56 protein-coding genes are annotated in these 50827 nt (G+C 63.6%); 32 read left to right on the forward strand and 24 right to left on the reverse strand.

What is annotated here, in order from left to right; all coding sequences use genetic code 11:
* The first annotated feature begins 299 nt into the window (after positions 1–299).
* From NKI38_RS25650 to NKI38_RS25670, 5 genes are read left to right on the forward strand one after another with little or no spacing between them, the layout of a single operon-like run.
* Entirely contained in the window at positions 300–461 is a 162-nt protein-coding gene (locus NKI38_RS25650) for a hypothetical protein (RefSeq protein WP_352662373.1), read from the forward strand.
* A complete protein-coding gene (locus NKI38_RS25655; protein WP_352662376.1) occupies positions 458–1996 on the forward strand; it encodes a DUF4153 domain-containing protein in 1539 nt (512 codons plus the stop codon). Before NKI38_RS25650 ends, NKI38_RS25655 begins: the two co-directional genes overlap by 4 nt.
* 3 nt (positions 1997–1999) lie before the next feature.
* Positions 2000–2692: a response regulator gene (locus NKI38_RS25660; RefSeq protein WP_352662379.1), complete on the forward strand. Its 693-nt coding sequence runs from the start codon at positions 2000–2002 to the stop codon at positions 2690–2692.
* A complete protein-coding gene (locus NKI38_RS25665) occupies positions 2683–4278 on the forward strand; it encodes a sensor histidine kinase (RefSeq protein ID WP_352662382.1) in 1596 nt (531 codons plus the stop codon). Before NKI38_RS25660 ends, NKI38_RS25665 begins: the two co-directional genes overlap by 10 nt.
* A 28-nt stretch (positions 4279–4306) precedes the next feature.
* Positions 4307–5473, forward strand: coding sequence for an NAD(P)/FAD-dependent oxidoreductase (locus NKI38_RS25670; RefSeq protein ID WP_352662384.1), 1167 nt, complete (start codon positions 4307–4309; stop codon positions 5471–5473).
* A 289-nt stretch (positions 5474–5762) separates the two neighbouring features.
* On the opposite strand, the gene NKI38_RS25675 is transcribed toward NKI38_RS25670, so the two are convergent.
* Positions 5763–6188, reverse strand: coding sequence for a GNAT family N-acetyltransferase (locus tag NKI38_RS25675; RefSeq protein WP_352662387.1), 426 nt, complete (start codon positions 6186–6188; stop codon positions 5763–5765).
* 210 nt (positions 6189–6398) lie between these two features.
* Here NKI38_RS25675 and leuD point away from each other — a divergent pair, with 210 nt between their 5' ends.
* The 6 genes from leuD (at position 6399) to NKI38_RS25705 (ending at position 10965) form a co-directional block, all read left to right on the forward strand.
* Complete coding sequence (gene leuD / locus NKI38_RS25680) at positions 6399–7004, forward strand: 3-isopropylmalate dehydratase small subunit (RefSeq protein ID WP_352662390.1); 606 nt, start codon at positions 6399–6401, stop codon at positions 7002–7004.
* A 56-nt stretch (positions 7005–7060) separates the two neighbouring features.
* Positions 7061–7984 (forward strand): Ivy family c-type lysozyme inhibitor, encoded by a 924-nt coding sequence (locus NKI38_RS25685; RefSeq protein WP_352662393.1) that lies wholly within the window; start codon positions 7061–7063, stop codon positions 7982–7984.
* A gap of 310 nt (positions 7985–8294) precedes the next feature.
* Positions 8295–8678, forward strand: a complete 384-nt coding sequence (locus NKI38_RS25690) for a RidA family protein (RefSeq protein ID WP_352662396.1) — start codon at positions 8295–8297, stop codon at positions 8676–8678.
* Positions 8679–8689: 11 nt separating this feature from the next.
* Positions 8690–9040, forward strand: a complete 351-nt coding sequence (locus NKI38_RS25695; protein ID WP_352662399.1) for a VOC family protein — start codon at positions 8690–8692, stop codon at positions 9038–9040.
* 328 nt (positions 9041–9368) lie between these two features.
* The gene (leuB, locus tag NKI38_RS25700; protein ID WP_352662402.1) at positions 9369–10472 is read left to right on the forward strand and encodes a 3-isopropylmalate dehydrogenase; all 1104 of its coding nucleotides are present in this window, start codon (positions 9369–9371) and stop codon (positions 10470–10472) included.
* Positions 10473–10476: 4 nt separating this feature from the next.
* Positions 10477–10965, forward strand: coding sequence for a GNAT family N-acetyltransferase (locus NKI38_RS25705; RefSeq protein WP_352662405.1), 489 nt, complete (start codon positions 10477–10479; stop codon positions 10963–10965).
* Here NKI38_RS25705 and NKI38_RS25710 read toward each other — a convergent pair.
* Positions 10955–11671, reverse strand: coding sequence for a DUF805 domain-containing protein (locus NKI38_RS25710; protein WP_352662408.1), 717 nt, complete (start codon positions 11669–11671; stop codon positions 10955–10957). The genes NKI38_RS25705 and NKI38_RS25710 overlap by 11 nt on opposite strands.
* A gap of 209 nt (positions 11672–11880) precedes the next feature.
* On the opposite strand from NKI38_RS25710, the gene NKI38_RS25715 reads away from it, so the two are divergent.
* Positions 11881–12432: a DUF3291 domain-containing protein gene (locus tag NKI38_RS25715; RefSeq protein WP_352662411.1), complete on the forward strand. Its 552-nt coding sequence runs from the start codon at positions 11881–11883 to the stop codon at positions 12430–12432.
* A gap of 40 nt (positions 12433–12472) precedes the next feature.
* Here the strand turns inward: NKI38_RS25715 and NKI38_RS25720 are convergent, their stop codons facing one another.
* Entirely contained in the window at positions 12473–14347 is a 1875-nt protein-coding gene (locus tag NKI38_RS25720; RefSeq protein ID WP_352662414.1) for a DEAD/DEAH box helicase, read from the reverse strand.
* 198 nt (positions 14348–14545) lie between these two features.
* On the opposite strand from NKI38_RS25720, the gene NKI38_RS25725 reads away from it, so the two are divergent.
* Both NKI38_RS25725 and NKI38_RS25730 read left to right on the forward strand, forming a co-directional pair.
* Entirely contained in the window at positions 14546–14695 is a 150-nt protein-coding gene (locus tag NKI38_RS25725; protein WP_352632179.1) for a hypothetical protein, read from the forward strand.
* A 107-nt stretch (positions 14696–14802) separates the two neighbouring features.
* The gene (locus NKI38_RS25730) at positions 14803–15837 is read left to right on the forward strand and encodes an aspartate-semialdehyde dehydrogenase (RefSeq protein WP_352662417.1); all 1035 of its coding nucleotides are present in this window, start codon (positions 14803–14805) and stop codon (positions 15835–15837) included.
* A gap of 161 nt (positions 15838–15998) precedes the next feature.
* On the opposite strand, the gene NKI38_RS25735 is transcribed toward NKI38_RS25730, so the two are convergent.
* From NKI38_RS25735 to NKI38_RS25745, 3 genes are all read right to left on the reverse strand, one after another.
* Entirely contained in the window at positions 15999–16430 is a 432-nt protein-coding gene (locus NKI38_RS25735) for a growth inhibitor PemK (RefSeq protein WP_352662420.1), read from the reverse strand.
* 3 nt (positions 16431–16433) lie between these two features.
* Positions 16434–16703, reverse strand: coding sequence for a type II toxin-antitoxin system prevent-host-death family antitoxin (locus NKI38_RS25740; protein ID WP_352662421.1), 270 nt, complete (start codon positions 16701–16703; stop codon positions 16434–16436).
* Between the two features lie 72 nt (positions 16704–16775).
* Positions 16776–17183, reverse strand: coding sequence for an ACT domain-containing protein (locus NKI38_RS25745; RefSeq protein WP_352662424.1), 408 nt, complete (start codon positions 17181–17183; stop codon positions 16776–16778).
* A 189-nt stretch (positions 17184–17372) separates the two neighbouring features.
* On the opposite strand from NKI38_RS25745, the gene NKI38_RS25750 reads away from it, so the two are divergent.
* The 4 genes from NKI38_RS25750 (at position 17373) to NKI38_RS25765 (ending at position 19837) form a co-directional block, all read left to right on the forward strand.
* Positions 17373–18278, forward strand: a complete 906-nt coding sequence (locus tag NKI38_RS25750) for a bestrophin family protein (protein ID WP_352662427.1) — start codon at positions 17373–17375, stop codon at positions 18276–18278.
* A 146-nt stretch (positions 18279–18424) separates the two neighbouring features.
* A complete protein-coding gene (locus NKI38_RS25755; protein ID WP_352662430.1) occupies positions 18425–18835 on the forward strand; it encodes a DoxX family protein in 411 nt (136 codons plus the stop codon).
* 18 nt (positions 18836–18853) lie between these two features.
* A complete protein-coding gene (locus NKI38_RS25760) occupies positions 18854–19381 on the forward strand; it encodes an SRPBCC family protein (protein ID WP_352662433.1) in 528 nt (175 codons plus the stop codon).
* 192 nt (positions 19382–19573) lie between these two features.
* Positions 19574–19837 (forward strand): YMGG-like glycine zipper-containing protein, encoded by a 264-nt coding sequence (locus tag NKI38_RS25765; RefSeq protein WP_352662436.1) that lies wholly within the window; start codon positions 19574–19576, stop codon positions 19835–19837.
* Positions 19838–19914: 77 nt separating this feature from the next.
* Here NKI38_RS25765 and rpsP read toward each other — a convergent pair whose 3' ends face one another.
* The 6 genes from rpsP to NKI38_RS25795 all read right to left on the reverse strand — a co-directional run bounded on the left by rpsP (position 19915) and on the right by NKI38_RS25795 (position 25503).
* The gene (rpsP, locus tag NKI38_RS25770; RefSeq protein WP_352662438.1) at positions 19915–20316 is read right to left on the reverse strand and encodes a 30S ribosomal protein S16; all 402 of its coding nucleotides are present in this window, start codon (positions 20314–20316) and stop codon (positions 19915–19917) included.
* Between the two features lie 53 nt (positions 20317–20369).
* A complete protein-coding gene (locus tag NKI38_RS25775) occupies positions 20370–20711 on the reverse strand; it encodes a chorismate mutase (RefSeq protein ID WP_352662441.1) in 342 nt (113 codons plus the stop codon).
* Positions 20712–20718: 7 nt separating this feature from the next.
* On the reverse strand, positions 20719–22308 hold the full coding sequence (gene ffh, locus NKI38_RS25780; RefSeq protein ID WP_352662444.1) for a signal recognition particle protein: 1590 nt from the start codon (positions 22306–22308) through the stop codon (positions 20719–20721).
* A 278-nt stretch (positions 22309–22586) separates the two neighbouring features.
* On the reverse strand, positions 22587–23543 hold the full coding sequence (locus tag NKI38_RS25785; protein WP_352662447.1) for a CPBP family intramembrane glutamic endopeptidase: 957 nt from the start codon (positions 23541–23543) through the stop codon (positions 22587–22589).
* 207 nt (positions 23544–23750) lie between these two features.
* Positions 23751–24341 (reverse strand): DUF1236 domain-containing protein, encoded by a 591-nt coding sequence (locus NKI38_RS25790; protein ID WP_352662450.1) that lies wholly within the window; start codon positions 24339–24341, stop codon positions 23751–23753.
* A 64-nt stretch (positions 24342–24405) separates the two neighbouring features.
* Positions 24406–25503: a zinc-binding metallopeptidase family protein gene (locus tag NKI38_RS25795; RefSeq protein ID WP_352662453.1), complete on the reverse strand. Its 1098-nt coding sequence runs from the start codon at positions 25501–25503 to the stop codon at positions 24406–24408.
* A 319-nt stretch (positions 25504–25822) separates the two neighbouring features.
* Here NKI38_RS25795 and NKI38_RS25800 point away from each other — a divergent pair, with 319 nt between their 5' ends.
* Positions 25823–26620 (forward strand): lytic murein transglycosylase, encoded by a 798-nt coding sequence (locus NKI38_RS25800; RefSeq protein ID WP_352662456.1) that lies wholly within the window; start codon positions 25823–25825, stop codon positions 26618–26620.
* 145 nt (positions 26621–26765) lie between these two features.
* Here NKI38_RS25800 and NKI38_RS25805 read toward each other — a convergent pair whose 3' ends face one another.
* Positions 26766–27989: an argininosuccinate synthase gene (locus NKI38_RS25805; protein ID WP_352662459.1), complete on the reverse strand. Its 1224-nt coding sequence runs from the start codon at positions 27987–27989 to the stop codon at positions 26766–26768.
* Positions 27990–28287: 298 nt separating this feature from the next.
* Between NKI38_RS25805 and NKI38_RS25810 the strand changes: the two genes are divergently transcribed.
* Positions 28288–30363 (forward strand): putative bifunctional diguanylate cyclase/phosphodiesterase, encoded by a 2076-nt coding sequence (locus NKI38_RS25810; protein ID WP_352662462.1) that lies wholly within the window; start codon positions 28288–28290, stop codon positions 30361–30363.
* A gap of 107 nt (positions 30364–30470) precedes the next feature.
* A complete protein-coding gene (locus tag NKI38_RS25815; RefSeq protein ID WP_352662465.1) occupies positions 30471–31112 on the forward strand; it encodes a LysE family translocator in 642 nt (213 codons plus the stop codon).
* Here the strand turns inward: NKI38_RS25815 and NKI38_RS25820 are convergent.
* Genes NKI38_RS25820 through rlmN form a run of 3 tightly spaced genes read right to left on the reverse strand, consistent with a single transcriptional unit; the run spans position 31084 to position 33247 of the window.
* On the reverse strand, positions 31084–31563 hold the full coding sequence (locus NKI38_RS25820) for a hypothetical protein (RefSeq protein WP_352662468.1): 480 nt from the start codon (positions 31561–31563) through the stop codon (positions 31084–31086). The two genes, NKI38_RS25815 and NKI38_RS25820, sit on opposite strands and share 29 nt — an antisense overlap.
* Positions 31560–32015: a hypothetical protein gene (locus NKI38_RS25825; RefSeq protein WP_352632211.1), complete on the reverse strand. Its 456-nt coding sequence runs from the start codon at positions 32013–32015 to the stop codon at positions 31560–31562. The genes NKI38_RS25820 and NKI38_RS25825 overlap by 4 nt, the downstream gene beginning before the upstream one ends.
* Positions 32012–33247, reverse strand: a complete 1236-nt coding sequence (gene rlmN / locus NKI38_RS25830) for a dual-specificity RNA methyltransferase RlmN (protein WP_352662471.1) — start codon at positions 33245–33247, stop codon at positions 32012–32014. Before rlmN ends, NKI38_RS25825 begins: the two co-directional genes overlap by 4 nt.
* Positions 33248–33514: 267 nt before the next feature.
* Between rlmN and NKI38_RS25835 the strand changes: the two genes are divergently transcribed.
* Positions 33515–33814 (forward strand): hypothetical protein, encoded by a 300-nt coding sequence (locus NKI38_RS25835; RefSeq protein WP_352632215.1) that lies wholly within the window; start codon positions 33515–33517, stop codon positions 33812–33814.
* Positions 33815–33913: 99 nt separating this feature from the next.
* On the opposite strand, the gene NKI38_RS25840 is transcribed toward NKI38_RS25835, so the two are convergent.
* From NKI38_RS25840 to NKI38_RS25850, 3 genes are all read right to left on the reverse strand, one after another.
* Positions 33914–34417 carry an invasion associated locus B family protein gene (locus NKI38_RS25840; RefSeq protein ID WP_352632217.1) on the reverse strand — a complete coding sequence of 168 codons (504 nt, stop codon included), beginning with the start codon at positions 34415–34417 and terminating at the stop codon, positions 33914–33916.
* Between the two features lie 273 nt (positions 34418–34690).
* Positions 34691–35053 (reverse strand): YkvA family protein, encoded by a 363-nt coding sequence (locus NKI38_RS25845; RefSeq protein WP_352662473.1) that lies wholly within the window; start codon positions 35051–35053, stop codon positions 34691–34693.
* 309 nt (positions 35054–35362) lie between these two features.
* Positions 35363–35656: a 4a-hydroxytetrahydrobiopterin dehydratase gene (locus tag NKI38_RS25850; RefSeq protein ID WP_352662476.1), complete on the reverse strand. Its 294-nt coding sequence runs from the start codon at positions 35654–35656 to the stop codon at positions 35363–35365.
* 92 nt (positions 35657–35748) lie between these two features.
* Between NKI38_RS25850 and NKI38_RS25855 the strand changes: the two genes are divergently transcribed.
* Positions 35749–36267, forward strand: a complete 519-nt coding sequence (locus NKI38_RS25855) for a low molecular weight protein-tyrosine-phosphatase (RefSeq protein WP_352662479.1) — start codon at positions 35749–35751, stop codon at positions 36265–36267.
* On the opposite strand, the gene thpR is transcribed toward NKI38_RS25855, so the two are convergent.
* Both thpR and NKI38_RS25865 read right to left on the reverse strand, forming a co-directional pair.
* Positions 36171–36767 carry an RNA 2',3'-cyclic phosphodiesterase gene (gene thpR, locus NKI38_RS25860; RefSeq protein WP_352662482.1) on the reverse strand — a complete coding sequence of 199 codons (597 nt, stop codon included), beginning with the start codon at positions 36765–36767 and terminating at the stop codon, positions 36171–36173. The genes NKI38_RS25855 and thpR overlap by 97 nt on opposite strands.
* 127 nt (positions 36768–36894) lie before the next feature.
* Positions 36895–37539, reverse strand: a complete 645-nt coding sequence (locus NKI38_RS25865) for an arylesterase (RefSeq protein ID WP_352662485.1) — start codon at positions 37537–37539, stop codon at positions 36895–36897.
* A gap of 88 nt (positions 37540–37627) precedes the next feature.
* Here NKI38_RS25865 and NKI38_RS25870 point away from each other — a divergent pair, with 88 nt between their 5' ends.
* The 4 genes from NKI38_RS25870 (at position 37628) to NKI38_RS25885 (ending at position 42581) form a co-directional block, all read left to right on the forward strand.
* The gene (locus NKI38_RS25870) at positions 37628–38323 is read left to right on the forward strand and encodes an ABC transporter ATP-binding protein (RefSeq protein WP_352662488.1); all 696 of its coding nucleotides are present in this window, start codon (positions 37628–37630) and stop codon (positions 38321–38323) included.
* Complete coding sequence (locus tag NKI38_RS25875) at positions 38323–40872, forward strand: ABC transporter permease (protein WP_352662491.1); 2550 nt, start codon at positions 38323–38325, stop codon at positions 40870–40872. The genes NKI38_RS25870 and NKI38_RS25875 overlap by 1 nt, the downstream gene beginning before the upstream one ends.
* 227 nt (positions 40873–41099) lie before the next feature.
* Positions 41100–41879, forward strand: a complete 780-nt coding sequence (locus NKI38_RS25880; protein ID WP_352632233.1) for a Bax inhibitor-1/YccA family protein — start codon at positions 41100–41102, stop codon at positions 41877–41879.
* A gap of 123 nt (positions 41880–42002) precedes the next feature.
* On the forward strand, positions 42003–42581 hold the full coding sequence (locus NKI38_RS25885) for a GNAT family N-acetyltransferase (protein ID WP_352662494.1): 579 nt from the start codon (positions 42003–42005) through the stop codon (positions 42579–42581).
* Between the two features lie 122 nt (positions 42582–42703).
* Here NKI38_RS25885 and NKI38_RS25890 read toward each other — a convergent pair whose 3' ends face one another.
* Entirely contained in the window at positions 42704–43090 is a 387-nt protein-coding gene (locus NKI38_RS25890; RefSeq protein WP_292643711.1) for a DUF2794 domain-containing protein, read from the reverse strand.
* Positions 43091–43579: 489 nt separating this feature from the next.
* Positions 43580–44350: a DUF1223 domain-containing protein gene (locus NKI38_RS25895; RefSeq protein ID WP_352662497.1), complete on the reverse strand. Its 771-nt coding sequence runs from the start codon at positions 44348–44350 to the stop codon at positions 43580–43582.
* 275 nt (positions 44351–44625) lie between these two features.
* On the opposite strand from NKI38_RS25895, the gene NKI38_RS25900 reads away from it, so the two are divergent.
* Positions 44626–45297: a ceramidase domain-containing protein gene (locus tag NKI38_RS25900; protein WP_352662500.1), complete on the forward strand. Its 672-nt coding sequence runs from the start codon at positions 44626–44628 to the stop codon at positions 45295–45297.
* A 69-nt stretch (positions 45298–45366) separates the two neighbouring features.
* Here NKI38_RS25900 and acnA read toward each other — a convergent pair whose 3' ends face one another.
* A complete protein-coding gene (gene acnA / locus NKI38_RS25905; protein ID WP_352662503.1) occupies positions 45367–48057 on the reverse strand; it encodes an aconitate hydratase AcnA in 2691 nt (896 codons plus the stop codon).
* Positions 48058–48338: 281 nt separating this feature from the next.
* Between acnA and ccmA the strand changes: the two genes are divergently transcribed.
* The 4 genes from ccmA (at position 48339) to NKI38_RS25925 (ending at position 50700) form a co-directional block, all read left to right on the forward strand.
* The gene (gene ccmA / locus NKI38_RS25910; RefSeq protein WP_352662506.1) at positions 48339–48965 is read left to right on the forward strand and encodes a heme ABC exporter ATP-binding protein CcmA; all 627 of its coding nucleotides are present in this window, start codon (positions 48339–48341) and stop codon (positions 48963–48965) included.
* 196 nt (positions 48966–49161) lie between these two features.
* Positions 49162–49827: a heme exporter protein CcmB gene (ccmB, locus tag NKI38_RS25915; RefSeq protein ID WP_352662509.1), complete on the forward strand. Its 666-nt coding sequence runs from the start codon at positions 49162–49164 to the stop codon at positions 49825–49827.
* Between the two features lie 133 nt (positions 49828–49960).
* A complete protein-coding gene (gene ccmD, locus NKI38_RS25920) occupies positions 49961–50128 on the forward strand; it encodes a heme exporter protein CcmD (protein ID WP_136622118.1) in 168 nt (55 codons plus the stop codon).
* Entirely contained in the window at positions 50125–50700 is a 576-nt protein-coding gene (locus NKI38_RS25925) for a DsbE family thiol:disulfide interchange protein (protein WP_352662513.1), read from the forward strand. Before ccmD ends, NKI38_RS25925 begins: the two co-directional genes overlap by 4 nt.
* Positions 50701–50827: the final 127 nt, after the last annotated feature.

The raw sequence follows: 50827 nt of genomic DNA on the forward strand, positions 1-50827 counted from the left end.
CCCCCCCCCGGGGGGGGGGTGTGGCCGCCCGGTTTTGGGGGGGGGGCTGCCCCCCCGCCCTCCCCCCCCGGGGGCCCCCCCCCCCGCACGCGGGGGGGTGGGGGGCCCGCCCCCCGCCCGGAGAGGGGGCCTTCTAGGGCGCAGCCCCCTCTCCGTCTCGGCTTCGCCGAGCCACCTCTCCCCCACTTCGTGGGGGCGAGGAACCCAGCTCCGGCCCCTGCACGAAAACTGCACACGCTTGCGGAAAACCTCCTCGCATCCGCCGCACCGTCTCCCCGCCGGGCTGCGAGACAGGCGGCATGCAAATGCGAGCAAAACCCTATTGGTCCGTGCCTTATAGGCTGCGCAGTGAAGGCTGGTGGCTGGCCGATCCGCCGCACGCGACGGCGATCCTCATTCCCTTCGTCCGCAAGCGCCCGCCGGCAATCCGGCTGGAAGCCATCAGGAAAGCCAGATCATGACATCGCTGTTCGCCGCCGCGCCGCGCTATTGCAGCCGCTTCGGTGTCGCCATCCTGCTGGTCGCATTGGCGGATTTTCTGTTCTACGGCCAACCCGCCGGCATCACGGTTTTTCTGTTTGCCCTCCTGGTCGCCGCCGCGGTCGTCGCCGTGCATCCCGCGGCCGTCAGCGATGGTCGGGTTTGGCTCAAGCCTGCCGCGCTGTTTGTTGCGCTGCTGCCGCTGGCCGAAAATGTCAGCGCTCTGTCGGTGTCAACAGCGCTTGCGGCGTTGGCTGTCTTCGCGCTTTCGCTGAGCGGGCGGCTGCGTCACCGCATCGCCCGCATTGCCGGTCAGGTCGCACTGTTCCTGCTGGCGGCGCCATTCCGCTTCGCCAGTGATTTCATCCGCTGGCGCAAGACGGCGCGCCGCTTCGGTCGGCGCCGCGTCCGCCTGGCGGCGATCGCCGTCTGGGTGATGCCACTGACGCTGGGCGCGGTCTTTCTGGCGCTGTTCGGCGCCGCCAACCCGGTCATCGACTACTGGCTGTCGCTGATCGACCTTTTGAAACTGCTCGATCTCATCCAGCTCACGCGGATTGCCTTCTGGCTGTTCGTGCTCGTCGGCGTCTGGGCTTTTCTGCGGCCACGGGTGCCGCGCCTGGGTCGCCGCATCCCGCGCACGGCGGCGGTCAACGCTCAAGCCGAGAAAACCGTCACCACCATCGAGGACATACTGTTCGGCAAGGCAGCCATCCTTCGCGCGCTTATTGTCTTCAACATCCTGTTTGCGCTGCAGACCGGGCTCGACGCCACCTATCTGTGGGGCGGGGCAGCCCTTCCCGATGGGCTGAGCTACGCGGCTTACGCGCATCGCGGCGCCTATCCGCTGATCGTCACCGCGCTGCTGGCCGCCGGCTTCGTGCTGGCGGCGCTGCGGCCGGGCAGTGCGACATCGGCCGATCCGCTCATCCGCCGGCTAGTCTATGCCTGGGTGGTGCAGAACATCATGCTGGTCATCTCGTCGATCCTGCGGCTCGACCTCTATATCGGCATCTACGCGCTGACCTACTGGCGCGTCGCCGCCTTCGTCTGGATGGGGCTGGTGGTATCAGGCCTTGCGCTGATCATCGCCCGCATCGCGCTGCAAAAATCCAACGAATGGCTGCTGTCCGCCAATCTTCTGACGTTATCTCTGACGCTTTATGCCGGCTGTTTCATCAATTTCGCCGCAACGATCGCCAACTACAATGTCGACCATTCCTTTGAAATGACCGGCCAGGGCATTCCCCTCGACGCCTGGTATGTGCGCTCGCTCGGCCCGAGCGCGTTTCCGGCGCTCGATCGTTTTCTCGATCATCAGAGCCGGACGGCGGCTGCCAACAATCCGGCTGTTCGCGAACTGGCGGGGCGGCGCGGCAGTGACGAAGGCTGGTATCGCACCCAGCAGAACTGGCGGGCCTGGAGCTTTCGCGACTGGCGGCTGCTCGGGTATCTCGACAGCAAGGGGCCGTTCGTGGTTCCTCACCGTATCGAACCTTACCTGCCGGGCCGCTGATCGATGCCGCACCATATCCTCGTCGCCGACGACGATCCGCATATCCGCGAGGTGATCTGCTTCGCGCTGGAAAAGGCCGGCATGAAGACGCAGGCGGTGGCCGACGGTGCCGCCGCTTTGCAGGCGATCGGACGGCGGGCACCCGATCTCGTCGTGCTCGATATCGGCATGCCGGAGATGGACGGGCTGGAGGTCTGCCGGCGGCTGCGACACATATCCGATGTGCCGGTGCTGTTTCTGTCCGCGCGTGACGAGGAGATCGACCGCATCCTCGGGCTCGAAATGGGCGGCGACGACTATGTGACAAAACCGTTCAGCCCGCGTGAGCTGGTCGCCCGCGTCAACGTCATCCTGCGGCGCGCCCGCCCGGCGGCGCCCGAACCGTCCGACGACCGGCAGTTCGCGCAGGGCAAACTGGCCTTGGCGCCGGCCAGCCATGCCGCCAGCTTCGACGGCAAGCCGCTTGCCCTGACGGGGATAGAGTTCTCGATCCTGAAAGGGTTTTTGGCGCGGCCGACGCATGTGCTCGACCGCGACGCGGTGATGGCAAGTGCTTATGCCGCCAACATCCATGTCGCCGGCCGCACCGTCGACAGCCACATCCGCAACATCCGCGCCAAGCTGGCGGCACTGGGTTGCCTGGATGCCATCGAGACCGTGCATGGCGTCGGCTTCCGGCTTGGTCGATGCGGCTGACGAGCAAATGGATCGGTCGCAAATGGCGGCCTCGCCTCGCCACGGTCGTCGTCGCCATCCTGATCATGGTGATGGCCTTGCCGCTGGTCGGCCTGTTCTTCTTCCGCCTCTACGAAAACCAGCTGATCCGCCAGACCGAGGCGGAGCTGATCGCGCAAGGCGCGGCCATCGCCGCCATCTACGCGCAGGACGTGCGCGATGCCGGCATCCCGCCGCAAAACCTCGGTACACCGATGCCGCAGGCAAACGCAGGCGCGAGCCGAAGCGTCAATCCGGACCCGCTGTACAGGCCGATCGAACCGCGTCTCGATCTCGCTTCGGATTATGTGCTTCCGACCCGGCCAGTGGCCATGCCAGGCACAGCCGATCCCGCCTTCGTCGCGATCGGCACGCGTCTGTCCGGTATTCTCGACGCGACGCAGAAAACCACGCTGGCCGGTTTCCGATTGCTCGATCCCACAGGCGTCGTCATTGCCGGGCGCGGCGAGGTTGGGCAATCGCTCGCTGGCGTTGAAGAGGTGCGCGAGGCACTCGCCGGCCGCTACGCCAGTGCGCTCAGGCTGCGCATCCCCGACCAGCCGGCGCCACCGCTCTATTCGGTCAGCCGCGGCACCAAGGTGCGTGTCTTCGTCGCCTTGCCGGTGGCCGTCGATGGCCAAGTCGCCGGCGTGGTCTATGTGTCGCGGACGCCCAACAACATCATCAAACATCTCTATGGCGAGCGCGGCAAGGTGACGTTGGCGGCGATCGCCATTCTCGGCGGCACGCTGCTCATCGGCCTGGTCTTCCTGCGCACCGTCAGCCGGCCGATCTATGCGCTGATCGATCGCACCGAGCGCATCGCCGCCGGGGACCGCGAGGCGATCCGGCCGCTCGACCACCACGGCACATACGAGATGGCCGAGCTGTCCGCCGCCTTCCTCGACATGGCCGAAAAACTGCAGGCGCGCTCGGATTCCATCCAGACGTTTGCCACCCATGTCTCGCACGAACTCAAATCGCCACTGACGGCGATCCAGGGCGCGGCCGAATTGCTGCGCGATTCAGGAAGCGCGATGGACGATACGGAGCGTCGGCGCTTCTCCAACAATATCGTCACCGATGCCGGGCGGCTCAATCTGCTGGTACGGCGCCTGCTCGACCTGGCGCGCGCCGAAAACCTGGCGCCGAGCGGCGAAAGCACCTCTATCGGCGCGGCACTGGCGCTGCTCCCGGTGGACAACAGGCTGGCGGTCCGCGTCGAGGCAGGCGGCGATCTGACCTTGCGCATATCGGCGGAGAATGCGGCAATCGTGCTTGCCAATCTCATCGACAATTCGGCCAGGCACGGCGCGACGCAGGTTTCGGTCACGGCGGCGAGCGCCGGTGGCAAGGCGGCCATTCAGGTCAGTGACGACGGTGCCGGCATTTCGCCGAGCAACCAGGCGCGCATCTTCGAGCCGTTCTTCACCACGCGCCGCGATTCGGGCGGCACCGGCATGGGCCTCGGCATCGTTCTGGCCCTCCTGAAAGCGCATGATGGTATGATCGCGCTGGTTGACTCCGAGCGCGGCACGCGCTTCGAGATCATTTTGCCGGTCGCGTGAGGACGCGGGCAAAGAATCGGAGAAAAAAGTGCGCTACGACATCGTCATCATCGGCGGGGCCATCGTCGGATCCTCGGTCGCCTATTATCTGCGCGAGGAAGGGTTTTCCGGCTCGATCGCCTTGATCGAGCGCGATCCGCAGTTCGCCCACGCGGCAACGACGCTGTCCATGGCCTCGATCCGCCAGCAATTCTCGATCCCCGAAAACATCCGTCTGTCGCAGTTCACGCTGAAGCTGTTCCGGCGGCTGAAGGAAGAGTTCGGCGCGGATGCCGATATCGGCTTTCGCGAGGGTGGCTATCTCATCCTTGCCGGCGAGGACGGGCTGCCGATCCTCAAGGCCAATCACGACGCGCAGATGGCCGAGGGCGCCGACATCGTGCTGGAGGATGCCGATGCGCTGGTGCGCCGCTTCCCGTGGCTGTCGGCCGAGGGCATCACCGCCGGCGCCTATGGCCGGACAGGCGAGGGCTGGTTCGACGCGCATGCGATGCTGATGCTGTTCCGCAAGGCGCTGCGCGAGAAGAAGATCGATTTCATCACCGCTGATGTCACCGATATTGCGCGCGACGGCAACCGCATCACCAGCGTCAGGCTCGACAATGGCGAGGTGCTGGAGGCCGGCATCATCGTCAACGCCGCCGGGCCGAACGCCGGCAAGGTCGCTGCCATGGCTGGGTTGGCGCTGCCGGTCGAGCCGCGCAAGCGCAATGTCTTCGTCTTCGAGGCGCGCGAGAAATACGCCGACATGCCGCTGCTGGTCGACCCCTCCGGCATCTATGTGCGTCCGGAAGGCTCGGTCTATCTCACCGGCGGCGCCGAACCGGAAGAGGGCGACGGCCCGGCCGCCCCCGGAGATTTCGAGGTCGATTGGCCGTTGTTCGAAGAGGTGATCTGGCCGGTGCTGGCGACCCGGATTCCAGCTTTCGAGGCGATCAAGCCAACGCGCGCGTGGGCCGGCCACTACGACTACAACACGCTCGACCAAAACGCGGTCATCGGCCCGCATTCCGAGGTCGGCAATTTCCTGTTCGCCAATGGATTCTCCGGCCACGGCCTGCAGCAGGCGCCTGCCGTCGGCAAGGCGCTGGCCGAACTGATCGTGCACGGAGGGTATCGCACGGTGGACTGTTCGGCGTTTGGGTATGGCCGGGTCGCGGAAGGGCGGGCGTTTCGGGAGTTGAATGTGATTTGAGCGAGACAGGACGGACCTTCGGGATTTGCCAAGGCGTCCCAGTTTTTCTTCGTCATTCCAGGGCGGAGCAGGAGCGAAGCGACGTCGCGGAGACCCTGGAATCCATGCCGTTACCGCTGTCGAAGGGCTCCAACGGGGCAGAAAAAACCGCGCGATCGGCGTTCGCTGCGATAGAAGGTTCTGCACCGCCGCGACACTTCAACGTCGCGGCATGGATCCTAGGGTCTGCGCCGCGTCGCTTCGCTCCTTGCTCCGCCCTAGGATGACGAAGTCTGGTCAAGGGCGGGCCTCAGCCCTTGCGGCTGAACCAGAAGGCGTCGGCCATGCGCTTCATGCCGATGCGCTCGTAGAAGCCGACGGCGTCGGGCATGGAGATCAGGCTGATGGCGACGGACGGCCCGAGTTGCCGGCGCGCCTCGTCCATCAGGCCCTTGCCGATGCCGAGCCCCTGCGCCGATTGGGAAACGGCGAGCTCGGAGATGTAGCAGACCCAGGAAAAATCGGTGAGCGCCCTGATAACGCCGATCAGTGGCTTGCCCTCCACGTCGAGACGCGCAGTCAGGACCAGGTTTGCGCCTGAAAGCATCGCCTGCAGGCGAGCGTCGTCATCTACAGGGCGCGTTTCGCCGAGACCGGATTCGACCAGCACGCGACGGAATTCGGCGATGTCGAGCGCGGCTTCGCGTGCATAGAGGACGTGTGCGTTTTCTGCCATGGTCGACAGACTGCACTATCGGACGGCGAATTCGAAGCCGTTTTCGCGCATAGTTCTATGCATAGCGCTCTTCCGAAACCGGGGCCACCTTTGGGTGATATGCATTATGGCTTGCGCCAGCGCGCACAAACGATTGCCTTTTATTTGCTGCCGGCTTTGTGTAAACCGGCGTCAGCAAATTCCCCCGCAACGAAAACACGGGCAAAAGCCATGGAAAAGTTCACCAAGCTCACCGGCGTCGCCGCTCCGATGCCGATCGTCAATGTCGACACCGACATGATCATCCCCAAGGATTATCTGAAGACGATCAAGCGCACCGGGCTCGGCACCGGCCTGTTCGCCGAAATGCGCTACAATGACGATGGTTCGGAAAATCCGGATTTCGTGCTCAACAAGCCAGCCTATCGCAAAGCGCAGATCCTGGTCGCCGGCGACAATTTCGGCTGCGGCTCGTCGCGCGAACACGCTCCGTGGGCGCTGCTCGATTTCGGCATTCGCTGCGTCATCTCGACCTCGTTCGCCGACATCTTTTACAACAACTGCTTCAAGAACGGCATCCTGCCGATCACCGTCAGCCCCGAGGATCTCGAGAAGCTGATGGACGACGCGTCGCGCGGCTCCAACGCCACGGTGTCGGTCGACTTGGAAGCCAAGGAAATCCGCGGACCGGATGGCGGCGTGGTCACGTTCGACCTCGACGACTTCAAGAGGCACTGCCTCTTGAACGGCCTCGACGACATCGGCCTGACCATGGAAAAGGCCGGCGCCATCGCTTCGTTCGAGAAGAAGAACGCCGAACAGCGCCCGTGGGCCTGAGCGGCACGCTCCGGGGCGGATAGGCGCGTTCGTTGCGGCTGAGTGGAGGGGCAGTCATGACTCGTTCGCTTCTTGCCGGCACTTGCGGGCTGACGTTTCTTCTGCTGACTGCCGTGGGCCACGCCCAGACACAGACGCCCGCCGAGCCGGCGCCGGCGGCCGAAAAGCCTGCCACCGACCAGGGAACGAACGCCGCCGACGCTTCCGATGACGACAGCCAAGCGCCTGTGCCATTCGAGGGCGGCCAGCTGACCATCACCCAACCGGAACAGGACGGTGAAAAGGTGCTTGCCTTCGACGGCAAGCAGTTGGCCACCAATTATGATGTCTTCTTCGACAGAATAGTCGAGGTCGGCGGCGTCAAGGTGGCGCTGTTCGATGTCGGCGATGGCGGCAATCAATGCGGGCCGGCGACAGTGATCGTCTGGAAGCCGGAAGGCGGCACCATCCAGAGCACCACAGTCGAGCAGGACGACTGCGGCGCGCCGCCATCGGCGGTATCCGACAACGCCATCTATTTCGTGCCCTATCTGTTGCCGGGGGATCAGAAGCCGGCTTTGCAGTGGTCGCCGACCGACGGGCTGACGATTTCGGGCAATCTGAGCTACATGCCGGAACCCGGCACGGACTGGAAGGACATCGATCCGGAAAAGTACCAGAACATCATCGACGCCTTCCACAACGAGGCTGTCTACAAGGAAGCTGAAAAGCTGCTGGGCAAGGACATGCCTGACATGGCGACCAGCCTGCTGGTCGGCGGCGGCACGGAAAAGACAGCGTCGGGCGCCTTCTACGCCAGCGGCTGTGTGCCGCATGACTGCGGCGGCAATGACGGCTTCATGGCGGTCGACCCGGCCAAGCACAAACTCTATTTCGCCCGCAGCAGTGGCAATGGCGAGCCGAACGCCTGGCCGGCGCTGGCCACGTGGCCGGCCGATGTGAAGGCGGCGCTGGACAAGGCGCTGGGGTCGGCGAACTAGGCATTTCGGCGGTGAACTAAAAACTGTTTCGCCGCGATCCTTCACACCCCCCTCTGCCCTGCCGGGCATCTCCCCCGCAAGGGGGGAGATTGGCCGTCACCACGACTTTCGCAAATCTTTCAACGTTGCAAGAATGGCGGTTCGTCAAAGCTGCCAATCTCCCTCCTTGCGGGGGAGATGGCCGGCAGGCCAGAGGGGGGTGCTGCCCCGCCGGCATCGAGTTTGCACCGCCGATCCCTCTGCGTTGGCCTATGGCCGGATCAGCATATTCCCTGCAAAATGGTCCCCCTCAATCCTGCGAGGAACCCTCATGCGAAAACTGATCTCCACCGGCTCGCCGTTTGAAAAGACCGCCGGCTATTCGCGCGCGGTGGTGCAGGGCGACTGGTGTTTCGTGTCCGGAACGACCGGCTACGACTATGCGACGATGACGATGCCGGATACGGTGGAAGCGCAGACGCGCAATTGCCTGGCGACGATCGGCAAGGCGCTTCATGACGGGGGCTTCGAGATGGCCGATGTGGTGCGGGCGCATTACTACATCACCGACCGGGCCTTCGTGGATGTCGTCTTCCCGATCCTCGGCGAGACGTTCGGCGACATCAGGCCGGCGGCGACGATGATCGTCTGCCAGCTCAACAGACCGGAAATGAAGATCGAGATCGAAGTGACGGCGCTGCGGCGCACGGCGTGAAAGGCGGGCAGATGAAAGTCCGGCGTATCGTTGCCAACATCGAGACACCTGATATCACTGCGGCGAAGCGCTTCTACCAGGATGTGCTCGGCCTCGACGTGCTCATGGACCTCGGCTGGATCGCGACCTACGGTTCCGATGAAAAGATGCAGGTGCAGGTCAGCTTCATGGCGCAAGGCGGCTCCGGTACGCCGGTGCCGGATCTCTCGATCGAGGTCGACGATGTCGATGCGGCGATCGATGCCATGAGTGCCGCCGGCTTTGCCATCGAATACGGACCAGCCGACGAGCCCTGGGGCGTGCGCCGCTTTTATGTGCGCGATCCGTTCGGCCGGCTGGTCAACATTCTCTCGCACCGGTGATGGTTTAGCTCGGGTTCCTCGCCCCCACGTGAGTGGGGGAGAGGTGGCTCGGCGAAGCCGAGACGGAGAGGGGACTGGCGCTACGGTAGCCAGACCAGCGATTGCCGCGCGCTAAGCCAGCGCCCTACGAAAGCCCCCTCTCCGGCCGCGTCGCGGCCACCTCTCCCCCGCCTTTGGCGAGGGCGAGGAACCCAGGTTCTGAGAGGCCTGGCGCGGCGGCATGCTGCACCTGTTCTGCGCCGCAGTGTTCTTCCTCCCCTTGCGTACGGGCCGCTTGGCGTTTAGCAAGGCCGCAAATCGAAACGCATTCTTTCTGGGACGGTTCACCATGGCAACGAAGCATCTTTTCCTGCTCCCCGGCGACGGCATCGGTCCGGAGGCTATGGCCGAGGTCAAGAAACTGATCGCGGTCATGAACGACAAGCTCGGCAGCGGTTTTGCCACCGAGGACGGTCTGGTCGGCGGCTGCGCCTACGATGCGCATGGCGCGGCGATTTCCGATGCCGACATGGAAAAGGCGATGGCCGCGGACGCGGTACTATTCGGCGCCGTCGGCGGTCCGAAATGGGATGCGGTGCCCTACGAGGTGCGCCCCGAAGCCGGCCTGCTGCGCCTGCGCAAGGACATGGAGCTGTTCGCCAACCTGCGCCCGGCCATCTGCTATCCAGCACTTGCGGCGTCCTCCTCGCTCAAGCAGGAGGTGGTCGAGGGTCTCGACATCCTGATCGTGCGCGAGCTGACCGGCGGCGTCTATTTCGGCGAGCCCAAGCAGATCATCGATCTCGGCAATGGCCAGAAGCGTGGCATTGACACGCAGGTCTACGACACGTTCGAGATCGAGCGCATTTCTGGCGTCGCCTTCGAACTCGCACGGACGCGCAAAAACCACGTCACCTCGATGGAAAAGCGCAATGTGATGAAGTCGGGCGTGTTGTGGAACGAGGTCGTCACCCAGACCCACAAGGCGCGCTATTCAGACGTCAAGCTCGACCACATGCTGGCCGACGCCGGCGGCATGCAGCTGGTGCGCTGGCCAAAGCAGTTCGACGTCATCGTCACCGACAATCTGTTCGGCGACATGCTGTCCGACATCGCCGCCATGCTGACCGGTTCGATCGGGATGCTGCCGTCGGCCTCGCTCGGCGCACCTGACGTGAAGACCAAGAAGCGCAAGGCGCTCTACGAGCCGGTGCACGGCTCGGCGCCCGACATCGCCGGCAAGGGCATTGCCAACCCGATCGCCATGATCGCCTCTTTCGCCATGTGCCTGCGCTATTCCTTCGGCATGGTTGACGAAGCCGACCGCGTGGAAAGCGCGATCGCCGCCGTGCTCGACGCAGGCCTGCGTACCAAGGATATTTTCTCCCCCGGCATGACCGAGGTCGGAACGGTCGAGATGGGCGACGCGATCATCGCCAAATTCCTCGGCTGATCCTATGACGGTCGACGTCCGCTGGGCGACGATCGAGGACGAAGCGGCACTCGCAGCCATACTGTGCGAGATGGCGGAGCATTACCGGCAGCCGCCTCTCGATGCCGACCGGGCCCTGTCTGCTGCACGCAAATGGCTTGGCGAGGAAAGCCCGGCCTATCCGCATTTTGCGCTCGCCTTCGTCGACGGCGAGGTCAGCGGCTTGGCGTCGGTGGCGATCGCACATCCAGGTATCGATCTTGAGCGGCTGCTGTTCCTCAAGGACCTGTTCGTGCGCGACAACATCCGCAACGCCGGCGTCGGCCGGGCGCTGATCAGCTTCCTCGCCGATCATTGCCTCAGCCACGGCATTGGCCGTATCGACCTGACCACCGAAGATTGGAACGAGGGCGCGCTGCGTTTTTACGCGAGGCTCGGCGCCGAACGCCACGACCAGAAGGTCTTTCTCCGTCTTTCGGGTGACGCCTTGAAGGCTATCGCCCCTAGACCCTGACGCCCGCCGGCACCGGCCCCCACTGGTTTTCCCGGGCTTGCGTCGGGATCAACGCGAAGACCAGGATGATCAGGCTGCCGATGGTCGGGATGAGCACCACCAGGTAAAGCCAGCCCGACAGGCCGATGTCGTGGATGCGGCGAACAGTCATGCCGAGGCTGGGCAGCAGTGTCGCCAGCACGAAGGTGCCGCAAAGGCCAACGGTTACCGCCGCCGATACGCTGCTGTCGAAATTGCCCATTTCATTGTCGGCGAAAAGACCGATGCCGCCGATGATCAGCAGCGAGACCACCCAGAACAGGAAATAGCTCCAATATTCCTTGCGGCGGGCCCGGCCGGCGAAATTGAAATAGTTCCGCGTCACGCCGCGCCAGAAATAGCCCCAGAGATCGGTGGGCTCGGCTGGCTCGGATGAGCGGCCGAAATGCTGCGCCTGGAAAGCGGAAGCTACCGGTGCGTTGCCGGCTTGAGTCGATGCGGTGTTGGTCCCCGCGCCAGCGTCCGGAGCCTTGGTGGCGGTCTGGGTGGCGATTGAAAAAACGTCGCGGGCCTGGCCGCCGCCCGGCTGGAACTCGACGATCGTGCCCTTGAGCATGGCGGTTTGCCGGCGCAGGTTCTCGCGGGTGAAGGTGTAACGATTGCCATCGGCTCCGGTGATGAAGCCAAACCCCTGCTCCTCGTCATAGTGAAGCACTTCGCCGCGCATAGGCCACCCCTCTCGCCACGTCCCAGCCAAGATGTGGCACAGGGCCGAGCCGATGGGCAAGACCGGGCATAGGCTACCGTCTTTGCCGCGAATGAAGCATAAGACAGAAATCGCCATCACCTTCACTCAAAGCCGACAGTGGCGGCCGAGAGTGCTGGCGCTAAATTGTGATCAACTCGGTAGAGCGTGGACAGTCCGTTGGAGGCGAAATGAAGAGCAAAAGGCTCGCTTTGTACACGTTCGGCATCTTCCGCGCGCCAGCCAACGACGCAGTAAACCAGGGCTTTCATGATCGCAACGATCGCAATTTTCTGGCCGCGGAAACCAGCGAAGGGTTCATCGCCAGATCGGGCTATGCGGAAGAGCCTGGTCCAGAAAGCTGGGGCGAGCAGGTTTTTCCGCGCTTCTATAGCGAGCAAGGGGACGGTTGGTCGCCATCGACATTGTCTTTGTGGGCAGACTTGGCATCCCCGATGGCCTTCTCTTACGCAGGAATCCATCTGGAGGCGATGAGGCACGCACGAGAGTGGTTTCTCAAACCCGCCTGGCCACCCTACGCGCTTTGGTGGGTCGAGTGGGATCATACGCCCAGCTGGACGGAGGCAGTGGTCAGACATGAATTTCTTCATGACCACAAGGCCGGCCCTTTCGTCTTCGATTTCAAGACATGTTTCGATGAAGACGGCCGCCCGACGACAATCGACAGCCAGGCGGTCAAACAAAACATTCGCCTGAATGAAGGGCGGCAGCAATTGATCTGACCAGCCTCAAGGACAGCAAGCCGCCCGGGCGTCTCAGAACCTAGGCTGGCCGCTTCTTCGCTTTCTTGTGCTTGGGCGCCCCGGCGTTATCGAACTTCGGCTTGCCTGGCTTTTTCGCCCATGGCTTGGCCTCATGCGCGGCTGCCGGGCGCTGATCGGCCGAAGCCGGTGCGCGCTTTTCGAACTTGCGCTTCGGCGCGTTGGGATCGAACGGTGCCTTGCCGCGATGCGGTTTCTTGTCGGGGCTTGGCGCCTGGTAGCCGGCACGCGACAAATCGGGCTGGCCGTCCAGACGCTTCACCAGGATGTCGCCCTGCAGTTTGCGGTCGGGGCCGATCGCCGTGAGAAACCGGTCGGCCCAGTCGGCGGCGATCTGCACGAAGGTCTCTTCCGGCTGCATCTTGATGGCGCCGATCTCGCGCTTGCTGATGCTGCCGGTGCGGCACAGCATCGGGATCAGCCAGCGCGGCTCGGCATTCTGCCTCCGCCCGATCGACAGCGAGAACCAGACGCTGGCGCCGAAATCGTCGCGGCGGCTGGGCGCCTCGTCGCGGCGTGCGAAACCTTCGCCCGCCGGTCTTTCACGCGACGGCGTGAACGGCGCGATTTCCATGAGATCCTCGGGCGCCGAGCGGCTGGCGCGGCACTGGCGCACGAAGGCGGCCGCCACCTGTTCGGCGCCATGTTTGGCGAGCAGCGCGTCGATGAAACCGCGCTCGTCCTCCTTCACCGGCTCGTCGAAAACCGGATCGGCGAGGATGCGTTCGTCGTCGCGCCGCATCACGTCGTCGGCCGAGGGGGGGCTCGCCCATGTCGCCTTGAGGCCGGCGTTCTGCAACAGCCGTTCGGTGCGCTTGCGGGCGCTGTTGGGCACGATCAGCGCGCTGACGCCCTTGCGCCCGGCGCGGCCGGTGCGGCCGCTGCGGTGCAGCAGCGTTTCCGGGTTGGTCGGCAGGTCGGCATGGATGACCAGTTCGAGGTTGGGCAAGTCGATGCCGCGCGCCGCCACATCGGTGGCGATGCAGACTTTTGCGCGGCCATCGCGCATCGCCTGCAAGGCATGGCTGCGCTCGTTCTGGCTGAGCTCGCCCGAAAGCGCGACCACCGAGAAGTTGCGGTTGTTGAAGCGCGCGGTCAGGTGATTGACTGCGGCGCGCGTGTTGCAAAACACCAGCGCGTTCTTGGCCTCGTAAAAGCGCAGCACGTTGATGATGGCGTTTTCCCGGTCGGGCTGGGCAACGCTCAGCGCCCGGTATTCGATGTCGAGATGCTGCTTTTCCTCGCCGGCGGCCGAAATGCGCACGGCATTGCGTTGGTAGCCCTGGGCGAGCGTGGCGATGGAGCGGGGCACGGTGGCCGAGAACATCAGCGTGCGGCGTTCGGCCGGGGCGGCGTCGAGGATGAATTCGAGGTCTTCGCGAAAGCCGAGGTCGAGCATCTCGTCGGCCTCGTCGAGCACCACCGCCTTGAGCGCCGACATGTCGAGCGAGTGCCGGGTGATGTGGTCGCGCAGGCGGCCGGGCGTGCCGACGACGATATGGGCGCCGCGCTCCAGCACACGCCGCTCCGAGCGCATGTCCATGCCGCCGACGCAGGACGCCACCGTGGCGCCGGTCAGCTCGTAGAGCCACTCAAGCTCGCGCGTCACCTGCAGCGCCAGTTCGCGCGTCGGCGCCACCGCCAGCGCCAGCGGTGCCGCGGCGGGGCCAAAGCGCTCCGCGCCGTCGAGCAGGGTCGGCGCCAAAGCGAGGCCGAAGGCCACCGTCTTGCCGGAGCCGGTCTGCGCCGAAACCAGCGCATCGGCCTCACCGAGTTCGGGGGCGACAACCGCCTTCTGTACCGGCGTCAGCTCGGAATAGCCGCGTTTTTCCAGCGCCCTGGCAAGCGCTGGGACAAGTGCTTCGAAGTTGGACATCTCACTCTTTCGGAATTTAGGGTCTGCGCTCATCATGGAGCACATGCCGGGGCCGACCTAGCGCCAGCCAAAACAATCTTGGCCGTTCGTACTTCGCGCAGCCGCGATTGTACAGGGCGCGCGCAAAACCGGGTGTCGCTCGGCAATTGACTCTTGACGCAAACCGCGTAAAAGCCGGCACCGAACAGGACAGTTTCGATGCGCGGCCTTTTGATGGCGGTTCTTGCATTCGATTTCCCTGGCCACAATGCACATCATTGGGCCGGGCGCGTCGGCGCGTCTCCTCGTTCCAGCAAGATTTCGGGTTCCAGCAAAACCACGGCCAAAACCACCACCAAAACGGTGTGATTCCCTTGGCCTAACCACCCTCTCCCGGGTCCGGCCCGGGGGACGGAACCCGCATCCGGCCAGCGGGTTTCTCCAAAAACCAAGCGGAGAGGGACAGGAGATTTCTAATGAGTTTCAAGGTAGCGATCGTCGGCGCCACGGGCAATGTGGGCCGGGAAATGCTCAACATACTGGAAGAGCGCGGCTTTCCGGTGAGCGAAGTCGTGGCGCTGGCCTCGCGGCGCAGCCAGGGCACCGAAGTGTCGTTCGGCGACCGTACGCTGAAGGTCAGGTCGCTCGACCAGTATGATTTTTCCGACACGGACATCTGCATCATGTCGGCCGGCGGCAACGTCTCCAAGGAATGGTCGCCGAAGATCGGCAAGCAGGGCTGCGTCGTCATCGATAATTCGTCGGCCTTCCGCTACGACCAGGACGTGCCGCTGATCGTGCCGGAAGTGAACCCCGACGCGATCTCGCTGTTCACGCGTAAGAACATCATCGCCAACCCGAACTGCTCGACGGCGCAGCTCGTCGTGGCGCTGAAGCCGCTGCATGACTTCGCCACCATCAAGCGCGTCGTCGTCGCCACCTACCAGTCGGTGTCGGGCGCCGGCAAGGAAGGCATGGACGAGCTGTTCACGCAGACGCGCGCCGTGTTCGTCGCCGATACCGTCGACGTCAAGAAGTTCACCAAGCGCATCGCCTTCAACGTCATCCCGCATATCGACGTCTTCCTCGACGACGGCTTCACCAAGGAAGAGTGGAAGATGGTGGCAGAGACCAAGAAGATGCTCGATCCCAAGATCAAGCTGACGGCGACGTGCGTGCGCGTGCCGGTGTTCATCGGCCATTCGGAAGCGGTCAACATCGAGTTCGAAAAGCCGATCACCGCCGACGAAGCGCGGGATATTCTTCGGGACGCCCCGGGCTGCCAGGTCTTGGACAAGCGCGAGGACGGCGGCTACATCACGCCGCTGGAATCGGCCGGCGAGGACGCCACCTTCATCTCGCGCATCCGTGAGGATTCGACCATCGACAACGGCCTGTCGATGTGGATCGTCTCCGACAATCTGCGCAAGGGCGCGGCGCTGAACGCGGTGCAGATCGCCGAACTGCTGGTCGAGCGCGGGCTGATCCAGCCGAAGAAGAAGGCGGCTTGATTTCCGCTCACGGGCCGCACCGCCGCTAGCGCGGCTGGCCCTCCGCGGGAGCGCCGGACGACCGGCGGCCCGCGGGCTCGGCCTTTGGCCGGGATGCGACGCCAGGCGGGGCTCTTCGAAGTATCCTTCGCTGACTGATCGGCGCTGCCATCCGCAAAGGGTCAGTCGCGCGGCACCTGGCGGCCTTGCCCGGCTTCCCAGATCGTCTTGAAGCGCTCCACCATCGATGAGAACAGCCGTGGCGGCAGCAGGCCGTAGTCGTAGCGACCGGTGGAGCGTGGTATCGGACGGAGGTCATAGCCTGGCCATACGAAGCGATTGCCTTCGTGGAGCATCACCCATGAGCGCTCGCCGTCTAGACCCAAGTGACCTTTGACGGCTGGTGGCAGCTCGATCGCCAGCGATGGGTCTGCTGGCGATACATGCGTGATTGGCACCACCGTCACGATCAGGCCGTCGGCGCCGCGCTCGACGGCCAGGACGATCACGCAAGGGCGATCTATCCGCCCTTCATCCTGTCCGGCTTGCTGCTCATGATGCCACAGATACGCGTAGGAGATCACGAGGCCGAGCTGCGGGTCGGGAAGCGGCATGCCTTACTTGGGATCCATCAAGGCATTGAGATGATCGTGTTCCGATGACATGCGGCCGCCGGCGATAGCTTCCACTTCCTCGCGCTGCAGATCCTTGGTCGCAAACGATTGCCGGGCCAGGTTCTTATAGTGCTGTAGTTCTTCAAACTCGACCGCCGAAACGAAATAGCCGGTTGGCCGCCCGTGACTCATCACGGCGACCGGCTCACGCTGCACGATTTCACGGTAGCGCCCGAAATTGCGGGTGAATTCAGTAGTGGGAACTTCACGCATGATGGCTCATCCTAAATCGCGTAATTTACGCGGTTAACGTAATTTACGCGATTTTTGAGATTCTGTCAAAGCTCAACCGGCGCTCTCCTCGGCCAACTCCATCAACAGCTCCAGCGCTTCCTCCGCCCGGTCGGCGGGGACGAACAGATGATCATGGTAGAAAGCCGAGACCGGATTGACGCCCATGCCGGCGGCGCCGAGCCGCGTGGTGATGGCGGCGAGGAAGCCGATGGCTTCCAGCGACGAATGGATGTTCAGCGTCACCATCCGGCAGCGGAAGGAAGCGGTCAGGCCGGTTGCGTTGGCCGCCTCCTCGGTCACGATCAGCGTCAGGCCCTCGCGTTCGCGGAACACCATCACCGGCTCGAGCCCTTGCGGCTGGGAAACGCCAGACGCCAGCGTGGCGAAGACATAGGTGCCGGCGAGCAGTTCCGGCGTCATCGATGCCAGCAGTGTCTTCAGATCGGTCTCGCCGGTCATGTCGTCTTCTCTCGCCTGCAGAAATGGGTCGCAGCCCACATGCTCCTCAATATCCGCGACCGGCGAGTGCCGATAGTCCGCGCGCTGCACAGACGACACGGCGATGTCGCTGGCGGCTGGGCTTGCGGAGCTGTTGCCGTCGCACAATAAAGGAGCTGAGGACCAGCGCCGGTCCGCGAAAGGCTTTTGATGATCGTCCGCCCGCGCCCACGCCTTCTGCACCTGTTCTTCATCATGCGCGGCTCGGTGGTGCCGCGCATCCTGCCGCAGATCCTTGGCTTTGCCGCCTATGGCGCGCTGGTGGTGGTGATAGTACGGGCGCTGAAGCTCGACTTCGGCAATGCCGGCACCGCGCCATTCGCGCTGCTCGGCGTGGCGCTGTCGATCTATCTCGGCTTTCGCAACAATGCCGCCTACGACCGCTGGTGGGAGGCGCGCAAACTGTGGGGCCAGCTCGTCTTCGACATCCGAAACCTGTCACGTGCCTCCGCCGGCCTGGTCGACGACCGGACGGAATTGCGCGGCCTGCTGATGGAAGCGATCGCCTTCTGCCACTTTCTGCGCGGTCTGCTCAGACGGGTCGACGCGGCGCCGCAGGCCCGCGCTTTCATCGGCGACGAAACCGAGATCGTCGCCAAGGCAGCCAACGCACCGGACGCAATGGTGCGCGGCATGGGCCGTCGTATCGCCGCGCTGCGCAAGGCCGGTGCGATCGATATGATCGGCTACCGCATCCTCGACGAGCGCCTGTCGGAAATCGCCGCCGCGCAGGCCGGGTGCGAGCGCATCATGGGAACACCCCTGCCGTTCGCCTATACGCTGCTTCTGCAGCGCACCGCCTATGTCTTCTGCCTGCTCTTGCCGTTCGGGCTGGTCTCCGCCGCCGGGTGGGCGACGCCGCTGTTCACGGCGCTGATCGCCTACACTTTCTTCGGCCTCGATGCGCTTTCGGAAGAACTCGAGGACCCGTTCGGCACCGAAGCCAACGACCTCGCCCTCGACGGCCTCTGCCGCGTCTGCGAGATCTCGGTGTTCGAGGCGCTGGGCGAAACCCCGCCGAAAATGCTCCCGGCGGAGAAGTTCTATTTTTCGTAGTACGCTCGATGCGAAGAGCGCGCAGCCCTTCGCCCTCTCGCGGCGGCGCCGGCTCAAAAAGAATCCGGACCCTGTCGGATCGCGGCCCGATGCCGCGTCCTTGGTTCGACCCCAGTAAAGGGCTCGAAACATCAGGAGGGACTATCATGAGCATTTCCGAAACCACGCCCGTCTCGCCGGGCGCCCTGTGGACCGGTCGCGCGCTCAGCGGCGTCATCGTGCTGTTCATGATCTTCGATGGCGTCATCAAGTTGCCGCCGCTCGACATCGTCACCCAGACGATGGTGCCGCTCGGCTGGCCGGCCGACGCGAATGTCGCGCGCATGCTTGGCATCATCGGCCTGATCTCGACCGCGCTCTACGCCTTGCCGAGCACCGCGGTGCTCGGCGCCATCCTGCTCACCGCCTATATGGGCGGCGCCATCGCCACCAATCTGCGCGTCGACAATCCGCTGTTCTCGCACACGCTATTCGGCGTCTATCTCGGCATCATCCTGTGGGGTGGCCTGTATCTGCGCGACCCACGCGTGCGCGCGCTGATCCCGTTCAGCCGTTAAGCCAAGAGGAAGAGAAAAATGTTCAGCACCATCCTCATCATCCTGCTCGTCATCATCGCCGCCGTGCTCCTCTATGCCGCGACACGGCCGAATGATTTCGTCACCTCCCGCACGGCCAGCATCAAGGCCCCGCCGGAGGCGATCTTCCCACTGATCAATGATTTCAGCCATTGGCCGGAATGGTCGCCCTACGAAAAGCTCGACCCGCAGATGAAGCGCACGCTGTCCGGCGCCGAGAGCGGCAAGGGTGCGGCCTATGCCTGGGAAGGCAATGCCAAGGCCGGCAAAGGGCGCATGGAGATCGTCAATTCGGTGCCGTCGTCGCTGGTGTCGCTGAAACTCGATTTCGAGAAGCCGTTCAGGGCCAACAACAGCGTCGACTTCACGTTGACGCCTTCGGGCGACAACACCGCCGTCACCTGGGCGATGCGCGGCAGCCGGCCCTTCATCGCCAAGCTGATGGGCCTGTTCATGAACTTCGACACGCTGATCGGAAAGGATTTCGAGGTCGGCCTCGCCAATCTGAAGCGCCTGAGCGAAAAGTGACGTCAGCCGTCCCAGCTTACGGGGCAAGCCGTAGCGTTCGCGAGCATCTCAACGAAGGCCACCAGGCATTCCCCGGGTTATCCGCAAAGGATCAAAATCCCTTTGCCGGCGATGTCTTCGGGATCAAATCGCCGAGTTGCGAGTTAGAGATTCACTTGGCGGCGGAGGCGGCTCCTACCGGAGAGGACGACAATGAAGAAAACGATGCTTTTGATGGCCCTGCTGGTGCCGCTCGCCGCTTGTTCACAAACGGAAAAGGGGGCGGCTGTCGGCGGACTGGGTGGCGCTGCCGTCGGCGCGGCGGTCGCCAACAATCCGGTTCAGGGCGCGGTGGTCGGCGGCGCTGTCGGCGCTGTTGCCGGTGCGTTGATCGGCCGGGCGAGCGAACGGGGCGAATGCCGCTACCGCGATCGTTATGGCCGCGTCTACATCGACCGCTGCCCGAGCGGCTATTGACCGTGTTCGAAACTGAAGTCGACATAGCAAAACGGCGGGTCTGGGGCCCGCCGTTTTCCTGGATGCGATAGTAACAGTTATTCGGCGGTAGCGGCTTCGGCCTCGGCCGGCGCTGCTGCGGCGGCGGCAGCCGCGGCAGCGGCGTCTTCCTGCGCCTTCCTCAAGAGCGAAGCGCGTTCCTGCGCCTTCTTGCCCGGCTCGGCCTTCTTCGGGTTGGAGCGGGCGTCGCGCTTGACGAGGCCGGCCTCGTCGAGGAAGCGCAGCACGCGATCGGTCGGCTGGGCGCCGTGCGCCAGCCAATGCTTGACGCGATCGGCGTCGACCTTGACGCGTTCGCCGTCCTTCGGCAGCAGCGGGTTCCACGAGCCGATCGACTCGATGAACCGGCCATCGCGCGGCGAACGGGCGTCGGCGATGACGACGTGATAGTAAGGACGCTTCTTCGAGCCCGCACGGGCCAGTCGGATCTTCAAGGGCATTTCTTTTCTCCTAAAAACTCTAAGTTCGTTGATTGGGTTTCAGTTGGTTTTCGTCACGCCGTTGGAAGCGGGGTCTTTGTGCCGCCGCTGCTCGAAGCGGCGATCTGTTCGTGGTGGCGGATCACTTCGCGGACGACGAAGTTGAGGAATTTTTCCGCGAAATCCGGGTCGAGATGGGCATCCTTCGCCAGCTGGCGAAGGCGGGCGATCTGCTGCTGTTCGCGTGCCGGGTCGGCCGGCGGCAGGCCATGCGTCGCCTTCAGCACGCCAACCGCCTTGGTGCAGCGGAAGCGCTCGGCCAGCATGTGGATGAGGGCCGCGTCGATGTTGTCGATCGAGGCGCGATAGTCGGCCAGGATGGTGCGTGCGTCGGCCATGTCTTTCTCTTCGTTCATGGCGTCCTCACTTCTTCTTGCCAAGGCCAGGTAGCCCGCCGCCCATTCCGGGCAGACCGGGAAGTTTCATGCCGCCGGGCAGCCCGGGCAGGCCACCGCCACCGGGAAGACCCTTCATGCCGCCAAGGCCGGATGCCTGGGCTTGCTTCTGCAAGGCTTCGAGCTGCTTGGGGTCCATCTTCGACAGGTCCGGCATGCCGCCGCCCATCATGCCACCCATACCGCCCGGCATGCCGCCGAGGCCCATCTTGTTAGCGAGGCCGCCCATCATGCCGCGCATCATGCCGCCGCCTTTGCCCTTGCCGCCCATCGCCTTCATCATGTCGGCCATGCCGCGGTGCATCTTCAGCAGCTTGTTGATTTCGGCCGCGTCGGTGCCGGAACCGGCGGCGATGCGCTTCTTGCGCGAATGCTTGAGCAAATCGGGGTTGGCGCGCTCGGCCTTGGTCATCGATGAGATGATGGCGAGCTGGCGGCCGAACATCTTGTCGTCGAGACCGGCGGCCGCCATCTGGTCCTTCATCTTGCCCATGCCGGGCATCATGCCCATGATGCCGCCCATGCCGCCCATCTTCGACATCTGCTGAAGCTGGCTGGCGAGGTCGTTCAGGTCGAACTTGCCCGACTGCATCTTCTTGGCCATCGCCGCCGCCTGCTCGGCGTCGATGTTTTCGGCGGCCTTCTCGACGAGCGAGACAATGTCGCCCATGCCGAGGATGCGGTCGGCGATGCGCTTGGGGTGGAATTCTTCCAGCCCCTCCATCTTTTCGCCGGTGCCGATCAGCTTGATCGGCTTGCCGGTGACGGCGCGCATCGAAAGTGCCGCACCGCCGCGGCCGTCGCCGTCCATGCGGGTCAGCACCAAGCCGGTGATGCCGACGCGCTCGTCGAAGCTTTTCGCCAAGTTGACGGCGTCCTGGCCGGTCAGCGAGTCGGCGACCAGCAGGATCTCGTGCGGGCTCGACACCTTCTTGATGTCGGCCATCTCGACCATCAGCGGCTCGTCGATATGGGTACGGCCGGCAGTGTCGAGGATGACGACGTCGTGGCCGCCGAGCTTGGCCGCCTGCACGGCGCGGCGGGCGATGTCGACCGGCGACTGACCGTCGATGATCGGCAGCGTGGCGACCTTGACCTGTTCGCCGAGCTGGCGAAGCTGCTCCTGCGCGGCGGGGCGCCGCGTGTCGAGCGAGGCCATCAGGACTTTCTTGTTCTGACGCTCGGAAAGGCGCTTGGCGATCTTGGCCGAAGTGGTCGTCTTGCCGGAACCCTGCAGGCCGACCATCATGATGACGACGGGGACCGGCGCATTGAGATCGATGGCGACGCCCTCGGCGCCGAGCATGTCGACCAGCTCGTCATGGACGATCTTGACGACCATCTGGCCGGGCTTGATCGACTTGACCACGGCGGCGCCGACGGCCTTTTCGCGCACCTTGTCGGTGAACGAGCGCACCACTTCCAGCGCCACGTCCGCCTCGAGCAGCGCACGGCGCACCTCGCGCAGTGCCGCCGAGACATCAGCCTCGGACAGGGCACCGCGGCCGGTCAGGCCGTTCAGGATCGAACCAAGACGTTCCTGTAGCGATTCAAACATTCGTTTTCCTTTTCCCTGGCACCCGGATGATGCCCGAGAGGTAATGCGTTCGCGCCCAGTGTCCAACCAAAAGCCAAAACCAAAAAGCACCCGGGGGCGCTCAGCGCTGCCGGGTGTTGGCCTCCAGGATCGATTTACAGCACTTGACCTCGAAGAGGTTTCGGCGTCCTGGTCGGCTTGCTCAGAGGGATACTCGTCGCGGAATTCGGGGCGTGTAGACAGGAAATCGGCGCCGGAGTCAAGACAAGCGCCGTGTCGCGTTGTCCCCTGGGCTGCAATCAGGCCGAGTTTGCTTCATCCGGAAGCTCGGCGGCAACCCTGAGCGGCGAGCGCGGATGTAAAAGCAGCATGATCGTCAGCAGGCTGCAGGCGATGCCGATGAAGGCGATGAGCACTGCATCAGCTGTCGTCCAGCCTGGCTCTTCGAGCGGCCTGGCATTGAACAGGGCGAAGGAATTGTAGCTTTCCTGATGCGAGATCAGCAGGAAGCCGGTCAGATTGTTGCCGAGATGAGCACCGAGGGCGGCGCCGAGATTGCCGGTGGCATAGACGACAACCGTCTGCAGCAGCGCGAAAGCGGCGATCGAGGCGAGCACGCAGGCGTTGATGGCGGCGGACGAGCTGGGGCTCCAATGCAGCGCGGTGAACAGCAGCGCCGGCAGCAGTGCCCAGATGAACGGGCTCCTGAACCGGTTGGCCAGACCGCGCAGCAGATAGCCGCGGAACAGCACCTCTTCCGAAGATGTCTGCAGCCAGGTGAGCGCGACGATCGGGATTGCAAACAGCAGCCAGGACGACAGACTGATCGGACCGCGCGCGATCTCGGGCCGCAAGAGATAGAGCAGGATCTCGGATATGAGCGAGGTGATCAGCACCGCGATCAGCCCCTTGAGGAAACCTGACCGCGACACGCGGCGGCTGACGCCGAGGAGCGCCGACAGCTTCTCGCCATGCACCCAGCGCATGGCGATCCACAGGCCGATCCAGATGCCGGCAAAAGAGGCGAGCGCAGTGAGGATGCCGAGGGGCGAGGCGAGAAAGCCCTGCACGCCGGATGGCGCCGCCGCACCCGCCTGCCAGGCAAAGAAGGCATAGATCCCGCCCAACAGCACGGCCACGGTCGTTGCAGCCCAGAACAGGATGACGATCGCCGTTCCCAGGAGCAGGCGTGGCAAGGTCGTCCGGGCGTTGGGCGAGCGCCTATAGCGTTCGAAGGCGGCCGAATCGATCGTCACACGGGCTCCTTGCCGAATTTGTCGCCTGTTGATCTAGCCCCTGTTGATCTAGCCGATGGCCCGGAAAATCGGAATCGATTTTCGCAAAGGGTTCATGCGCACACCTGGCCGCTGCATATCCAGGGGCGCGGTGCCGCAGGAGCGACCGCCTGCCTGGTCACCCAGGCGGCCACTGCTGTCGCGGCGGCCGGCTGGTGCAATTCCATGTCAGCGCACGACGTACACGATGCGCCGCGTCTGCGGATCGATCAGCGCCCGTTGGCCGTTCACATAGACGTAGCGATAATTGTAGTCCGGAATTTCGCGCAGCTCGACGGTGTCGGGCAAGATCGCGCCGGTCACCACTTCGCCGTCGAGATAGACAGGGTCGAGGCGATGCGTGTCGACATAGGTCCGGACTTCGGCCGGAGGCGGGGGAAAGTCATCCACGACCGGATCGCTGGCGATGATCGCGCCGGTATAGTCGGTCGAATAGTCGTCCGGCGGCGAGACGACAGCAACGCTGGAACGCCGTTGCGTCAGCACCACCCGGCTGCCGCCGAAATCAGCCGTCACATAGTCGGAATAGACCCAGCCCTGGCCACCGGCCTCGGCGATGGTGCACCATTTGCTGTTTTCGATGCAACCATTGAGCGTGGCCGACTGGCCGGCGGCAAGTACGCCGATGACAGGGTATTGCGGACCGGGCCCGGCGCGCACGTTGAGATCGGTGACGGCAGAGACGGCGGTGTCGGCAAGCGCGGCGCCCGACATCACGGTCAGCAGTCCGGCGACTGCGGGGAACAAAAGGGATTTCATGGTTTCTCTCCGTTTTCATGGTCCCTCGCCAGCGAAAACGGGTCAGTGGCCTATGCGTTCCCGCCTAAAACGCTTGCGCCAACTCACGATTTGTTCCCTTTTCTATCGGCAAACCGGTCAGAAGTTCGTGAACGAAGGCCAATTTCCGTGCCGTGCCGTCCGAAATGACGAAGGGGTAGAGGTCGGGCAGGCCCATGCAGCGGTTGATCGAATTGGAGGCTTCAGACAGCACCAGCCAGCGGGCCAGGATCTTTTCGAAAGGCTCGGGCTCGGGCGCCGGCTCGGAAGGTGCGGCTTGCAGCCCGCCGCCGGTATCGCCTTGCGGTAGGTCGTTGGCTTCCACCGTCTCCAGCCGGCCGAGCGGAAAGTTCAGCGCGTGGACCATTTCCAGCGTGTCGGTGATATGCAGATGGTGGGCCCAGGTTTCGGCCCAATCCTCCCACGGATGCGAGGTCGCATAGGCCGAGATATGGCTTTGTTGCCAGTCGGGCGCAGCGCCATTGGCATAATAGGCCTTCAGCGCCTGTTCGTAGTCGGGGCGGTCGTCGCCGAACAGTGCGCGGAAAGCGTCCAGCCTTTGCGGATCGTCGCGGATCAGGCGATCCCAGTAATAATGGCCGAGTTCATGGCGGAAATGGCCGAGCAAGGTGCGATAGTTCTCGCCCATCTCGACGCGCCGCTTCTCGCGTTCGGCTGAATCCGCCTCGGCGACATTGAGCGTGATCAGGCCATTGTCGTGGCCGGTCCGGATGCGCTCGCCGCCGGGGCCACCGCCGATCGGATCGGCGAGGAAGTCGAAGGCCAGCCCAATCTCGTCGGCAGGGTTCTGCTTGGGCGCCACCGGCAGCCCGAAGGCCAGCAGCGAATAGATGGCGCGCTTCTTCGCCGCCTCGACGCGGATCCAGCGGCGGCGGTTGCCGTCGACGGAAAGATCGGGGATCAGCTGGTTCAGCGCGCAGGCGCGGCAAAACCCCTGTCCCGGCTCGGCCATCCAGTTGCAGGCGCATTCGTCGGCGTTGGTGCAATGAAAGACGCCGTCGGCATCCGACAGCGCAAAGCTGGCGTGCTCGGGATCGTAGAGCACGAGACTCCCGCAGTTCAGGCACTGTGCGTTCTCGAAATAGAGGCGGTGGCCGCAATGCGGGCAGTCGAAGAGTTTCATGTCGGTCTCTAACCTTCAGAGCCAGCATATTCAGGGCGGCAGGTGCCCAACGCGGACCGCCAACCGGCGTTCCCACATATCGAGGCTATTCGCCGCAAGATGCCCGCCGCCAGCAGGGCCCAGGCTGTGTTAATACCCACCGAGCCGGCGCCGATGATCACGATATCGACGCCTTTCGTGGGGCCGCTTGCCACAATAATCACTTGATCGTAGGCAAATTCCACGGCATTCGCCAGCAATGCAGCGGCGACAGTGACAAGGGCGTGTTTCGCTGGCAAGTTCGCAATTGGGACGTGATTCAGGCAACCAGGAGAACAACATGGCATTTCTTGCCAAGGGAAAGATGTTTGCAGCGGCCGTAGTGTCGGTGCTTGCGCTGGCAACGGGCGCGCAGGCGGGAGCCAGCTGTGGCAAGACCAGCGCCGGCTTCGAGGCTTGGAAGCCGGAGTTCGCCGCGGAGGCCAAGTCCGAAGGTGTAGGCGCCAAGGGTCTGGCTGCTCTGGCTGGCGCCACCTACGCAACAAAGACGATTTCCGTCGACCGCGGCATTCACAAGGCTTTCAGCGGCTCGGTGGACGATTTCATGAAGCGGCGTGGTGGGTCCGCGATCATTTCCAAGGGCCGCTCGCTGAAGAAGTCGAACGCGGCACTGTTCGCCAAGATCGAAGCGAACTATGGCGTGTCGCCGGGTGTGCTGCTCGCCATCTGGGGCATGGAAACCGGCTTCGGTTCCTCCATGGGCAACCAGAATACGGTCTCCGCCATTTTGACGCTTGCCTATGATTGCCGTCGCCCGGGATTCTTTTACCCGCATGCCATTGCAGCCCTGAAGCTGGTTGATCGCGGTGCGTTGACAGCCTCGTCGGTCGGCGCCGCGCATGGCGAGATTGGCCACACGCAGTTCCTGCCCGGAAATGTCTTGAAGTATGGCGTCGGCGGCGGAAACCTGCGCGACAAGGGCACGGCGCTGGCTTCCACCGCCAACTTCCTCAAGGGTCATGGCTGGCGTGCCGGTGCGAGCGCGAGTGCGAATATGGGCGCAATTGCCGGCTGGAATTCCGCGAGCGTCTATCAGCAGGCCATCGCCCGTATCGCCACGGCGATCGACGGCGACTGATAGCTGGAATCTCCGACCGAAGGCCCGGCTATGCGCCGGGCCAACTGAATCAATCGCTTCAGTTTGAATTGGTACTTCACCGGCGGCGCCGGTGCCGACAAGCGGTCTCGGCAGGGACGCCGGGTTTGTTTGAGGCGATTGAAGATCAGCCCTTACGGTTGCGCGCGGCGAGCGTGCGCAGCCGCAGCGCGTTGAGGCGGATGAAGCCGGCGGCGTCCTTCTGGTCGTAGGCGCCACGGTCGTCCTCGAAGGTGACCAGCGCATCGGAATACAGCGTCTTCTTCGACTTGCGGCCGGTGACCATGACGTTGCCCTTGTAGAGCTTGAGGCGCACCGTGCCTTCGACGTCTTCCTGGCTCTTGTCGATCATCGCCTGCAGCATCAGCCGTTCGGGCGCGAACCAGAAGCCGTTGTAGATCAGCTCGGCGTAGCGCGGCATGAACTCGTCCTTGAGGTGGGCGGCGCCCCGGTCGAGCGTGATCGATTCGATGGCGCGATGCGCTGATATCAGGATGGTGCCGCCGGGCGTCTCGTAGACGCCGCGCGACTTCATGCCGACGAAGCGGTTCTCGACGAGGTCAAGCCGGCCGATACCGTTGTCGCGGCCGAGATCGTTGAGTGCCGCCAGCATGGTCGCCGGCGACAGTTTCTTGCCATTCAGCGCGATCGGATCGCCCTTCAGGAACTCGATCTCGATCTCGGTGACCTTGTCCGGCGCATCCATCGGGGACACGGTGCGCTGGTGGACGAATTCCGGCGGCTCCACCCACGGATCCTCCAGCACCTTGCCTTCGGAGGACGAGTGCAGCAGGTTGGCGTCGACCGAAAACGGTGCATCGCCCTTCTTGTCCTTCGGCACCGGAATCTGGTGCTGTTCGGCGAAATTGATCAGGTCGGTGCGCGACTTGAACGACCAGTCGCGCCACGGTGCGATGACCTTGATATCGGGGTTCAGCGCGTAGGCCGAGAGTTCGAAGCGAACTTGGTCGTTGCCCTTGCCGGTGGCGCCGTGCGCAATCGCGTCGGCACCCGTTTCCCTGGCGATCTCGACCAGATGCTTGGAGATCAGCGGCCGCGCGATCGAGGTTCCCAGAAGGTAGGTGCCTTCATAGACGGTGTTGGCGCGGAACATCGGAAAGACGAAATCGGAGACGAATTCCTCGCGCACGTCGACGACGCGGATGTCCTTGATCCCCATCATCTCGGCCTTGCGGCGTGCCGGCTCGAGTTCGCCGCCCTGGCCGAGATCAGCGGTGAAGGTGACGACTTCGGCCCCGAGCTCGGTCTGCAGCCATTTCAGGATGATGGATGTGTCGAGACCGCCGGAATAGGCGAGCACGACTTTCTTGACGTCTTTGGCCTTTGACATTTCTACTCCGTCGATGGCGGACGCCCCAGCCGAGGCGTCACGGATTGTCGGAGGGCCTTTTAGCAGGAACGGCAAAGCGAGCAAGCACGCGCGCGCCCAGACTTCTGATCCAGCGCGTGGCGGGCGGCGACCTGAGCAAGGGAAACAACCTGCTGCAATCAAAGGCTGCATTTACTTGCAGCATTTAATCAAGTTTTCACGCCCTGCCGCTAATATGAGGACAAAGCTGTGTTGGCGACGTGCCAGGACGGCCTTGCCTGCTTCACTACGGGCACCCTCGGGCTTTGGGCTGTTCCTGATGCGCGTCATATCATGTATCGTCACGGAGCATAATCTGTGGCTCGTCCTGCTGGCGGCGCTGATGTGCGTCACCGGCTGCTGGGTGACGATCGGCCTCTTCGACCGTGCCAGGAAAACCGCCGGCGTGCAGATGCGCGGCTGGCTGTTCCTGACCGCGGTCGCCGCCGGTTCCTCGATCTGGTGCACGCACTTCATCGCCATGCTGGCCTATCAGCCGGGCGCGCCGATCACCTTCGATCCGGTGCTGACCATGGTATCGCTGGTCATCGCCATCGCCGGAACCGGAGCTGGCTTCACCCTTGCATCCGACAAGCGCCGGCGTCTTGCGCCGGAGTGGGGCGGATGCGTCGTCGGGCTGGCGATCTCGGCCATGCACTACACCGGCATGATGGCCTATCACGTCGCCGGCATCGTCGAATGGGACGGTTCCTATGTTGCCGCCTCGCTGGTTATTTCGGCGGCATTTTCCGCCGTGGCCGTCGGCCATGCCGTGCGCCGGCCATACCGCTGGTCGCAATATCTTGGTATCGGGCTGCTGGTGCTGGCGATCGTCGGCCTGCATTTCACGGCGATGGCGGCGGTGGCGGTGACGCCGCTGTCATTCATCAGCACCGGCACCAATCCCGATATTCTCGTGGCGATGGCGGTCGCCGTCGCCATCGTCGGCCTGATCGTCGCGGCCACCGGCTTCGCCAGCTATCTGATCGACGAACGCGGCCGCCTGGAAAGCTTCGAGCGGCTTCAGCATCTTGCCCTCAACGACGCCCTCACCGGCCTTGCCAACCGGGTCTCCTTCAACGACCGCCTCGACCATGAGATCGACCGGGCACGCGAGGACAAGGGCACGATGACGGCCGTCATCGTCATCGATCTCGACCGCTTCAAGGAGATCAACGACCTCAGGGGGCACGCAGCCGGCGACCAGGCGCTCAAGATCGTCGCCCGAAGGTTGGCGAAACTCACCGGCGACGGCGAATTCGTCGCCCGGCTCGGCGGTGACGAGTTCGCCGCGATCAAGCGCTTCAAGGATCAGAACGACCTTCTCGGCCTGGTCTCGCGGCTGGAGAAATCCCTGTTCGAGCCGTTGCGGCTCGACGATTTCGAAATCGCCGCGGGCGCCAGCATCGGCGTCGCGGTCTATCCGCGCGACGGCGCCGATCGGGAGCGGCTGGTCAGCAATGCCGATCTTGCCATGTACCGGGCAAAGAACGACGTGACGCGGGCCGTCTGCTTCTACGAATCCGCCATGGACGAGACGGCGCGGGCGCGCCGCGCGCTGGCCACCGACCTTCGGCAGGCGATCGAGCGCGGCGAGCTTTCGCTCCACTATCAGGTGCAGACCTCGGTTCCGACCGGCGCCACCTGCGGCTACGAGGCGCTGCTGCGCTGGACCCATCCCGTGCATGGCATGATCCCGCCGGTAGAGTTCATCCCGATCGCCGAGGAGAACGGCTCGATCATGGCGATCGGTGAATGGGTGCTGCGGACCGCATGCCGCCAGGCGGCCTCATGGGACAACGGCCACAAGATCGCGGTCAATTTGTCGCCGGTGCAGTTCGCCCATGCAGATCTCGCCAAGCTCGTTCACCAGATCCTGGTCGAGACCGGGCTGTCGCCGAAACGCCTGGAGCTCGAGCTGACCGAATCGACGATCGTCGCCGACAAGGTGCGGACGCTGCATGTCCTGCGCCAGATCAAGGCGCTGGGGGTGACGATCGCGATCGACGATTTCGGAACCGGCTATTCCTCCCTCGACACGTTGCGCTCGTTTCCCTTCGACAAGATCAAGCTCGACCGTTCGTTCATGGCCGATGTCGAGCGAAGCCCGCAGGCCAAGGCGATCATCCGCGCGGTGCTGACGCTGGGCCGCAGCCTCGACATTCCGGTGCTGGCCGAGGGCGTCGAGACGCATGTCCAGCTCACCATCCTGCAGGTCGAAGGCTGCAACGAGGCGCAAGGCTATTTCCTCGGCCGGCCCAAGCCGATCGACCAGATCACCGGGGGCGCCGATGTCCGGAACGATCAGCTCGTCGCCGAGGAACCCGCGAGGATGCGGCTGAGCAGGCGGGCATAGGATTTGCAGCGGGTGGCCGCCCGCTGGATCGACCGCTCGCTTGCTCCTGCGTCTGGCACCGTCGCGGCGCATCCTGTATAGGCCCTTCCAATCCCCTGGGGCCGCTCATGTCGTTCATTCCAGACACCGCCACGCTGATCCAGTTCGCCATCGCCACCGTCATCCTGGCGATCACGCCGGGGCCGGACATGACCCTGTTCGTCTCGCGCACGCTGAGCCAGGGCCGCGTCACCGGCTTTGCCTCGATGGCCGGCGCGCTGTGCGGCACGCTGATCCACACCACGCTGGTGGTGGTCGGTGTCTCGGCGCTGATCGTCGCCTCGCCGATGGCCTTCTTCGTGCTGAAGATCTTTGGCGCCGGCTATCTCGTTTTCCTGGCCTGGCAGGCAATCACCAGGGGCTCGGCATTTTCGCCGGAAAAGAAGACCGGCCCCGAGATTTCGCTGTTGCGCAGCTGGGCGGCCGGGCTCGGCGTCAATCTGCTCAATCCGAAGATCATCCTGTTCTTCATGACCTTCCTGCCGCAGTTCGTCTCCGCGCACGATCCGAACGCACCGGGAAAACTGTTTTTCCTGGGCACGATGTTCATCGTGCTGTCGATCCCGGTGACGGTGCCTATGGTGCTGGCGGCGGAAAAGTTCTCGGCGGCAATGAAGGCCAGCCCGCGCGTCACGCGGGTGGTCGATTATCTCTTCGCCGGCGTGTTCTCCGCCTTCGCGCTCAAGATCCTGACGGCCCAGGCGAAGTAGGGGCGTTCTCGTCCTTCCACCAGCTTCCGGCCCAGCGCCCGGCGCTGAGCCAGTAGAAGATGCCGCCGACCATGCCGCCGCCAATCACCGCCATGATGGCGCTGGTGTCGGTAACCGCGAAGGTGGTGTCGCCGCTGTGGCCGACGAGGCCGAGGAAAACGCCGGCAACCACCGCGCCAGCCAGCGCATAGAACAGCCAGTCGCGCCGGCCGAGGATTTCGGCGACCAGGATGACGACGCAAGCCGGCATCAGGGCGAAATAGGCGACGAACAGGGCGAAGAAGGGAATTGAGAAATACAGCGAAGCCGTCGCCGTCGGCGCGTGCTCCGGCGTGTAGCCCAGCGATGCCAGGAACAGGACGTTGAGGAAGGCGCTCGCCGCCAGCGAGGCGACGGCATAGCCGAACAGGATAACAGTGAAACGGACGAGGTAGCCGACGAGACGGGTCATCCCAGATCCCGGCCCAAATCCCGGCATATACCGGACTTGCGTCCGGCCAGAAACCAGTAGACCGAACCGGCGGCAATGCCGGCCGTGGCCAGAAAACCGAGAAAGCCCGGATTGAAAACAAAGCTGCCGGCCGAGCGCGGCATGGACACGCCAAAGGTGATAGACGTGATCGCACCCGTGGCGGCAAAGTAGAACCAACCCCGAAGCGAAAACCGTTCAGCGACAAAGAGCGCGGGGCCGACGATCAACAGCGCGCCGATCATCACGGTCAGCACAGCGAGCGGGAAGGACCCCAGCCAGTCGAAGGCGAAGATGATGGACCAGTTGCCGTCTTCTATACCTTCCAGAAGAGCGATCAGCAGCACGGGGACCAGGATCGAGGTCAACACGGCGGCGAAATAGCCGACGGCCATCATGGCGAGGCGCTTCAGCCAGGCGAGGCGGCGGCTCACGCCTCGCCGTGCCCCGCGATCATCATGGCCTCCAGCGCCAGCCGGTCGACCTTGCGCATGCGCTCGGAGTCCGATTTGAGCTGGCCGCAGGCGGCGAGGATGTCGCGGCCGCGCGGCGTGCGGATCGGCGAGGCGTAGCCGGCATTGTTGATGTAGTCGGCGAATTTCTCGATCGTCTCCCAGTCCGAGCACTGGTAGTTGGTGCCGGGCCACGGGTTGAACGGGATCAGGTTGATCTTGGCCGGAATGCCCTTGAGCAGCTTGATCAGGCCCTTGGCGTCCTCGATGGAATCGTTGACGTCCTTCAGCATCACATATTCGAAGGTGATGCGCCTGGCGTTCGACAGGCCGGGATAGGCGCGGCAGGCAGCGATCAGGTCCTTCAGCGGATATTTCTTGTTGATCGGCACCAGGAGGTCGCGCAGATCGTCGTTGGTGGCATGCAGCGAGATCGCCAGCATGACGCCGATCTCCTCGCCGGTGCGGAAGATTTCCGGCACGACGCCGGAGGTCGACAGCGTGATGCGCCGCTTCGACAAGGACAGGCCATCGCCATCGGAGGCGATCAGCAGCGCCTTCTTCACCGCTTCGAAATTATAGAGCGGCTCGCCCATGCCCATCATGACGATGTTGGAGACTTTGCGGCCCTCGGCCGGGACGATGGCGCCGTCGGGCGTGTCGCGATCGGGGAAATCGCCGAGCCGGTCGCGGGCGGTGAGCAACTGGGCGAGGATCTCTTCCGCGGTCAGGTTGCGCACCAGCTTTTGCGTGCCGGTGTGGCAGAACGAACAGGTCAGAGTGCAGCCGACTTGCGAGGAGATGCAGAGCGTGCCGCGGCCTTCCTCGGGAATATAGACGGTCTCGATCTCGACCGGCCGGCCGGCGCCGCGCGGCGGAAAGCGGAACAGCCATTTGCGCGTGCCGTCGGCGGAGATCTGTTCCTCGACGATCTCGGGTCTGGCGACGGTGAAATGCTTGTCGAGTTCGGCGCGCAAATCCTTGGAGATGTTGAACATGCCGGCGAAGTCGGAGACGCCGCGCACATACATCCAGTGCCAGAGCTGCTGGGCGCGCATTTTCGCCTGGCGCTCCGGCACGGTTCCCGAAGCGACAAGGGCCTCGCCGAGCTCAGTGCGCGTCAGGCCGATCAGCGACTGCTTTTCGGACAGCGCCGCACGGGCACGCAACGCGTCACGGGCGCCTTCGGTGGTGAGATCGAATGAAAGGGTCATGGTTGCACAGATATAAGCGGTTTGCGGCCGATTTCACTTATCGTGCCGGCATGAAGCGCGGCGCATAGCACAGGTTGAGGGCAGAGTCATGCGGTGGGAATGCAAACCATGGATGCCGGCCGACGGTCCGCTATGGCGATCTGGCAACCTTGTCCTGTCCTCCCGCTGCAAGGGAGCGATCACATGATCGTGTAGTCGTAACGATTCCCACCCGCCTTCGAAGTCTGAAGAGGGCAACCATGCCCGTACAAAATGGGAGTATTCAGAATGAACTCGATTAAGCTCGCCGTGATTGCCGGCCTCGTCGGCCTTTCCGCCTCGCAGGCATTTGCCGAAGACGCGATGGGCACAATGACCATGATGAAGGGCGGAGAGGTGACGGCGATCATGCCGGATGGGCATATGGGCACCATGAAGCCGGACGCGAAGATGGCGGCCGAGATGATGAAGATGGCAAAGCCGATCAAGCACTGCATGATGATGATGACCGACGCCAAGGGCAAAGCCTATATGATCGATACCTCGACCAAGAAGGCTCAGGCCGAATGTGAAAAAATGGCCATGTAAGACTGAACCGCCGGCGCACGCCGGCCTGAAAAGCAAAAGGCCGCGCTTTGCGGCGCGGCCTTCAATTCAAAGCGCAGCTTTGCCTATTTGCAATCCTGTCTATTTGCATTTGGCGATCGACGTGAGCGCCGCCGAAATGCCCTTCAGCGAGAAGACATAGCTGGTCGGGTTGCCGCGGCCGGACTTCGCGGTCACCTTCATGTCGGTGCCGGTCTTCATGGCGGCGATCAGCACCGGCTCCTCGGCGGCATTCTCGACCCAGGCCGACTTGCCGCGCGTGAACATCGAGAAGGTCTTCTTGTCGATGGTGACGGTGGCTTTGGAGCCTTCCTGGAAATTGTAGCCGGCGATGAATTGCGGCTCGTAGGACACCTGCTGGCCGGGCCGCTGGCTGACGAAGAAGAACATGTCGCCATGATCGAGCGTCGGCGGCTGCTTGTCGGTCGGCACGGTCAGGACGTAGCAGACCTTGCCGCCCGATGCCTGGTAGCTGTAGGTGCCCCAGGCATTGTGCTGGCCGATCTTGGTCGCCGACTGCGCCAGTGCCGGCGCCGCCACGGCCACCAGGACCAGGCTCGAAACTATAGCAATCAATCCGCGCATCGTTTTTCCCGTATTCCAAAGGTGCGGCGGCAGGCCGGCTTGGCGTCCTGCCCGTCGCTTCATTTTGATTTAATCTGGGTTACCAAACGGTGAATTTCCCTTGAGAAAAGGACCCTCACCCGAGGAAACCGCCGCCATTCCCGCGCCGCCGCCCTCTCAGCGGGTGGCGCGACGTCCCTTCGGCGACTTGGAGGCCACGAAAGCGGCAAGAGTTTGACTTTTTCGCTGCCACCGAAAGCCGGCCTCAGCGGCGTTTCGCATGCGATGGCGTGCTCAGCCCTTGTCGGCGATGGCGTCCTTGGCGGCCTGCCGGTGCGCCGGGGTGATGTGGGCGCTGACGGCGGTGATCGCGGCAGTGAGCACGGCGATGTCATCGGTGAAGCCCAGCCCGAGGACAAAATCGGGGATGACGTCCACCGGCAGCACGAAATAGCCGAGCGCGGCCAGCAGAATGCCCTTGGCGCGCAGCGGCGTGCTCTTGTCCATGGCGCAGTAATAAGAGGCCACGACCTCTTCCATGAACGGGATCTGCCGCGCGGCCTTTTTGGCAGTGCGCCAGAATTTCTCGCGCACTTCGTTCTCGTCGCCGAGCTTGCCACCAAAGCCGAAGAAATCAAAACCGGATTGTCGCGCCATCAGGGTCTCCTTGCAGTGCCCGTGCGCAACCCAGCGCATGCCTGCGAGCGAAAATGTGGTGAAAGGCAATCCCTACTGCAAGATACCGGCGCATTCCTCGACCCGAAAATCGGAATCGGTGTTTGCCGCGCGGACCTACGGTTCAAGGGGATGCTGGCCTACAAAGGCGCTCGTCAAGCTGGCAATCGCCTCTTTGGAGATTAGCGGAAACGCCCCTCCCGTCGTCATTCTAGGGTCTGCGCCGCGTCGCTTCGCTCCTTGCTTCGCCCGTGGATGACGAAGTTGAGGTTGCCGCACCTATGGATCACCTTAACCGGCAAAGCGGTTCATCTTCTTCGCCAGATCGATATCGAGCGCGGTAACGCCGCCGGCATCGTGGGTGTTGAGCATCACGTCGACGGTCTTGTAGACATTCGACCAGTCGGGATGATGGTCCATCTTCTCGGCGGCAAGCGCGACGCGGGTCATGAAGGCGAAAGCCTCGGAGAAATTCGCGAAGGTGAATGTGCGCTTGATGGAGGCGCCATCCGCCGCCAGTGCCCAGCCCTCGAGCCCGACCAATGCCGCGACGATTGCGTCCTTGCCCAGTTTCTCTCTCGTCATGTCAGCTTCCCATGCTATTTCGACTGAAAGACTGTTTGGAACCCTTGCGAGTTTCGAACCGTCTCTGGAGTCCTCACCATAGCGTCGGATCGATGAGCGCGAAGCCCATAAATTCCATTCTTTTCGTCTGCCTCGGCAACATCTGCCGGTCGCCACTGGCGGAGGGCGTCTTTCGCGCGGTCTGGGCCGAGCGCGAGCCGGGCCGGAATATGCTGCTCGATTCAGCCGCCACCAGCGGCTGGGAAGTAGGCTCGGCGCCCGATCCACGCTCGATCGCGGTTGCGGTGCGTCACGGCGTCGACATTTCCCGACAGAGAGCGCGCAAGGTCACACCGGAGGATTTCTCCCGCTTCGACCTGATCCTCGGCATGGACCGGTCGAATGTCGCCGACCTGAAAGCGCTGGCGCCGGCGGCCATGTGCGATCGCATCCATCTGTTCCTGGAATTCGCCCAGGGAAAAGCGCGCGAGGTGCCTGATCCCTACTATGACGGCGCAGAAGCTTTCGCTTCGGTCTACCGCATGATCCGCGAGGCGTCGGAGGCGCTGGCGACAAGGCTGGAGGCGCGGGCATCCGTGCCCGACAGCGGCCAGGCTTCCTCGACGATGTAGGGGCCGCCGCCGACCGAATCGCGCGACGACATCAGCACGAAACGGCCGATGCGAAACGGCAGCGTCGAGAAATTGCCGCGTGCCGACAGATACTGGGCGACGTCCAGCGGGGTCGAATTGCGCAGCCTTGCAAGCGTGACATGCGGCATGAACTTGCGCGGGTCAGCGGGGATGCCGAGCCGCTGGCAGATGCGATCGATCTCGCCCTGAAGGGCGCCAAGATCGGGAGAAGCGGAAGCGCCCGCCCACACCGCATGCGGCTTTTTCTGGCCGAAAGCACCGACGCCGGACAGGGCCAGCGAAAAGGAAGGGCGGTGGACACGGTCGAGCGCGTTGGCGATCTCGTCGGCGACGTGACCGGGTACATCGCCGATGAAGCGCAGCGTCAGATGGTAGTTCTCGACGTCGATCCAACGGGCGCCGGGCAGGCCGCCCCGCAGCAGGGACAGCGAAAGGGCGGCGTCACGCGGTATTTCGAGGGCGGTGAAAAGACGCGGCATGAAAAGCCTCCCTTCCTCGAATCGAACTGTCACCCCTAGCGAATCATCGATAGTCAAACGGGGCAAGAGGTTTGTTGGTCACAGTCCTTGCTAAAAGCTTCCCCAACGGAAACCGCTCAATCGTATCTTACGAACCGCCCGGCACCGCCGCGATGGCTTTCTCGACCGTCGGCAGGATGCGTTCGACCATCTGGTCGATGCCTTGCGGGTTCGGATGCAGGCCGTCCTCGAGCTGCATGCCAGGCTGGCCGGCAACGCCGTCGAGGAAGAACGGGTAGAGCGCAACCTCGTATTTCTTGGCCAGGTCCGGAAATATGGCGTCGAACGCGTTCTGGTAGTCGGCGCCGAGATTTGGGGCGGCTCGCATGCCGGCCAACAGCACGGCGATCTTGCGCTGTTTCAGCTTGCCCAGCATCTCGTCGAGGTTCTTCCTGGTGATATCGGGCGAGACGCCGCGCAGCATGTCGTTGGCGCCGAGTTCGAGAATGACCAGTTGCGTGCCGTCGGGCACCGACCAGTCGAGCCGCGCCAGGCCGCCGCTCGTCGTGTCGCCGGAGACGCCGGCGTTGGCGACGGTCACATCATGGCCCTTGGCGCTCAGCGCTGCCTGCAGCCTGTCGGTAAAGCCCTGGTCCGGGCCAAGGCCGAAGCCCGCCATCAGGCTGTCACCGAAGCCGACGATCTTGAACGGCTCGGCACGCGCCGACGGCAGGGCGCCGCAAATGGCGAGGAAAACGATGAAGCCTGCGGCAATACTGCGTTTGAAAGACATGCGGCAGGCCCCATATGAGCAAGGAATTCTTCCGGCGGCGGCTTCCGGCAAGCAGAGCCTTCATCCCTAGATATAGGACGCTTTCATTTTGACAGAAGCCGTCATTGTGCTGAAAGATGTATCGCTGACCCTTGGCGAGGGGGCCTCTTCCGTCCATGTGCTAAAGGGTGTCAGCCTCGATGTGGCTGACGGAGAGGCGACCGGCATCGTCGGGCCTTCTGGTTCGGGCAAGTCGACATTGCTGATGGTTCTGGCAGGCCTGGAAAGGGTCGATTCGGGCACGGTCCGAATCGCCGGCGAGCTTCTCAACGGTAAAAGCGAGGACCAGATTGCTTCGTTTCGCGGCCGAAACATTGGCATCGTGTTCCAATCCTTTCATCTCATTCCCAACATGACGGCGCTCGAAAATGTCGCAGTGCCGCTGGAACTGGCCGGCCATGCCGATCCGTTTTCGGTGGCGGCGCGCGAGCTGGCGGCGGTTGGCCTCAGCGACCGCGTCACCCATTATCCCGGCGAATTGTCGGGCGGCGAGCAGCAGCGCGTGGCGATCGCCCGCGCACTGGCGCCGTCGCCGCGCATTCTCATTGCCGACGAGCCGACCGGCAATCTCGACCAGGCAACGGGGCGGCAGGTCGCCGATCTATTGTTTGCCAAGGCGGCCGAGCGCGGCATGACATTGGTTCTGGTCACGCATGATCCGGCCCTTGCGGCACGCTGTTCGCGCCAGGTTTCGATGCGATCGGGCAGGATCGAGGCGCCGGCACCCCTCAAGGTAACCGCCTGATGCCGTTGTCGCAGACGCTGAGGCTCGCGGTTCGCTTCTCGCTGCGTGAGATGCGCGGCGGCTTGTCCGGCTTCCTCATCTTCCTCGCCTGCATCGCGCTGGGCGTCGCGGCCATCGGCGGTGTCAACTCGGTGGCGCGTTCGATCACCGCCGGTGTCGCCAATCAGGGCCAGACGCTGCTTGGCGGCGATCTCCGCTTCCAGATCAACCAGCGTGACGCCAGCCAGGCTGAACGCGGTTTCCTGGACGGGCTAGGCACCGTTTCCAGAACCGCCAGCATGCGCTCGATGGCGCGTCTCGCCGACGGATCCGACCAGGCGCTGGTCGAGGCCAAGGCGGTCGACGATGCCTATCCGCTCTACGGCGCGCTGGATACCGAGCCGGCACTGTCGAAGCAGGAACTGTTCGGCGAAGAGTTCGGCGTTTTCGGCGCCGCGGCGCCCGATCTTTTGTTCGAGCGGCTGCATCTCAGGATCGGCGACCGGCTGAAGCTCGGCACCGCCACCTTCGAACTGCGCGCCAGGCTGGTCACCGAACCGGACGCAGTGTCCGACGGTTTCGGCTTTGCGCCAAGGCTGATGATCTCGACCGAAGGGCTGGCGGCCACCGGGCTGATCCAGCCGGGTAGCCTGGTCGAAAATGCCTACAAGATCCGCCTGCCGGCCGACGCCGACGAGGCGCGGCTCAAGGCGATCCAGGATCAGGCGGCCAAGGATTTTCCCGAGGCCGGCTGGTCGATCCGCACGCGCAGCAACGCCGCTCCCGCGCTGTCGTCCAACATCGAGCGTTTCTCGCAGTTCCTGACGCTGGTCGGGCTGACGGCGCTGGTCGTCGGTGGCGTCGGCGTCGCCAATGCGGTGCGCGCCTATCTCGACGGCAAGCGCGGCGTCATCGCCACCTTCAAGAGCCTGGGCGCATCGGGCGGCTTCGTCTTTGCCGTCTACCTGGTGCAGATCCTGATCATTGCCGCACTCGGCATTGTGCTCGGACTGGTGCTGGGCGCGCTGATGCCGTTCGCGGCGAGTGCGGCCCTTCATCAGGTCATTCCGGTGCCGGCGGCAGGCGGCTTCTATCCCGGCGCGCTCGGCATGGCGGCGCTGTTCGGCCTGCTGGTGACGCTGGCCTTCGCGCTCCTGCCACTCGGCCGCGCTCGCGACGTGCCGGCCACCGCGCTGTTTCGGGAGATGGGGCTGGAAGGCCGTGGCTTCCCGCGTCCCGTCTATGTCGCGGCGGCTGTCGGCATCGCGCTCATGCTGGCGGCGCTGGCAATTCTATTCTCGGGCGACCAGCGCATCGCCTCGATTTTCGTCGGCGCCACCATCTTCGCCTTCCTGGTGCTGCGCCTCGTCGGCGCGCTGGTGCAATGGGCGGCCAGGAAGAGCCCGCGTGTGCGCTTCGTGGCGCTGCGGCTCGCCATCGGCAATATACATCGGCCGGGCGCCTTGACGCCATCGGTTGTGCTGTCGCTGGGACTTGGGCTGACGCTGCTGGTGACGCTGGCGCTGATCGACGGCAATCTCAGGCGTCAGATTTCCGGCAGCCTGCCGGAACGGGCGCCGAACTTCTTCTTCGTCGACATCCAGGGCAGCGATGTCGATGCCTTCTCGGCGCTGGTCGGCAAGGAGGCGCCGCAGGGAACACTGGCCAAGGTGCCGATGCTGCGCGGCCGGGTGATGGCGCTGAACGGCGTCGATGTCGATAAGGTGAAGGTGCCGGCGGAAGGCGCATGGGTGCTGAAGGGCGATCGCGGGCTGACCTATGACGCCAAACAGCCGGAAAACGCCACACTGACCGAGGGCAGCTGGTGGCCCGACAATTATAGCGGCGAGCCGCTGGTCTCCTTCTCGGCCGTGGAAGGCAAGGAAATCGGGCTGAAGCTCGGCGACACCATCACCGTCAATGTGCTCGGCCGCAATGTCACGGCCAGGATCGCCAATTTCCGCCAGGTCGAATGGGAGACGATGGGCATCAATTTCGTCATGGTGTTCTCGCCCAACACCTTCGCGGGCGCCCCGCATGGCTGGATGGCCACGCTGACCGAAAAGAATGGCTCGACGGCGGACGACGCCCGCATCCTCAATGCCGTCACCCGCGCCTTCCCGGCGGTAACGACGGTGCGGGTCAAGGATGCGCTCGAAATCGTCAACCGGCTGGTCGGGCAGCTCGGGACGGCGATCCGGGCCGCGGCCGGCGTGGCGCTGATCGCTTCGGTGCTGGTGCTGGCCGGTGCGCTTGCCGCCGGCAACCGGGCGCGCATCCACGATGCGGTGGTGCTGAAGACGCTGGGCGCGACACGCACGACGCTGATATCAGCCTTCTCGCTCGAATACATGCTGATCGGGCTTGCCACGGCGATCTTCGCCCTGGCCGCGGGCAGTGCGGCTGCCTGGTTCGTCGTCGCCCGGATCATGACATTGCCGTCGCATTTCATGCCCGAGGTGGCGGTGGCGACCATTCTGTTTTCGCTTGTCATCACGGTCGGCATAGGTCTCGCCGGCACTTGGCGGGTGCTCGGACACAAGGCAGCACCCGTGCTGCGCAACCTGTGACCTCAGGCCTGGAACGGCCATACCAGATTAAATCTTGGTAAGAATGCCGTCCGGAAAGCCGAGGAATCGGCACTTCGGTGTCTCACGAAGCATTACACCCGGTTACGGTCTTGTTCTTGGCGCGAATAACCATCATATTTCGCCACAGGCATGCTGGAGCCCTGCCAGCGGCGCCTGGGTCCGGAAGGATCTGACACCGGACGGGGCAGAAGCAATAGAGGACTACAATGGCTGATCCCATTCGCAACTACCAGACGCGCGCCGTGCCCGGCGTTGGCGTCGGTGCTGACATCGATCAGGGCCTGCGCGCCTATATGGTCAAGGTCTACAATCTGATGGGGCTTGGCCTCCTCATCACAGGTCTTGCCGCAGTCGGCACGATCATGCTGGCCACCACCACCGATCCGGCTTCGGCTGTCGCGACGCTGCCAAGCGGCGAGATGCTGACTTCCTTCGGCTATGCGATCTTCGGCTCGCCGCTGCGCTGGGTGGTGATGCTGGCGCCGCTCGCCGCCGTGCTGTTCCTGTCGTTCCGCGTCCAGTCGATGAGCGTTTCGGCGGCGCAGACGACGTTCTGGGTCTATGCCGGCCTTGTCGGCCTGTCGCTGTCGTCGATCTTCCTGGTCTACACCACGGCCAGCATCTCGCAGACCTTCTTCGCCACCGCCGCGGGCTTCGGCGCGCTGTCGCTCTATGGCTACACGACCAAGCGCGACCTGACCGCGATAGGCTCGTTCCTGATCATGGGCGTGTTCGGTCTGATCATCGCAATGGTGATCAACATCTTCCTGCAGTCGTCGGCGCTGTCCTTCGCTGTTTCGGCGATCGGCGTGCTGATTTTTGCGGGCCTGACCGCCTATGACACGCAGAAGATCAAGGAGATGTATTTCGAGGGCGATGCTTCGGATATCGCCGGTCGCAAGGCGATCATGGGCGCGCTGAGGCTCTACCTCGACTTCATCAACCTGTTCATGTTCCTGCTGCAGTTCATGGGCGACCGCCGCTAGGCTTTTGTCTGGATCATGATCTGACTGGACCATCGAGTTCCAGAAGGGCGGCCCAACGGCCGCCCTTTTCTTTTGTGCCGGTCGTTGCTGTTATTGCGGGCAGGGAAATGGCATGCATAAACTATGAGCAGCATTACGATTCGAGTAGCGACAGCGGCCGACCTCGACCGGATCACGGTAATCTATGCCGACGCAGTGACTCAAGGCACCGCCAGCTACGAGTTGGAGCCACCCAGCCGTGCCGAGATGGGGGCCCGTTTCGACAGTTTGATAGCCGGCGGCTTTCCTTATCTGGTGGCGGAGAAGGATGGCGCCGTGCTCGGCTACGCCTATGCCGGTGCTTTCCGGCCGCGCCCCGCCTATCGCTTCATTGTCGAGGATTCGGTCTATATCGCGCCCGAGGCCAAGGGCCAGGGCGTCGGGCTCAAGCTGATGCAAGGCCTGATCGAGGCGGCGGAAGCGGCGGGCTTTCGCCAGATCATCGCCGTGATCGGCGATGGCCGTTCAGACAGCGCCTCGGTGCGATTGCACGAAAAGCTCGGCTTTCGCCATTCGGGACGCCTTGAAGGTTCCGGCTTCAAGCACGGGCGCTGGCTGGACACGGTGTTCATGCAGCTGTCGCTGAATGGCGGGGCATCGACGCCGCCCGATCCCGAATCGTGGCCGGAGCGGAAGTTCCGCGAGGGGCTAAGAGGGAAATGAACTGAGGAATTGAAGAATTGATGAACTGAAGATCAAAGAAACAGCGGCTATGAATCGCGCTGCGGGCTTCTCATCAGTTCATCAATTCTCCAGTTCTTCAATTCCCCTGCTCCATTCCCCGCTCAGGCCTCGACAAGCTTCAGCTTGCTGTCGAATATCCCAAGCACCCGACCGAGCTCCTGGCCGCGCTTCAAGATGCGGCCGCCGGCGGCAATGACGGCAAAAGCGCCCTGCTTGCGGGCCAGTTTCGGATCCTTGACGATCTGGAACAGCGGCACTTCGCTGGTGCGGCGGAACACGGAAAACACAGCGCGGTCGGTGAGATGATCGATGGCGTAGTCACGCCATTCGTTGGCGGCGACCATGCGTCCGTAAAGCCTGAGGATCTGGTCCAACTCACGCCGGTCGAACCGCACCGGCTGATCGAGGCGCTCGCGTCGCGCCTCGTGCAGCGGGATCAATATTGCGGATGCGTCCCCATCCCCCGTCCCGCCGCTGTCATCGGTCATGCCTCGATCCTTCAAAATGAATCTTTGCCAACCAAAGTTGGCGTGTTCGCGGCTGAATTGCAAGACCCGGCGAAGCAGGGCGGCGGCGCGCTGTTTCCGCAACGTCCAGTCACTTTTATGAAACGCCTTGTTGGAATTGGTGATGCTTCGCCACATTTCTGCCTTTTTTTATCCGCGCTCATGCCCCAATGTCCGACGAATTTACCGACGTTGCCTGAGACGGTTCGGTCCGGCACCGGCTCGTAAACCCCAAGCCCCCCGCCCACGGGTCTGCGTCGGATCGAACCAACCTCGGCTCTTCTTCAGGAGAGCCGGGTGCGACGATCCCAAAACCTAAATGACCGACGTCAGAAGCAAGCTGACGTCGGTTTTTTATTGGGTGAAACGACTTCGCATTACCGCGACGTCGTCATCCACGGGTCTGCGCTGCGTCGCTCCGCTCCTGTTTCGCCCCAGGATGACGAAGGCAGGATCGTTTCGGCGAATCTGTTACGGCTTGTGAATAAACGCAGCGCCAAGAATTGGACCAGGCATGCCGTCCTTGCCGACCGACTGCAGCAGCACGGCGCAGCCGCCCTTCTTGGCGATCTCGCTCATCGGCAGTTCGTAGCGCTGCGCCTTGCCGTGCCACATGCCGGCGGTCTGGATGCCGGTGACCGCATTCCAGTAGGTCATCATGTGGCCGGTGTTCTCGCCCTTGCCGATCTTGATCGTCTGCGGCGGGTCGAAATAGACGATGACGACGTGGGCATCGCTGGGGCCGCTGCCGGCATCGCCGGCGTCGATCATGACGCGGTCGCTGGTGCGGCTGACCTTGATGGCGACGCGCATGCCTTCGCCGCTCTTGGCCATGCGGGCGAGCGCGCCATCGACCTCGCCGCGGCTGGCGCCGTTGACGTGGACGCGGCCGTTGATGACGGCCTGCGGCGTATAGACGGAGCGGCTGCCGAAGGCGCGCATATAATCATATTGCCGCTCGGTGTTCTCCTTGCGGCTCAGCGTGTCTTGCCAGCCGAGATAGTCCCAGTAGTCGACATGATAGGCGAGCGCGACGATGTCTTCCTTGGCAACGAGTTCAGCGAACAACGCATCGGCCGGGGGACAGGAATTGCAGCCCTGACTGGTGAACAATTCGACCACGCCCAATGGTTTGTCGATGTGAGGCTTGTCAGCTTCGCCGGCATGCCCGGCGTCGGCAAACGCCGAGAAGGCCAGCGCAAGGGCTGCCAGCCACAATGTTTTTCCCGAGGCCATGGTCATTCCGATTCCCGCCGGTGGTGCCGGCTTTGTCTTGATTGCTGAAATATGTGGCAGAACCGGAAGTCAACGGGAAGTCACGTTGCGGTGAAATTTTGCCATTGCAGCCGACCGCAACGGCTCGATAGGGCGGTTCATCGTTTCACCGAAACGCCGACCCGCTCTATCTCATTAGTTTGACGCAATTCCGGACGGGAAACCGCTTCACACTTTTCCTGGAATTGCTCTAGGAGAAGGTCTGTGCTTCAGGATAGAAACCGATTCGGGCGGCAATCACGATGTGGCAAACTCTTTTGGCGCCGATCGACCTCTATTGCGAGCGAACCGGGCCGGAATTCGGGTCCGAACCGGTCAATGCCCTGACGAACCTCGCCTTCATTGCCGCCGGCCTGTGGGGCGTGCGCGAGGTGCGAAGGCTGCGCACCGGCACTTTCGCCGAAGTGCTGGCCTGGTGGGTGGTGGCGATCGGCATCGGCTCGACGATCTTCCACACCTTTGCCACCAGGGGCGCGGTCTGGGCCGACGTGCTGCCGATCGCCGGCTTCACGCTGGCCTACACGCTGTTCAATTTGAGGCGCTTCCTCGGCCTGCGATGGGGCAAGGTGATCGCCATCTTCGTTGCCTTCTACGTGATTGCCGGGGCGATAACCCTGGCCGTGCCGGACTGGCTGCGCCAGGCCTCGAACGGCACGACGGGCTATCTACCGCCATTCCTGGCGCTGGCCTTCTTCGGCGCGCTGGTGGCGGCCAGCGGCAATCGCGCCGGCTGGTACAATCTTGCGGGATCGGCGATCTTCGTCGTCTCCGTCATCTGCCGGATGATCGATCCGCTGGTCTGCGGCAGCTTTCCGCTCGGCACGCACTTCCTCTGGCACATCCTCAACGGGCTGATGCTCGGCGTGCTTCTGGCAGCAGCGGCGCGTTTTGGGACGCCGAAGGCTAGGCAGTAGGCAGTAGGCAGTAGGCAGTAGGCAGTAGGCAGTAGGGGCCTCTATTCCCTACTGCCTAGTCCCTATTCCCTAAGCCGCCAGATCGCGCAGCACGTATTGCAGGATGCCGCCGTTCTTGAAGTAGTCGAGCTCGTCCAGCGTATCGATGCGGCAGATGATCGGCACGTTCTTCACCGTGCCGTCGCCATAGGTGACCTTGGCGATCATCGTCTGGCGCGGCTTGATGGTGCTCAAGCCGTCGATCTCGACCAGCTCGTCACCTCTGAGATTGAGCGAGGCCCAGGACGTGCCGTCCTCGAAGACGAAGGGGATGACGCCCATGCCGACGAGGTTCGAGCGATGGATGCGCTCGAAGGACTGGGCGATGACCGCGCGGACACCAAGGAGGTTCGTTCCCTTGGCCGCCCAGTCGCGCGACGAGCCGTTGCCGTATTCGACGCCGGCGAAGATGACCAGCGGCACGCCTTCCTTCTTGTACTCCATCGCCGCGTCGTAGATCGATTCCTCTTCCTTCGACGGATAATGGATGGTGTAGCCGCCCTCGCGGCCGTTCTCGCCCAGCATGTGATTGCGGATGCGGATGTTGGCGAAGGTGCCGCGCATCATCACCTCGTGGTTGCCGCGCCTTGTGCCGTACTGGTTGAAGTCGGCGACGCCGACACCGTGATCGGTGAGGTATTTGCCTGCCGGTGAAGCCGCCTTGATCGAACCCGCCGGAGAGATGTGGTCGGTGGTGATCTTGTCGCCGAACAGGCCGAGCACGCGCGCGCCCTTGATGTCGCCGATCTTGCCGAATCCTGATGTCATGCCGGCGAAATAGGGCGGGTTCTGTACATAGGTAGAGTTGTCGTCCCAGGCATAGGTCTGGCCTTCCGGCGCCTTGACGTTCTGCCAGTACTCATCGCCCTTGAAGACGTCGGCATATTTGCGGGCGAACAGCTCACGGGTGACGTTCTTCTCGATGAACTCCTGGATCTCGGCCGAACTCGGCCAGATGTCCTTGAGATAGACCGGGTTGCCGTTCTTGTCCTCGCCGAGCGGCTCTGTGGTCAGGTCCTTGGTGACGGTTCCAGCCAGCGCGTGGGCGACGACCAGCGGCGGCGACGCCAGATAGTTCGCCTGCACGTCGGGCGAAACGCGGCCTTCGAAGTTGCGGTTGCCGGACAAGACCGCGGCGGCAATCAGGCCCTTGTCGTTGATGGTTTTGGAGATCGGCGCCGGCAGCGGGCCGGAATTGCCGATGCAGGTGGTGCAGCCGAAGCCGACCAGGTTGAAGCCGATCTGGTCGAGTTCCTTCTGCAGGCCGGACTTCTCCAGATATTCGGCCACCACCTGGCTGCCGGGGGCCAGCGAGGTCTTCACCCACGGCTTCTGTTTCAAACCGAGGCGGTTGGCATTGCGGGCCAAGAGGCCGGCGCCGATCAGCACGCTCGGGTTCGAGGTGTTGGTGCAGGAGGTGATGGCGGCGATGACGACATCGCCGTGTCCGAGGTCATGCGAAGTGCCTTCGACGGCGTAGCGCTTGTGGATTTCGGCCGCCTTCTTGTATTCGGTCTCCATCGCCTTGGCGAAGCCTTCGGGAATGCCTTCCAGGGCGACGCGGCCTTCAGGCCGCTTGGGGCCGGCCATCGATGGCACGACGGAGCCAAGTTCCAGCTCGAGCAGGTCGGTGAACACCGGGTCGGCCGAGCCGGTGTCGCGCCACAGGCCTTGCGCCTTGGCATAGGCCTCGACCAGCGCGATGCGGTCCTCGCTGCGGCCGGACATTGTGAGGTAGCGGATGGTTTCCGAGTCGACCGGGAAGAAGCCGCAGGTGGCGCCATATTCGGGCGCCATGTTGCCGATGGTGGCGCGGTCGGCCAGCGTCATGTTGGAGAGGCCCGGGCCGAAGAACTCGACGAACTTGCCGACGACGCCCTTCTTGCGCAGCATCTGGGTGACGGTGAGCACGAGGTCGGTGGCGGTGACCCCTTCTTTCAGCTTGCCGGTCAGGCGGAAGCCGATGACTTCCGGCAAAAGCATGGAGACCGGCTGGCCGAGCATGGCCGCCTCGGCCTCGATGCCGCCGACGCCCCATCCAAGCACGCCAAGGCCGTTGATCATGGTGGTGTGCGAATCGGTGCCGACGCAGGTGTCGGGATAGGCGGTGGTTTCGCCGTCCTCGGTGTTGGTCCACACCACCTGGCCGAGATATTCGAGGTTGACCTGGTGGCAGATGCCGGTGCCGGGCGGCACGACGCGGAAGTTGCGGAACGCCTGCTGGCCCCATTTCAGGAACTTGTAGCGTTCCTCGTTGCGCTCATATTCGAGCTCGACATTGCGGGCGAAGGCCATCGGCGTGCCGAATTCATCGACGATGACGGAATGGTCGATGACGAGGTCGACCGGCACCAGCGGGTTGATCTTCTGCGGATCGCCACCCAGCGAGGCCATGGCGTCGCGCATGGCTGCGAGATCGACCACGGCCGGAACGCCGGTGAAATCCTGCATCAGCACGCGGGCCGGGCGATAGGCAATCTCAACGCCGGCGGTGCCCTTGTCGGTCAGCCAGCCGGCCACCGCCTGGATCGATTCCTTGGTGACGGAGCGGCCGTCCTCGTTGCGCAGCAGGTTCTCCAGCAGCACCTTCATCGAATAGGGCAACTGGGAAATGCCGGTGAGGCCGTTCTTCTCGGCCTCGATGAGGTCGAAATAGGCATACTCGGCGCCGCTTGCGGTCAGCGTGCGGCGGCAATTGAAACTGTCGAGAGATTTTGACACGTGCGATCCTTGTCTGTTCAGCCTGAAAGGGAACGGACTCCGATGGCATGCAATCACGCGCAAAGGTGCGGGTACGGCCATTTCCGCTGTCCGTTCCCAGCCAACCCGAGCCGTTCAAGGCGGCGCGTGCGCTGGTTCGGCGCTAATTCTGTTCCCGTGCCGACCGCTGGCACGGATGCACCGCATATAGAGAATTTTCTGGAATAGTTCTAGACAGTTGCAAAGCAATTTTGTGCGATGCGGCAGCTGCCGCGACACATGGTTTTCAGGGCAGGCGAGGGATGCGGCTGATCGCCGAAAATCTGGGCGGCGAACGCGGCGGCGACACGGTGTTTTTCGGCATCGGCTTCGCCCTGGAGGACGGTCAGGCGCTTGTCGTCACCGGACCGAACGGATCAGGCAAGTCGACCTTGCTGCGGGTCATCGCCGGGCTGCTTCCGGTGGCGGAAGGCAGCGTGAGGATCGAAGGCGCTATGAAGATTGAAGACGGGGGCGAGGCGTTTCCGTCTGTTGCCTCGGCCTGTCATTACCTTGGCCACCAGAACGCAATGAAGCCGGCACTCAGCGTGGCGGAGAACCTGCGCTTCTGGCGCGACTTCACCGGTGATGGACAGTTCGGCGTCGACGAGGCGCTGGAAACGGTCGGACTGGGCGGCATCGGCCACCTGCCGTTCGGCTATCTGTCGACCGGGCAGCGGCGCCGCGCGGCGATCGCCAAGTTGTTGGTCAGTCATCGGCCGCTGTGGTTGCTGGATGAGCCGACGGCGGGGCTCGACAAGGCTTCGGAAGGGCGGCTTGCGGGGTTGATGACGAGGCATTGCGGAGAGGGTGGGATGATTGTTGCGGCGACGCATTTGCCGCTGGGATTGGATGGGGCGAAGGCGTTGGTGATGGGGCAGGCCTTTTGATGACTGCACTCTACGGCGCCCCCCTCTGTCCTGCCGGACATCTCCCCCTCAAGGGGGGAGATCGGAAGTCGCCTCGGCTTTCGCTAATCTCCAACGTTCGAAGGCCGGCAAGACGCATGAACTGCCAATCTCCCCCCTTGAGGGGGAGATGTCCGGCAGGACAGAGGGGGGTGCCTGGGCGAAAGCATCTCAAATCATGCTAGCGCTCTTCCTGCGCGACATCCGCCTCAACATCCGTGCCGGCGGCGGTGCGCTGACCGGGGTCATCTTCTTCCTCGCCGTCATCGCCACCATTCCGTTCGGGGTCGGGCCGGATCTCAAGCTGCTTGCCCGCATCGGCCCGGCGATCCTGTGGATCGGCGCGCTGCTGTCTTGCCTGCTCGGTCTCGACCGGCTGTTCCAAGCCGACCGCGAGGACGGCTCGCTCGATCTGCTGGTGCTCGGCAACGACCGCCACATGCTGGCCTTGACGGTGCTGATCAAATGCCTGGCGCATTGGGCGGGCAGCGTTTTGCCGCTGGTCATCGCGGCACCCTTGCTCGGCCTGTTCATGAATATGGAGCCGCTCGCCATCGGCGCCACGGCGCTGACCCTGCTGGTCGGCACCCCGGCAATCACCTTCATCGGCGCTGCCGGTGCGGCGGTGGCGGTGGCGCTGCCGCGTGGCGGGCTGCTGATCTCCGTGCTGGTGCTGCCACTGACCATTCCGGTGCTGATCTTCGGCGTTTCGGCGAGCTATGGCGCGACGGCCAACCCCGACCCGTTTCTGCAGCCCTTCCTCATTCTTGCCGCGCTGACGCTGTTTCTTAGCGTGCTGGGTCCGGTCTCGGCGGCGCTGGCGCTGCGCCACGGCACGGATTGAAGCGGTCGCATGAGCGCGAAGGCTGCGGCGCGGCGACCGATTGCGAAGCCGACGAGGCGAGGCTAAGGGAAGGCATGTCTAGACGGAGCGAAATGATCGGTTTGGAAGGCCGCACCTTGGCGGGGCCTGCCGTATGAGCGCGCACGCACTTTACGTGACCGCCGCCTATGGCATCACCGCCGTGGTGCTGATCGGGCTGATCGGCTGGATCCTGATAGACCAGCGGGCGCGCAAGCGGGAACTCGCGGAGCTGGAAGCTGCCGGCGTGCGGCGTCGCTCCGACAAGGCCGCCAAGCCATGAGCACCGAAACGGAAACACCGCCGCCGCGCCGTCGCCTGTTCGTGCTTTTGCCGCTGCTGATCTTCCTCGGCCTGGCCGGACTGTTCCTGTCGCAGCTATTGTCGGGGCGCGATGTTTCGGAAGTGCCGTCGGCTCTGATCGGCCTGCCGGCGCCGCGGACCAATCTGCCGCCGCTTGAGGGCTTGAATCTGCCGGGCCTCGATTCGAAGGCCTTCGCCGGCAAGGTCACATTGGTCAACGTCTTCGCATCGTGGTGCGCGCCATGCCGTGAAGAGCATCCGGTGCTGCTAGCGCTGTCGCAGGACAAGCGTTTCACCTTGGCGGCACTGAATTACAAGGACCAGCCGGAAAACGCCCGCCGGTTCCTTGGCGATCTCGGCAATCCGTTCCAGGCGATCGGTGTCGACGAAGCCGGCCGCACGGCGATCGACTGGGGTGTCTACGGCGTGCCGGAAACCTTCGTCATCGGCAAGGACGGCAAGATCGCCTACAAGTATGTCGGCCCGCTAACGCCCGAGACGGCGAGGGATCTTTTGCTGCCACAGATCGAAAAGGCGCTGGCGGCACGTTGATATTCAGGTGATGCCGGCCTGCGAACGGCGGCTTCCTGCGCTTCCGGTGCTCATATGTGGACGGCCCCCTGCTTGCAAGTGTTTGGCATGATGATTTGATCGGATCGCTTGCGCTCATATGTCCGGC

This window comes from Mesorhizobium sp. M0621 (assembly GCF_040320745.1).
Classification (GTDB): domain Bacteria; phylum Pseudomonadota; class Alphaproteobacteria; order Rhizobiales; family Rhizobiaceae; genus Mesorhizobium.

What these genes read in the sequence shown, in the direction of transcription:
- NKI38_RS25845 (WP_352662473.1), bottom strand. Translation starts at nt 35,053, where the DNA reads ATGGCGCGACAATCCGGTTTTGATTTCTTCGGCTTTGGTGGCAAGCTC.
- leuB (WP_352662402.1), top strand. Translation starts at nt 9,369, where the DNA reads ATGGCAACGAAGCATCTTTTCCTGCTCCCCGGCGACGGCATCGGTCCG.
- ccmB (WP_352662509.1), top strand. Translation starts at nt 49,162, where the DNA reads ATGCTAGCGCTCTTCCTGCGCGACATCCGCCTCAACATCCGTGCCGGC.
- NKI38_RS25885 (WP_352662494.1), top strand. Translation starts at nt 42,003, where the DNA reads ATGAGCAGCATTACGATTCGAGTAGCGACAGCGGCCGACCTCGACCGG.
- NKI38_RS25775 (WP_352662441.1), bottom strand. Translation starts at nt 20,711, where the DNA reads ATGAACGAAGAGAAAGACATGGCCGACGCACGCACCATCCTGGCCGAC.
- NKI38_RS25710 (WP_352662408.1), bottom strand. Translation starts at nt 11,671, where the DNA reads ATGCGCGGCGAAGTGCTTCACTATGACGAGGAGCAGGGGTTTGGCTTC.
- rpsP (WP_352662438.1), bottom strand. Translation starts at nt 20,316, where the DNA reads ATGCCCTTGAAGATCCGACTGGCCCGTGCGGGCTCGAAGAAGCGTCCT.
- NKI38_RS25925 (WP_352662513.1), top strand. Translation starts at nt 50,125, where the DNA reads ATGAGCACCGAAACGGAAACACCGCCGCCGCGCCGTCGCCTGTTCGTG.
- NKI38_RS25655 (WP_352662376.1), top strand. Translation starts at nt 458, where the DNA reads ATGACATCGCTGTTCGCCGCCGCGCCGCGCTATTGCAGCCGCTTCGGT.
- NKI38_RS25760 (WP_352662433.1), top strand. Translation starts at nt 18,854, where the DNA reads ATGTTCAGCACCATCCTCATCATCCTGCTCGTCATCATCGCCGCCGTG.
- NKI38_RS25810 (WP_352662462.1), top strand. Translation starts at nt 28,288, where the DNA reads ATGCGCGTCATATCATGTATCGTCACGGAGCATAATCTGTGGCTCGTC.
- NKI38_RS25895 (WP_352662497.1), bottom strand. Translation starts at nt 44,350, where the DNA reads ATGACCATGGCCTCGGGAAAAACATTGTGGCTGGCAGCCCTTGCGCTG.
- NKI38_RS25765 (WP_352662436.1), top strand. Translation starts at nt 19,574, where the DNA reads ATGAAGAAAACGATGCTTTTGATGGCCCTGCTGGTGCCGCTCGCCGCT.
- NKI38_RS25890 (WP_292643711.1), bottom strand. Translation starts at nt 43,090, where the DNA reads ATGACCGATGACAGCGGCGGGACGGGGGATGGGGACGCATCCGCAATA.
- NKI38_RS25735 (WP_352662420.1), bottom strand. Translation starts at nt 16,430, where the DNA reads ATGCCGCTTCCCGACCCGCAGCTCGGCCTCGTGATCTCCTACGCGTAT.
- NKI38_RS25715 (WP_352662411.1), top strand. Translation starts at nt 11,881, where the DNA reads ATGAAGAGCAAAAGGCTCGCTTTGTACACGTTCGGCATCTTCCGCGCG.
- NKI38_RS25750 (WP_352662427.1), top strand. Translation starts at nt 17,373, where the DNA reads ATGATCGTCCGCCCGCGCCCACGCCTTCTGCACCTGTTCTTCATCATG.
- NKI38_RS25725 (WP_352632179.1), top strand. Translation starts at nt 14,546, where the DNA reads ATGCGCGGCCTTTTGATGGCGGTTCTTGCATTCGATTTCCCTGGCCAC.
- NKI38_RS25660 (WP_352662379.1), top strand. Translation starts at nt 2,000, where the DNA reads ATGCCGCACCATATCCTCGTCGCCGACGACGATCCGCATATCCGCGAG.
- NKI38_RS25695 (WP_352662399.1), top strand. Translation starts at nt 8,690, where the DNA reads ATGAAAGTCCGGCGTATCGTTGCCAACATCGAGACACCTGATATCACT.
- NKI38_RS25730 (WP_352662417.1), top strand. Translation starts at nt 14,803, where the DNA reads ATGAGTTTCAAGGTAGCGATCGTCGGCGCCACGGGCAATGTGGGCCGG.
- ccmA (WP_352662506.1), top strand. Translation starts at nt 48,339, where the DNA reads ATGCGGCTGATCGCCGAAAATCTGGGCGGCGAACGCGGCGGCGACACG.
- NKI38_RS25790 (WP_352662450.1), bottom strand. Translation starts at nt 24,341, where the DNA reads ATGAAATCCCTTTTGTTCCCCGCAGTCGCCGGACTGCTGACCGTGATG.
- NKI38_RS25805 (WP_352662459.1), bottom strand. Translation starts at nt 27,989, where the DNA reads ATGTCAAAGGCCAAAGACGTCAAGAAAGTCGTGCTCGCCTATTCCGGC.
- NKI38_RS25835 (WP_352632215.1), top strand. Translation starts at nt 33,515, where the DNA reads ATGAACTCGATTAAGCTCGCCGTGATTGCCGGCCTCGTCGGCCTTTCC.
- NKI38_RS25850 (WP_352662476.1), bottom strand. Translation starts at nt 35,656, where the DNA reads ATGACGAGAGAGAAACTGGGCAAGGACGCAATCGTCGCGGCATTGGTC.
- NKI38_RS25740 (WP_352662421.1), bottom strand. Translation starts at nt 16,703, where the DNA reads ATGCGTGAAGTTCCCACTACTGAATTCACCCGCAATTTCGGGCGCTAC.
- NKI38_RS25800 (WP_352662456.1), top strand. Translation starts at nt 25,823, where the DNA reads ATGGCATTTCTTGCCAAGGGAAAGATGTTTGCAGCGGCCGTAGTGTCG.
- NKI38_RS25900 (WP_352662500.1), top strand. Translation starts at nt 44,626, where the DNA reads ATGTGGCAAACTCTTTTGGCGCCGATCGACCTCTATTGCGAGCGAACC.
- NKI38_RS25650 (WP_352662373.1), top strand. Translation starts at nt 300, where the DNA reads ATGCAAATGCGAGCAAAACCCTATTGGTCCGTGCCTTATAGGCTGCGC.
- rlmN (WP_352662471.1), bottom strand. Translation starts at nt 33,247, where the DNA reads ATGACCCTTTCATTCGATCTCACCACCGAAGGCGCCCGTGACGCGTTG.
- NKI38_RS25690 (WP_352662396.1), top strand. Translation starts at nt 8,295, where the DNA reads ATGCGAAAACTGATCTCCACCGGCTCGCCGTTTGAAAAGACCGCCGGC.
- NKI38_RS25855 (WP_352662479.1), top strand. Translation starts at nt 35,749, where the DNA reads ATGAGCGCGAAGCCCATAAATTCCATTCTTTTCGTCTGCCTCGGCAAC.
- NKI38_RS25755 (WP_352662430.1), top strand. Translation starts at nt 18,425, where the DNA reads ATGAGCATTTCCGAAACCACGCCCGTCTCGCCGGGCGCCCTGTGGACC.
- NKI38_RS25665 (WP_352662382.1), top strand. Translation starts at nt 2,683, where the DNA reads ATGCGGCTGACGAGCAAATGGATCGGTCGCAAATGGCGGCCTCGCCTC.
- thpR (WP_352662482.1), bottom strand. Translation starts at nt 36,767, where the DNA reads ATGCCGCGTCTTTTCACCGCCCTCGAAATACCGCGTGACGCCGCCCTT.
- NKI38_RS25865 (WP_352662485.1), bottom strand. Translation starts at nt 37,539, where the DNA reads ATGTCTTTCAAACGCAGTATTGCCGCAGGCTTCATCGTTTTCCTCGCC.
- NKI38_RS25745 (WP_352662424.1), bottom strand. Translation starts at nt 17,183, where the DNA reads ATGACCGGCGAGACCGATCTGAAGACACTGCTGGCATCGATGACGCCG.
- NKI38_RS25705 (WP_352662405.1), top strand. Translation starts at nt 10,477, where the DNA reads ATGACGGTCGACGTCCGCTGGGCGACGATCGAGGACGAAGCGGCACTC.
- NKI38_RS25875 (WP_352662491.1), top strand. Translation starts at nt 38,323, where the DNA reads ATGCCGTTGTCGCAGACGCTGAGGCTCGCGGTTCGCTTCTCGCTGCGT.
- NKI38_RS25820 (WP_352662468.1), bottom strand. Translation starts at nt 31,563, where the DNA reads ATGACCCGTCTCGTCGGCTACCTCGTCCGTTTCACTGTTATCCTGTTC.
- leuD (WP_352662390.1), top strand. Translation starts at nt 6,399, where the DNA reads ATGGAAAAGTTCACCAAGCTCACCGGCGTCGCCGCTCCGATGCCGATC.
- NKI38_RS25880 (WP_352632233.1), top strand. Translation starts at nt 41,100, where the DNA reads ATGGCTGATCCCATTCGCAACTACCAGACGCGCGCCGTGCCCGGCGTT.
- NKI38_RS25720 (WP_352662414.1), bottom strand. Translation starts at nt 14,347, where the DNA reads ATGTCCAACTTCGAAGCACTTGTCCCAGCGCTTGCCAGGGCGCTGGAA.
- ffh (WP_352662444.1), bottom strand. Translation starts at nt 22,308, where the DNA reads ATGTTTGAATCGCTACAGGAACGTCTTGGTTCGATCCTGAACGGCCTG.
- NKI38_RS25815 (WP_352662465.1), top strand. Translation starts at nt 30,471, where the DNA reads ATGTCGTTCATTCCAGACACCGCCACGCTGATCCAGTTCGCCATCGCC.
- NKI38_RS25675 (WP_352662387.1), bottom strand. Translation starts at nt 6,188, where the DNA reads ATGGCAGAAAACGCACACGTCCTCTATGCACGCGAAGCCGCGCTCGAC.
- NKI38_RS25840 (WP_352632217.1), bottom strand. Translation starts at nt 34,417, where the DNA reads ATGCGCGGATTGATTGCTATAGTTTCGAGCCTGGTCCTGGTGGCCGTG.
- NKI38_RS25795 (WP_352662453.1), bottom strand. Translation starts at nt 25,503, where the DNA reads ATGAAACTCTTCGACTGCCCGCATTGCGGCCACCGCCTCTATTTCGAG.
- ccmD (WP_136622118.1), top strand. Translation starts at nt 49,961, where the DNA reads ATGAGCGCGCACGCACTTTACGTGACCGCCGCCTATGGCATCACCGCC.
- NKI38_RS25685 (WP_352662393.1), top strand. Translation starts at nt 7,061, where the DNA reads ATGACTCGTTCGCTTCTTGCCGGCACTTGCGGGCTGACGTTTCTTCTG.